The sequence below is a fragment of the Panacagrimonas sp. genome (assembly GCF_965216805.1).
Classification (GTDB): Bacteria; Pseudomonadota; Gammaproteobacteria; order Nevskiales; family Nevskiaceae; genus Panacagrimonas.
The window spans coordinates 57,672-114,665 of the sequence record NZ_CBDCGN010000003.1 but is presented as its reverse complement, the minus strand read 5'-3'; the positions used below and the strand labels follow the sequence as shown (position 1 = coordinate 114,665).

48 protein-coding genes, 2 tRNA genes, 3 rRNA genes and 1 other annotated feature (2 of these 54 running past the window's edge) are annotated in these 56,994 nt (G+C 63.4%); of the genes, 29 read left to right on the top strand and 24 right to left on the bottom strand.

What is annotated here, in order from left to right:
• From ACOOHP_RS13840 to ACOOHP_RS13810, 7 genes are all read left to right on the top strand, one after another.
• Positions 1-129, top strand: the end of a protein-coding gene (locus ACOOHP_RS13840) for a hypothetical protein (RefSeq protein ID WP_420467073.1). 903 nt of this gene lie to the left of the window's left edge; the window shows 129 of its 1,032 coding nt (coding positions 904-1,032); its start codon lies off the left edge, out of view; its stop codon occupies positions 127-129.
• A 51-nt stretch (positions 130-180) separates the two neighbouring features.
• Positions 181-474: a HigA family addiction module antitoxin gene (locus ACOOHP_RS13835; RefSeq protein ID WP_420467072.1), complete on the top strand. Its 294-nt coding sequence runs from the start codon at positions 181-183 to the stop codon at positions 472-474.
• A gap of 6 nt (positions 475-480) precedes the next feature.
• Complete coding sequence (locus ACOOHP_RS13830; protein WP_420467071.1) at positions 481-840, top strand: BrnT family toxin; 360 nt, start codon at positions 481-483, stop codon at positions 838-840.
• Positions 764-1,075, top strand: a complete 312-nt coding sequence (locus ACOOHP_RS13825; protein WP_420467070.1) for a BrnA antitoxin family protein — start codon at positions 764-766, stop codon at positions 1,073-1,075. Before ACOOHP_RS13830 ends, ACOOHP_RS13825 begins: the two co-directional genes overlap by 77 nt.
• 176 nt (positions 1,076-1,251) lie before the next feature.
• The gene (locus tag ACOOHP_RS13820) at positions 1,252-1,569 is read left to right on the top strand and encodes a transcriptional regulator (RefSeq protein ID WP_420467069.1); all 318 of its coding nucleotides are present in this window, start codon (positions 1,252-1,254) and stop codon (positions 1,567-1,569) included.
• Positions 1,556-1,867, top strand: a complete 312-nt coding sequence (locus tag ACOOHP_RS13815; protein ID WP_420467068.1) for a helix-turn-helix domain-containing protein — start codon at positions 1,556-1,558, stop codon at positions 1,865-1,867. Before ACOOHP_RS13820 ends, ACOOHP_RS13815 begins: the two co-directional genes overlap by 14 nt.
• 181 nt (positions 1,868-2,048) lie before the next feature.
• Entirely contained in the window at positions 2,049-2,948 is a 900-nt protein-coding gene (locus ACOOHP_RS13810) for an alpha/beta fold hydrolase (protein ID WP_420467067.1), read from the top strand.
• A 130-nt stretch (positions 2,949-3,078) separates the two neighbouring features.
• Here ACOOHP_RS13810 and ACOOHP_RS13805 read toward each other — a convergent pair whose 3' ends face one another.
• The 8 genes from ACOOHP_RS13805 to ACOOHP_RS13770 all read right to left on the bottom strand — a co-directional run bounded on the left by ACOOHP_RS13805 (position 3,079) and on the right by ACOOHP_RS13770 (position 9,390).
• On the bottom strand, positions 3,079-3,303 hold the full coding sequence (locus ACOOHP_RS13805) for a hypothetical protein (protein ID WP_420467066.1): 225 nt from the start codon (positions 3,301-3,303) through the stop codon (positions 3,079-3,081).
• An 82-nt stretch (positions 3,304-3,385) separates the two neighbouring features.
• Positions 3,386-3,784: a hypothetical protein gene (locus ACOOHP_RS13800; protein ID WP_420467065.1), complete on the bottom strand. Its 399-nt coding sequence runs from the start codon at positions 3,782-3,784 to the stop codon at positions 3,386-3,388.
• A 19-nt stretch (positions 3,785-3,803) separates the two neighbouring features.
• Complete coding sequence (locus tag ACOOHP_RS13795; protein ID WP_420467064.1) at positions 3,804-4,202, bottom strand: nuclear transport factor 2 family protein; 399 nt, start codon at positions 4,200-4,202, stop codon at positions 3,804-3,806.
• A gap of 66 nt (positions 4,203-4,268) precedes the next feature.
• Positions 4,269-4,577: a ferredoxin gene (locus ACOOHP_RS13790; RefSeq protein ID WP_420467063.1), complete on the bottom strand. Its 309-nt coding sequence runs from the start codon at positions 4,575-4,577 to the stop codon at positions 4,269-4,271.
• Positions 4,578-4,748: 171 nt separating this feature from the next.
• Complete coding sequence (locus ACOOHP_RS13785; RefSeq protein WP_420467062.1) at positions 4,749-6,002, bottom strand: cytochrome P450; 1,254 nt, start codon at positions 6,000-6,002, stop codon at positions 4,749-4,751.
• A gap of 278 nt (positions 6,003-6,280) precedes the next feature.
• Positions 6,281-6,886, bottom strand: coding sequence for a MarR family winged helix-turn-helix transcriptional regulator (locus ACOOHP_RS13780; protein WP_420467061.1), 606 nt, complete (start codon positions 6,884-6,886; stop codon positions 6,281-6,283).
• 640 nt (positions 6,887-7,526) lie between these two features.
• Complete coding sequence (locus ACOOHP_RS13775) at positions 7,527-7,913, bottom strand: hypothetical protein (RefSeq protein WP_420467060.1); 387 nt, start codon at positions 7,911-7,913, stop codon at positions 7,527-7,529.
• A 292-nt stretch (positions 7,914-8,205) separates the two neighbouring features.
• On the bottom strand, positions 8,206-9,390 hold the full coding sequence (locus ACOOHP_RS13770; protein ID WP_420467059.1) for a hypothetical protein: 1,185 nt from the start codon (positions 9,388-9,390) through the stop codon (positions 8,206-8,208).
• 192 nt (positions 9,391-9,582) lie between these two features.
• Here ACOOHP_RS13770 and ACOOHP_RS13765 point away from each other — a divergent pair, with 192 nt between their 5' ends.
• Positions 9,583-12,525, top strand: a complete 2,943-nt coding sequence (locus ACOOHP_RS13765; RefSeq protein WP_420467058.1) for an ATP-binding protein — start codon at positions 9,583-9,585, stop codon at positions 12,523-12,525.
• A 416-nt stretch (positions 12,526-12,941) separates the two neighbouring features.
• Here ACOOHP_RS13765 and ACOOHP_RS13760 read toward each other — a convergent pair whose 3' ends face one another.
• The 9 genes from ACOOHP_RS13760 to ACOOHP_RS13720 all read right to left on the bottom strand — a co-directional run bounded on the left by ACOOHP_RS13760 (position 12,942) and on the right by ACOOHP_RS13720 (position 22,481).
• Positions 12,942-15,191 carry a TonB-dependent receptor family protein gene (locus tag ACOOHP_RS13760; protein ID WP_420467057.1) on the bottom strand — a complete coding sequence of 750 codons (2,250 nt, stop codon included), beginning with the start codon at positions 15,189-15,191 and terminating at the stop codon, positions 12,942-12,944.
• A gap of 237 nt (positions 15,192-15,428) precedes the next feature.
• Positions 15,429-16,412 (bottom strand): hypothetical protein, encoded by a 984-nt coding sequence (locus tag ACOOHP_RS13755; RefSeq protein ID WP_420467056.1) that lies wholly within the window; start codon positions 16,410-16,412, stop codon positions 15,429-15,431.
• Positions 16,409-17,344, bottom strand: coding sequence for a vWA domain-containing protein (locus tag ACOOHP_RS13750; protein WP_420467055.1), 936 nt, complete (start codon positions 17,342-17,344; stop codon positions 16,409-16,411). Before ACOOHP_RS13750 ends, ACOOHP_RS13755 begins: the two co-directional genes overlap by 4 nt.
• Positions 17,341-17,991, bottom strand: a complete 651-nt coding sequence (locus tag ACOOHP_RS13745; protein ID WP_420467054.1) for a hypothetical protein — start codon at positions 17,989-17,991, stop codon at positions 17,341-17,343. Before ACOOHP_RS13745 ends, ACOOHP_RS13750 begins: the two co-directional genes overlap by 4 nt.
• Entirely contained in the window at positions 17,976-18,950 is a 975-nt protein-coding gene (locus tag ACOOHP_RS13740; RefSeq protein ID WP_420467053.1) for a vWA domain-containing protein, read from the bottom strand. Before ACOOHP_RS13740 ends, ACOOHP_RS13745 begins: the two co-directional genes overlap by 16 nt.
• On the bottom strand, positions 18,947-19,876 hold the full coding sequence (locus ACOOHP_RS13735) for a hypothetical protein (protein ID WP_420467052.1): 930 nt from the start codon (positions 19,874-19,876) through the stop codon (positions 18,947-18,949). The genes ACOOHP_RS13740 and ACOOHP_RS13735 overlap by 4 nt, the downstream gene beginning before the upstream one ends.
• Entirely contained in the window at positions 19,873-20,730 is an 858-nt protein-coding gene (locus ACOOHP_RS13730) for a DUF58 domain-containing protein (RefSeq protein WP_420467051.1), read from the bottom strand. Before ACOOHP_RS13730 ends, ACOOHP_RS13735 begins: the two co-directional genes overlap by 4 nt.
• A complete protein-coding gene (locus tag ACOOHP_RS13725) occupies positions 20,727-21,749 on the bottom strand; it encodes an AAA family ATPase (RefSeq protein ID WP_420467050.1) in 1,023 nt (340 codons plus the stop codon). The genes ACOOHP_RS13730 and ACOOHP_RS13725 overlap by 4 nt, the downstream gene beginning before the upstream one ends.
• An 84-nt stretch (positions 21,750-21,833) precedes the next feature.
• On the bottom strand, positions 21,834-22,481 hold the full coding sequence (locus ACOOHP_RS13720; protein ID WP_420467049.1) for a ribonuclease T2 family protein: 648 nt from the start codon (positions 22,479-22,481) through the stop codon (positions 21,834-21,836).
• Between the two features lie 447 nt (positions 22,482-22,928).
• On the opposite strand from ACOOHP_RS13720, the gene ACOOHP_RS13715 reads away from it, so the two are divergent.
• From ACOOHP_RS13715 to gfa, 5 genes are all read left to right on the top strand, one after another.
• Positions 22,929-24,800, top strand: a complete 1,872-nt coding sequence (locus ACOOHP_RS13715; RefSeq protein ID WP_420467048.1) for a PQQ-dependent dehydrogenase, methanol/ethanol family — start codon at positions 22,929-22,931, stop codon at positions 24,798-24,800.
• A gap of 96 nt (positions 24,801-24,896) precedes the next feature.
• The gene (locus tag ACOOHP_RS13710; protein ID WP_420467047.1) at positions 24,897-26,546 is read left to right on the top strand and encodes a quinoprotein dehydrogenase-associated putative ABC transporter substrate-binding protein; all 1,650 of its coding nucleotides are present in this window, start codon (positions 24,897-24,899) and stop codon (positions 26,544-26,546) included.
• Positions 26,547-26,637: 91 nt separating this feature from the next.
• Positions 26,638-27,123: a c-type cytochrome gene (locus ACOOHP_RS13705; protein WP_420467046.1), complete on the top strand. Its 486-nt coding sequence runs from the start codon at positions 26,638-26,640 to the stop codon at positions 27,121-27,123.
• A gap of 640 nt (positions 27,124-27,763) precedes the next feature.
• Complete coding sequence (locus tag ACOOHP_RS13700) at positions 27,764-29,794, top strand: sigma-54-dependent Fis family transcriptional regulator (protein WP_420467045.1); 2,031 nt, start codon at positions 27,764-27,766, stop codon at positions 29,792-29,794.
• A 60-nt stretch (positions 29,795-29,854) separates the two neighbouring features.
• Entirely contained in the window at positions 29,855-30,427 is a 573-nt protein-coding gene (gene gfa, locus ACOOHP_RS13695) for an S-(hydroxymethyl)glutathione synthase (RefSeq protein WP_420467044.1), read from the top strand.
• 59 nt (positions 30,428-30,486) lie between these two features.
• Here gfa and ACOOHP_RS13690 read toward each other — a convergent pair whose 3' ends face one another.
• Positions 30,487-31,629 (bottom strand): cytochrome D1 domain-containing protein, encoded by a 1,143-nt coding sequence (locus ACOOHP_RS13690; RefSeq protein ID WP_420467043.1) that lies wholly within the window; start codon positions 31,627-31,629, stop codon positions 30,487-30,489.
• A gap of 247 nt (positions 31,630-31,876) precedes the next feature.
• A complete protein-coding gene (locus tag ACOOHP_RS13685; RefSeq protein ID WP_420467042.1) occupies positions 31,877-33,901 on the bottom strand; it encodes a sigma-54-dependent Fis family transcriptional regulator in 2,025 nt (674 codons plus the stop codon).
• A gap of 409 nt (positions 33,902-34,310) precedes the next feature.
• Here ACOOHP_RS13685 and ACOOHP_RS13680 point away from each other — a divergent pair, with 409 nt between their 5' ends.
• From ACOOHP_RS13680 to ACOOHP_RS13635, 10 genes are all read left to right on the top strand, one after another.
• Positions 34,311-35,831: an aldehyde dehydrogenase family protein gene (locus ACOOHP_RS13680; RefSeq protein ID WP_420467041.1), complete on the top strand. Its 1,521-nt coding sequence runs from the start codon at positions 34,311-34,313 to the stop codon at positions 35,829-35,831.
• A 391-nt stretch (positions 35,832-36,222) separates the two neighbouring features.
• Positions 36,223-37,448, top strand: a protein-coding gene (locus ACOOHP_RS13675) for an IS3 family transposase (protein ID WP_420464642.1) whose coding sequence is annotated in 2 segments (ribosomal slippage) — positions 36,223-36,508 and positions 36,508-37,448 — 1,227 coding nt in all. Because the reading frame shifts where the segments join, the coding sequence is not laid out codon by codon here.
• Positions 36,501-36,617 (top strand) — a sequence feature (AL1L pseudoknot). (Overlaps the previous gene by 117 nt.)
• 290 nt (positions 37,449-37,738) lie before the next feature.
• A complete protein-coding gene (locus tag ACOOHP_RS13670; protein ID WP_420468714.1) occupies positions 37,739-39,478 on the top strand; it encodes a methanol/ethanol family PQQ-dependent dehydrogenase in 1,740 nt (579 codons plus the stop codon).
• Positions 39,479-39,579: 101 nt separating this feature from the next.
• Entirely contained in the window at positions 39,580-39,990 is a 411-nt protein-coding gene (pedF, locus tag ACOOHP_RS13665; protein ID WP_420467040.1) for a cytochrome c-550 PedF, read from the top strand.
• Complete coding sequence (locus ACOOHP_RS13660; RefSeq protein WP_420467039.1) at positions 39,983-40,885, top strand: substrate-binding periplasmic protein; 903 nt, start codon at positions 39,983-39,985, stop codon at positions 40,883-40,885. The genes pedF and ACOOHP_RS13660 overlap by 8 nt, the downstream gene beginning before the upstream one ends.
• A gap of 4 nt (positions 40,886-40,889) precedes the next feature.
• Positions 40,890-41,645: a quinoprotein dehydrogenase-associated SoxYZ-like carrier gene (locus ACOOHP_RS13655; RefSeq protein WP_420467038.1), complete on the top strand. Its 756-nt coding sequence runs from the start codon at positions 40,890-40,892 to the stop codon at positions 41,643-41,645.
• A gap of 2 nt (positions 41,646-41,647) precedes the next feature.
• A complete protein-coding gene (locus ACOOHP_RS13650; protein WP_420468713.1) occupies positions 41,648-42,592 on the top strand; it encodes a quinoprotein relay system zinc metallohydrolase 1 in 945 nt (314 codons plus the stop codon).
• Between the two features lie 46 nt (positions 42,593-42,638).
• A complete protein-coding gene (locus ACOOHP_RS13645) occupies positions 42,639-44,381 on the top strand; it encodes a pyrroloquinoline quinone-dependent dehydrogenase (protein ID WP_420467037.1) in 1,743 nt (580 codons plus the stop codon).
• Between the two features lie 288 nt (positions 44,382-44,669).
• On the top strand, positions 44,670-45,320 hold the full coding sequence (locus ACOOHP_RS13640; RefSeq protein ID WP_420467036.1) for a response regulator transcription factor: 651 nt from the start codon (positions 44,670-44,672) through the stop codon (positions 45,318-45,320).
• Entirely contained in the window at positions 45,317-46,780 is a 1,464-nt protein-coding gene (locus ACOOHP_RS13635; RefSeq protein WP_420467035.1) for a sensor histidine kinase, read from the top strand. Before ACOOHP_RS13640 ends, ACOOHP_RS13635 begins: the two co-directional genes overlap by 4 nt.
• Positions 46,781-46,861: 81 nt before the next feature.
• Here the strand turns inward: ACOOHP_RS13635 and pyk are convergent, their stop codons facing one another.
• On the bottom strand, positions 46,862-48,331 hold the full coding sequence (gene pyk / locus ACOOHP_RS13630) for a pyruvate kinase (RefSeq protein ID WP_420467034.1): 1,470 nt from the start codon (positions 48,329-48,331) through the stop codon (positions 46,862-46,864).
• A 481-nt stretch (positions 48,332-48,812) separates the two neighbouring features.
• Between pyk and ACOOHP_RS13625 the strand changes: the two genes are divergently transcribed.
• The 6 genes from ACOOHP_RS13625 (at position 48,813) to ACOOHP_RS13600 (ending at position 54,333) form a co-directional block, all read left to right on the top strand.
• A 16S ribosomal RNA gene (locus ACOOHP_RS13625) occupies positions 48,813-50,340 on the top strand.
• A 90-nt stretch (positions 50,341-50,430) separates the two neighbouring features.
• Positions 50,431-50,507 (top strand) — tRNA-Ile (locus ACOOHP_RS13620).
• A 13-nt stretch (positions 50,508-50,520) separates the two neighbouring features.
• Positions 50,521-50,596 (top strand) — tRNA-Ala (locus ACOOHP_RS13615).
• 237 nt (positions 50,597-50,833) lie between these two features.
• Positions 50,834-53,664 (top strand): 23S ribosomal RNA (locus tag ACOOHP_RS13610).
• Between the two features lie 131 nt (positions 53,665-53,795).
• A 5S ribosomal RNA gene (rrf, locus tag ACOOHP_RS13605) occupies positions 53,796-53,910 on the top strand.
• Together the 16S, 23S and 5S rRNA genes with 2 tRNA genes alongside form the textbook arrangement of a ribosomal RNA operon.
• Positions 53,911-54,066: 156 nt before the next feature.
• The gene (locus tag ACOOHP_RS13600) at positions 54,067-54,333 is read left to right on the top strand and encodes a ComEA family DNA-binding protein (protein ID WP_420467033.1); all 267 of its coding nucleotides are present in this window, start codon (positions 54,067-54,069) and stop codon (positions 54,331-54,333) included.
• A 132-nt stretch (positions 54,334-54,465) separates the two neighbouring features.
• Here ACOOHP_RS13600 and ACOOHP_RS13595 read toward each other — a convergent pair whose 3' ends face one another.
• From ACOOHP_RS13595 to ACOOHP_RS13580, 4 genes are all read right to left on the bottom strand, one after another.
• A complete protein-coding gene (locus tag ACOOHP_RS13595) occupies positions 54,466-54,972 on the bottom strand; it encodes a DUF2062 domain-containing protein (protein ID WP_420467032.1) in 507 nt (168 codons plus the stop codon).
• Positions 54,969-55,319, bottom strand: a complete 351-nt coding sequence (locus tag ACOOHP_RS13590; RefSeq protein WP_420467031.1) for a DUF1475 family protein — start codon at positions 55,317-55,319, stop codon at positions 54,969-54,971. The genes ACOOHP_RS13595 and ACOOHP_RS13590 overlap by 4 nt, the downstream gene beginning before the upstream one ends.
• 100 nt (positions 55,320-55,419) lie before the next feature.
• Positions 55,420-56,718: a class I SAM-dependent methyltransferase gene (locus ACOOHP_RS13585; protein WP_420467030.1), complete on the bottom strand. Its 1,299-nt coding sequence runs from the start codon at positions 56,716-56,718 to the stop codon at positions 55,420-55,422.
• Positions 56,715-56,994 carry the 3' end of a DUF1365 domain-containing protein gene (locus tag ACOOHP_RS13580; protein WP_420467029.1) on the bottom strand. Its footprint extends 467 nt past the window's final position, so the window shows 280 of its 747 coding nt (coding positions 468-747); the start codon falls outside the window, past its right edge — the gene reads right to left on this strand; its stop codon occupies positions 56,715-56,717. Before ACOOHP_RS13580 ends, ACOOHP_RS13585 begins: the two co-directional genes overlap by 4 nt.

Here is a 56,994-nt window from a genome sequence, read left to right as displayed (position 1 = left end):
ACGACCCTGGTGAAGTTCGGTGGCTGCATTCTCTGGCAGCTCGGCGTTCGCGCCAGCCTGAGCGGGATCGACTACTCGGCCACCTTCGATGTGCCGGTGTTCACGCGCGACACGGATCCCCGTGGCTGAGGCGATTCACGGCGCCGGCGCCCATGTGCTGGACTACGGGGACTATCACTGATGGCAATGCACAATCCTCCTCATCCTGGCGAGTTCATTACGCAGGTCTACCTTGCTCCCAATGGGCTCAGCGGACGGGAGCTGGCGCTCAAGCTTGGCGTCGCCGCGTCGACGCTCAGTCGAGTCTTGAAGGGCTCGAGTGGAATCACGCCGGAAATGGCGTTGCGTCTCTCCAAGGCGCTTGGACGCTCACCTGAGAGCTGGTTGGCGATGCAGTACAACTACGATCTCTGGCACGCGCGGCAACGCGTGAATCTGGCGAATGTGGGCAAGGTTCGGCTCAGCGCCTTCTAGCTTTTCATGCCAGCGGACCTGGGCGTCGCGGCGTTCGGCCGCGACCATGGCATTGCTGAGAGCCATACGATCTGTATATACACTCTGGTCATGGAGTTCACTTGGTCGGAACGCAAGCGCTCGCTCAACCTCAAGCAGCACGGACTCGATTTCGTCGATGCACCTGCTGTCTTCGGTGGCCTGACGTTCACCTTCGAAGATGACCGGTTCTCCTACAACGAACAGCGATTTGTCACCCTTGGGTGGCTTGCCGGTGTTCCCGTCTCAAACGTTCACACCGAGACCGCTCATGAAATCCGCATCATCTCCTTCCGCCAAGCGACCCGCCGCGAAGCGAAAATCTTCCACGACGCAGTCAAAGACTGACTGGGCACGGCTCAGGTCCAAGGCGGATGCGCGGGTTGCTCCCGAGCATCCGGAGGCTGATCTGCGCCATGTCATGCGCGGTGTCGTCCGCCGTGGCCTCAAGCCGCAACCGCCCAAAGCGGCCATCTCTCTACGCGTGGAGCGAGACGTGCTGGAGTGGTTCAAGGCGCAGGGTCCTGGCTATCAGACGCGCATCAACGCGGTGTTGCGTGCGTTCCGCGATGCATCGGTCTGACAGATCATTCAATCCGGACAACCCGAACTCGTTTCGAGGAGTGGCTTGGATCAGACATTGAGATTGTAGGAAAAACCCTGAGCCTGTAGGTGACGCGCTGTTTCTCTCCAAACGAAGGACGAATGCGCGGGACTGTGTCCGTTTGCAGATGATACGTCAGCGCCGTATAGTAAGGCATGTTCACCGTCATCGAGACGCCCACGTTCTCTCGACTCTGCGTCGACTACTGGACAGAGGATGAGCGTGGTGCCTTCGCTGCCTGGATCGCTGCCCACCCCGAGGCGGGCGAGGTTATCCCCGGTGCAGGGGGCTGCAGGAAGGTGCGTTGGTCGAGGGCGGGTAAGGGCAAGCGTGGCGGCGTCCGGGTCATCCACTACAACCAACTGGCAGATGGTCGGATCTATCTGCTGCTCATTTATGCCAAGGGGGTGCGGGACAACATCGCACCGCAAGTATTGCTCAAGATCAAGGAGGCTCTCGATGCCCATGACTGAAAAGGAATTGAAGGATCGGGACGCCAAGCGGGATCTCGGTGTCGAGCTGTTGGCGTCAGTGCTTGAGATGAAGGCCGGCAAGAAGGGGCACACGCACAAGATTGCCCTTTCCGACGTCTCACAGGTTCGGGCAAGGTCCGGCTTGTCGCAAACCCAGTTCGCGCAGGTTCTTGGCGTCTCGGCACGTACGCTTCAGGAGTGGGAGCAAGGTCGCCGCAAGCCGTCGGGCGCCGCTCAGTCGCTGCTGGCGATTGCAGCCAGGCGTCCGGAAGTGATTCGCGAGATCTTCCTGTCATAGCACCCGCGCGCTTTGAACCGGCCGGATGATCGATCAGTAGAACGATCCGTCGATCATCGATGCACGGGACTGCAACGACGACGCCGAAGCCTGGCGCGTCACTAACCCCCGCGCTCGGCGTAGCGTCGCGCTTGTGGGCTACTCTCGGGCACCGTCCCATCACAAACCGGAGGAGAACCGCGTGATCGACGCCAACGAAACCTTCAACGGCACCTGGCCGTTCAAGCCCCACTTCACCGACGCGCCCGGCTTCCGGATGCATTACGTCGACGAGGGCCAGGGCGAGCCCATCCTGTGCATTCACGGCGAACCGATGTGGGGGTATCTGTATCGCAAGTTCATCGGGCCCTTGTCGCGCACCAACCGCGTGGTGGTGCCGGACCACATGGGTTTCGGCAAGAGCCAGACGCCGCAGGACCGCACGTACACGCTGAAGACGCATGTCGAGAACCTGACCGCGCTCATCGATGAACTGAAGCTCCAGGACATCACCCTGGTGATCCAGGACTGGGGCGGGCCGATGGGCGGGGCACTGCTGGCGACGATGCCGGACCGCATCAAGCGGGTGTTCGTGATGAACACGGTGGTCTATCCGTTCTGCGACATCACGCCGCATTTCGAGGCGTTCATGCAGTCGGACTGGTTCCGCTTCATCAACAGCGAGGCGCGCGAGCCGGTGTTGCGGAACCTCGGTCATACGGCGCTGAGTGTGCTCAAGTTGATGGGCTTCCAGGACGGCGCCAACGTCACCGATGATTTCGTGCGGGCGTACTCGGCGCCGTTCCAGACGCCGGAGGAATGCATCGGCGCCGTCGAGTTTCCGCTGGACATCGCCACCGGGCGGTTTCCGTATCTGGATCCGCCGAGTGATGAGGTGGTGAAGAAGGTCCGCGCCAAGCCGGCCATGCTCGCCAACGGCATGAAAGACCGCGCGGTGCCGCCGGACATTTCCATCGCGATGTTCCGGCAGGCGTTCGGGGACCAGCCGGTGGTGGAGCTGCCAAACGCCGGGCATTTCTGCCAGGAGGATGCGCCGGAGACGCTGGTGGCGCTGATTCAGGCGTTCGTGCAGCGCGGTTGATCGAGCGGGATTCGCGAACCTGGGGCGTCATTCGGTGCCCTGACCGCGCGGTTGAATCCGGAAGCCGCGGGCCGCGTGACCCGATTCCGGTTGGGGGATGAAGCTGCGGGCCGCCGAAAGCGGGGCGACCTCAACGAAACCGCTTTCTCCCAACGGTCATGCTGGCAGTCGCCACACGCACGGGCGCATCTGGCCGCTCGTGCTGCGGGTGCTGCGCGACACTCAAGGACGCCAGGAAAGTCGGGTGTTCGTCTTCCGGCGATTCAAGTGCCGACTGCCATAGCGAGGCAATCAGGTCCATGTCGGAGCGCACACTGTGGTGGCGTGTGCTTGCGGTGATCGATGAATTACGCATGGGAAGGACCCCTCCAAATGGCCCACAGACATGCAGGTGCGCCTGCCGCGCCAACGCCTGTGCTACTTGTTGCGCGGTCCAGTCAACGCTCAAGCCGGGCCCGGCGCCGTTCACGCCACGCACACCCTGTCAGTACGCTCACCGCCAGCAGGTCGGCTGCTGCGATCAGCATGAGGATGGCGGGCGCGCCGGAGATCACCGCGGTTGTGATCAGCACGACGGCGCCGGCTTTGACGCCGATGGCGAAACGGCGCATCTGGGCGGCGCCGAGGTGCAGGCGGATCAGTGCGAAGCACACGCCGAACAGACCCAGCAGGTTAACCAGCAGGCCGGCCAGTGCATCGGAGCTTCCGACGCCGGGCCAGTCGAGTGCCGCGTTGAACTGCAACAGCAGGGTGACGATCCAGAGGCCGACCCCTGGAAGCGCCAGCGGCGTGAACAAGACCAGGTCGCCGATTGCGATTTGCCGGTCGGGGTTCATCGGTTTCGTGCCGGCAGTGTTATTGCTGGAACGCAGCGACTGCCACCGCGGTGTTCATGAAGTCGCGAAAGCGCACCCACTTGCCGTCGCGCACGGTGATGACGTGAGCAAAGGAGGATTTGATTGGACGCCCGGTGGAGCGCGCGGTCAGGTGCAGCTCGCCGGTGACGGTCACCATCTCGCCGGAACTGAAGATCTGTTCGGCGTCGAACTGGTGGATGTCGACCGACGACAACACGGTCTCGAAGAAGCGCCGCGCCTCATCCTTGCCCTGGTAACTGCCGGCGTAGGGAATCACCGAGGGGCCGTAGAAGTCGATGCGGATATCGTCCGCCAGCAGTTCCACGATGCCGGGCACGTCCTTGGCGCCGAAGCGGGTGAAGATCTCGGTGGTGGTTTCGATCGGGTTCTTGCTCATGGGGTTCTCCTGCCTTCGCGTGTGAGCCCGGCGCTCGGCCGGGCGTGGTTGTAGCGATGTCGCGCGTTACTGTTCGGGTGCAACGGTCACCCGCATGCCGTCCATGTCCGCTGTAGCCACGAGCTGACAGGCCAGGCGACTGTTGGATCGGCTGTTGAGCAGATCGCTCAGCAGAGCGGTTTCATCCGGGCCGGCTTCGGGCAGTCGTTGCAGCCAGTCCGTGTCCACGTAGATCTGGCAGGTGGCGCAGGAACAGCAACCGCCGCAGGTGGCCTCCACCAGGCTGGTCGCGCTCAGCGAATTGACCATGGGCTCACCCGCCAGCAGTTCGAGTTCGTGTTCGTTACCGCGGCGATCGATGACGCTGATCTTCATTGCTGCCCACTCCTGAGATTCTGTTGTTGCGTTCGCGGGCTGTCATTGCGCCGCCGCCGCCCGGCGTCGCGCAGGATCGGCATGCACGCGCTCCGGCGTTCGCTGCGCACCGCACTGCGAGCAGAGGGCCGTCACGCGCGCGCCGGGCTGTTTTGAACGTCCGGGACCGGGTCAGGTCGCCAATACCACCGGGCACTGGTCGAGGCCGTAATTGAGCAGGCCGCCGGTCTGCCGCTTCATGGGGGCGCTGCCTAGTTCCACGCGCGAGCAGCGATCCAGAATGCCGTTGATCATCTTGTCGGCCTCCAGGCGTGCGATGCCGGCGCCCATGCAGTGGTGGATGCCGTGACCGAAGGTGAGATGGCGTCCGGCAGTGGGACGGCCGAGCACGAAGCGATCCGGGTTTTCGAACATCGCCGGATCGCGATTGGCGGAGGCGTAGAACAGGGCGACCCAATCGCCCTTGCGAATCTGCGCGCCGCCGATCTCCACATCGGTGGAAGCCACCCGGAACAGCCGCTGCGGTGGGCCGTCGCGACGCAGGCTTTCTTCGATGAAGGGCCGCACCAGGCTGCGGTCCTGCTTCAGGCGCTGGAAGAACTCCGGCTCTTCGGCCAGCGTGCACACCAGATTTCCCAGCAGGTAACCAGTGGTTTCAGCGCCCGCGACTACTAGCGTCAGACAGAAGCGGATCACCTCGTCGCGGCTCAGGAACTGGCCCTCGTCCTGGGCCTTGATGAAGGCCGTCATCAAGTCGTCTGGCGCATCCAGGCCGCGTTCGATATCGCGATAACGCTCGTTGACCGCTTCGGTGTAGTACGTCGCGATTTCGATATTGCACTGGTTGCGCTCTTCCATGGTGAAGTCCGACGTCACCATGAACGCGCTCGCCCAGCGGCGCAGCTTGTCGAAGTCGGCCAGCGGCGTGCCGATCAGATGGGTCATCACCTTGGCCGGCAGCACCTCGGCGTAGCGATCCATGAATTCCACTTCGCCGTCTTCCAGCTCGGCCACCATCGCGGTCGCGGTGCTCGCCACCCATGGCGCCACGTCCTGCTCCACACGCTTGGGCGTAAACGCCTGCTTGGCGATATTGCGCAACATTGTGTGGCGGGGCCGGTCGTCGTTCACCAGCATCAGGGTCGGCGCGTCGGACTCTTCCTGCATCGGATCGCGGGAGGAGAACGCGTCATGATTCTTGGCCGCCGCGGCGACATCGGCATACTTCAGCAGCACCCAGGACGGCTGCGGCGGGTCCTGTCCCGGCACGGTGCCCGGCGGCCAGTCCTTGAGGCCGAACTGCGGCGGCTGGTCGCGCAGCAACGCGTAGTACGGATAGGGGTTGGCGATGACATGGGGAAGGTTGAGTGACGCTGCCTTGAAGTCGCCGCCGACCTGCGTGGGATTGGGGGTGCCGTCGTTCATGGTTCCTCCGTCGCAGGGCGACTTATATGCACTGTTTGGACATAGTGTCATTTTGGACATAATCCGGTCAAGGCTGTTTTTGCGGGCCTTTGCACCGTTTGTCTGATTGCCGGATTCACGATGGGATGAGCCGTCAGGCCAGCGGCGTAGCGCCCCTGGCAGTGCGACGACCGTTATCGCTTCCGCGTGACACGATCAGCGATGCATCGCGTTGGCGCGGCGCAGACGGATTCGGGGTGGATCGTTTCCGGCGCTCGCGTGCGCGGGGCGGATCCGCGCTACTTCCTGACCGCGGCCTTCTTGGACGCCCCGGCAATGCGCGCGCGGCGCCACTGCGGTTTGACGATATTGATGATGTCGCTGACTCGAGTCAGGAAGTGCACACCCTGGGCGGCTTCGGTGGCGGACAACAGATCGACCATCGCCTGGATGAACTTCTGCCCCTGGGCGACCATGCGTTCGATCTCGTCGATGCCGCGGCGGGTCAGAAACACCTCGCGTTCGCGGCCGGACAGCGCATGCTCGCGGATCTCGATCAGACCCATCGGCTCACGCGCCATGCCGCGCAGGGTCTTGGAAATGGCCGAGCTTCCCATCTCGAACCACTGCGTCATCGAGCGTTCGATGTCCTTGCGCGGCAGGCTGCGTCCGCCGGGTCCCTCGCTACGGATCAGCCACAGAATCGCAACTTGGTGACGCGACAGGCGACCGCCGCGCAGCGCGTCCTCGATTCCGATGCCGATCTTGTAGTGAACCGGATAGAACAGGTCCAGAAATTCCTGCGCGGCGACAGACACGCCCTTGGCAGACCCCGAGGCCGGCGGCGCTGCAGCCTTTGGTGCACTCCCACTACCCACGGCCTTCCTCGCGGCTGCTGCTGACATGTCGAATTCTCAGATGTTCGTGTTCGTCGAGAGGCGCATCGGCAATTGCACCGGAGCCTGCTCAGTGGCCCCTGCCAAACGCTCAGAGCCGGACAAAGCGCGCGACACCGGCAAATGACAAAGCGCCGCAATCATACGCTCCGGAGTCGTGCACGCTCCACAGCCCGGCAGGTGATCGCACGCTGCTCGATGCCCATCTGCCGACTGCCTGCAATCTCCTAAGCGGGGAACCCGCAGTCCCGTTTGGGCTCGCACGCGAACCCGAAGGTCACGAAAAACCTAGAACTGCACGCCGGCAAGGAAAACCTGTTGATCGCGACATCGAAACCATCGGCGTCAGCGACGAAGGCGACGAGGTAATAGGGGGCGACTTCGTAGAAGCCTACCGCTCCGGTAGCGCCGGCGCCCCCAAGACGTTCGAGGCTAGCCTCAGGTTGGTGTTTCGAATTTGGAGCACGGTGGTGGGAGGGGCGGGGGCGAAATGCTGGAAATCACGGGGGTTGGAAGCAAGGCAATCTCCTTATTCACTGCCTTGGATCGTGAAGTTCCGGCTGGCGCCCCGGATGTCCCCAGGGCGGTTCGCGTCGCGCGTCAGTACGGCGTCACGGCTCACCTCTGAGGTCGCGCTTGGTATCGTCGCCTAACACGCGCTGCGGCAGCGATGCAGGCCCTGGATCGCCTGCTGCTCGGTAGTCTTGACCGGCACCGGCAGAATCTCGGGGTTCTTCGCCGCCTCCAGCATCGCCAGGCAGTCGGCGCGGTCGGTCTTGTTGCGACGCCGGTAGGCGCACACGTAGGGCACCGGCAGCAGCCGCACGGTGTGGCCACAGGCCTGCATCCGACGTGCCCAATGGTGTGCGCCGCCACAGGCCTCCAGCACGAACGACGCGGGCGTACGCTGCGCCAAGTACTGCGAGAACTGCTCGCGATTCAGACGCAGACGGCGAGACACTCGACCGGTCCCACCGGCCTCGGCCACCTCGAAAACCAGCTTTGCCGTATCCACGGCGATGAGCGTAGATTCCATACCGGACCCCTCCTGTGGTTGCTGCTGATGACCAACACATCCAGCGTGGCACTCAGATGCCGATCAAAACAGCGGGAGGAGTCCATTCCATCATTCCAGGCGGGGTCTTTGCCGCCGGCCAAGTGCGCTGGAACATTCTGTGCCCTCGCGCGCCAACAAATGCAATGGCGCACTTAAATCCCGGGCACGTGTCCGGAAGAATCGCACAGGGCGACGCGGTGGCTGAGCACCCTTGGTTGCAGGCGCAAACGGGTCGGGCGCCGAACGAGACCAATGTGACTCGAGTCATCCCTCACGAATAGGGCACATTGAAAGCGAGTTCGGCTCCCCATTTTCTTGCGAATTTCTTGGCGTTCAAGGCGACTGCACTCATCTGATCGGATTCGCACAGGACGATCTTCTTGATGTTCCCTGCGAAGGGAACCGCGCCATGAATGTGGGCTTCGAGCAGCATGTCCGTGCCCAGGGTGTTCGGCGCGCGTGTGCCGTTCCAGCAGGCCTTGATGATGTCGTCGCCCATCTTGTCGTTAAAGGCCATGGCGGCGGCCAGGTGGGTGTACGGGAATTGCTGCTTGATGCCCATGCTCACGTTGCTCGAATAGGTGAACGTGTCCATCGGATAGTAGACCGCGTTCGCCTTCAAGTGATCTGCCAGTACGAAGTAGCTGTTGCCGTACAACGGCGCCGAGCCATGCAGTCGCTTGCCGTAGTTCAGCGCCGCGAAAACCTGTTTGGTCTTCGGATTGAAGTGGGGGCTGGCCGGATGCTGTGCCCGCCTCCCTTCGTCCTGCTGCGCCTTGGTCATCGGGCCTGTCCACGGCGTGGCGTCGACGGCCATCTGCAGGCGTACCCGGGCCGGAGTCAGGCCGGCTCTGGGCGCCAGTCCTCGGGTCAAGGGTGAGGCACCGTCAGTTTTCCAATGCTTGGGGAAGGTCACGCCGTCGTCGGTGTCCGCTCGCTGTTTGGCAAAGTTTGTCCCCACCGTGCGAAGGGTATAGGGGTCTGCTCCCATTTTGTCGCGTTCGTAGGAGGGTAGCTTTTTCCCTGCGAGTTCGTACATCTGCGCATAGGACTCGTAATCGATCTTCTGCGAGAACCACTTCGTCTCGTTGAAATTGATGGTGAGATCGCATCTTTGCATCTCGCTGTTGATGAGCTTGAAGGCGTCCATCCAGCTCATACCACTTTTGTTGAGACCGGCGAGTCTCTGCTGGAGCGCAGCGATGATCTTCTTCTCGTACTCCGGACCTCGCCTTTCAAGCTCTCCCAGTCTGATTTTTACGAAATGCGCTTGCACAAGGCCCGCAGAGGGGCCTGTTACCGGCGCGGCCGACCACAGTTTGTCTTTTGGTACCGGTGGAATGTCTCTTGGCACTGGCGATCCCCCGTCGTGATTGAAGAAGCGTCGAACTCGCAACTCCTGGAGCGTTGCGGTCACGAAGTAACGGTGGCTGGCGACGAGGCAGGGATTGTCCATTCCTCGCCAGCTCCGTTTACGCCGCGCCGGCCGCGTCCCTTACGGCTCCTGTCCGCTCGCTGGTCACGGGCCCCAGGATCCTCGATCTGCGATTGCGCGATTTCCTGCCCCAGGATGACAATGGGCCATGCTATTGCGTGTGGTCCATGGGCAATTTCCGAGTAAACGCCGAGCAAACTCCGAGCTTTCGATATGCCCGAGGCCTTCCCGCTTCACTTTGGACCCTATCGGCTAGCAGGCCCGCAGGGGCCGCTGTTTCGGGACGACCAGCGGCTGAAAGTGAAGCCCAAGGCATTGCGAGTGCTGTGGGAATTGGTGCGGCAGGCCGGAGAGGTCGTCACCAAGGCCGCCCTGCTCGACGCACTGTGGCCAAAAGCCGTGGTCGGCGACGACGCCTTGGCGTTTCAGGTCCAGGCCCTGCGCCGCGTCCTTGAGGACGACCCCAGGCAGCCGCGCTACATCGCCACCCATCACCGGGTTGGCTACGCCTTCATTGCCCCGGTCGCCTTGGCGGCATGGCACGACGCTTCCCGGCTTCAAGACCCCCCTGCCCAATTTACCGATGCCGACCAGCAGACGGAGTCGATCTTCGTCGGTCGTGATGCCGAGCTGGCGCTGGTGCACCAGCGTTACGCCAGGGTTCTGCGCGGCGAGCGGCAACTGCTGTTCGTGAGCGGCGAGGCGGGCATAGGCAAATCGGCCCTGCTGCAGCGCTTTGTCGCTCAGGTGGGCGCCGCAGCGCACATCGGACAAGGCCAGTGCGTGGAGCAGCACGGTATCGGCGAAGGCTATATGCCGGTGCTGGAGGCACTCGCTGCGCTTTGCCGCCAGCCACGCGGAGGGCTGGTTGTCGACGTGCTCCGGCGTGCGGCGCCGAGCTGGCTGATGCAAATGCCCTCGGTCTTTGCGCAGGACGAGCTCGCGGCACTGCAGCAACGTGCGACCGGGGCAGCGCGTGAGCGCATGCTCCGCGAGATCGCCGATGCGCTGGAAGTGATCACCGCGCAGTTTCCGTTGATCATCGTGCTGGAGGACCTGCATTGGAGCGATCCTTCCACCATCGAGATGCTGTCGCTGATGGCGCGCCGCACCGCGCCGGCCCGACTGTTTCTGCTCGGCACCTATCGGCGGGTGGACGCGAACGCCGCGAATCGCCCGATCAAGACCTTGAAGCAGGAACTGGTCGCGCGTGGGAAGGCGATGGAGATCGTGCTCGGTAATCTCCCCCGCACCGAGGTGCAGACCTATCTGTCGCAGCGCTTTCCGGACCGTGGCGAGGAGAGTGGTTGGTCTGCTTTCGTCTATCGGCGCACCGAAGGGCTTCCGCTGTTCATGGTGCAGATGGCCGACTTTCTGACCCAGGAATGCGCGCCAGCGGACATGACCGCAGGCTTGCGGGAAGCGCTGGAGGCGGCAGTCCCCACAGGTTTGCGGGAGATGATCGAAGCGCAGTTCGAACGGCTGACCGAACTGGAGCGACGTGTCCTTGAGATCGCCAGCGTGGCGGGCGTGGATTTCACTGCCGCCAGCGTCGGCGCCGGGGCGGGGATGCCGGTGGAGGATGTGGAGGCCTGCTGCGAGGGCCTAGTGCGGCAAGGGCAGTTTGTCGAAGCTCGCGGGATAGATGTATGGCCTGACGGGACCGAGAGCGGGCGCTATGGCTTCTGCCATGCGCTATACCGGGACGTGCTGTACGCGCGTCTTGGCGCGCGACAGCGGACCCGCGCCCATCTCGCCGTCGGCTTGCGCGAACAGGCTGGCTACGCAGAACGCAGCGCGGAGATCGCAGTAGGGCTCGCGGTGCACTTCGAGCGGGGCAGGGACGGCGTTCGCGCCGTGCACTGCAGCCATCAGGCCGGCGAACAGGCGCTCCGGCGTTCGGCCAACGCCGAGGCGGGACTCCATTTCAAAAAGGCGCTGGCGCTCCTGGCAGCCTTGCCGGAGACCCCCGAGCGCATAGCGCGCGAGCTCCGCCTGCAGGTCGACCTGAGCCTGGCCCTGACCATGACCAAGGGCTATTCCGGTGCAGAGGTGGAAGGCGTCAATGCCCGGGCGCAGGCGCTCTGCAGGCAGATTGGAGAGACGCCGGAGATCTCCGCGGCCTTGTTCCGGGTCGGCCGGTTTTACCTGGTGCGCGGCGAGCTGCGCACGGCGCGCGGACTAAGCGAGCAGTTGCTGCGGATCGCCCTGCACGCAGGCTCCCCCGCGCTGCTCTCACGGGCGCACACGGCGTTGGCGTTTGAATCATTCTCGTTCGGTGAGTTTGCAGCTGCGCAAGCTCACGCAGAACTTAGCGTCGCCAGCGATGATCCCCAACGCTATCGGGCGGCGGCCGTCGTATCGGCGGACGATTCCAGCGCGGTCAGCCTGATGGTCAAGGCCAGAGCGCTGCAGATCCGCGGCTACCCCGACCAGGCGCTGCGCAGCTTGCACGAGGGCGTGGCCCTGGCGAACGGGCTGGGGCTTTCATTTGCGCGAGGCGGTGCGCTGCTGTCGACCGCGGACCTGCATCTGCTGCGGCGGGATAGCCAGGCGGTCCAGACGTCGGCAGAGGCCACGATCACGCTTTCCATCCAGGAAGGCTTTCCGTACTACGTGGCGCGAGCCACGATCTTGCGTGGCTGGGCGCTGGCTGACCAGGGGCAGCCGGAAGCCGGCATCGCCGACATCCGCCAGGGTCTTGCCACTTTCGAAGCGGGGGGCGCGCGGCTGTGGCTGCCGTGCTGTCTGGGTCTGCTGGCCGAGGCATACGGGCGAGCGGGAAAGGTCAATCCAGGGCTGCGCGCGCTGTCCGAAGCTCTGGAGATTGCCAACAGCACCGGGGAGCGCCAGTACGAGCCTGAGCTGCATCGTTTGAAAGGCGAGTTCGCGCTGCAGAAGTCGCGGGCGAATCGGGTGGCCGCCGAGGCGTGCTTCCACCGCGCCATCGCCGTTGCCCGACAACAGGAGGCCAAGACCTACGAATTGCGGGCTAGCCTGAGTCTCGCCCGTTTGTGGCTGCAACAAGGCAAGCAGCAGGAGGCCCACCGGATGCTGTCCGAGATCCTGGACGGGTTCACCGAAGGATTCGATGCGCCGGACCTGCGAACAGCACGGACGGTGCTTTCGGGATCGATGGAAGAGCGAGCAGCCTGAGCCGAACGGGCACCCCCACAGAGGTTGCCGATTCGGTTGGACTATCTCGCGACTGCCGCTAGAGCATTTATTGTTTAAGTGCTGACACGTTTACTGTCATCCTGAGCGCAGCGAAGGATCTAATTGCAGAACGTAGGCACTGTCGTGGAGAAGATCCTTCGCTGCGCTCAGGATGACAATCGTTTTAATTTTGTCTGTGCTTAAGTCAAAACTGCTCTAGCTGGAGATCCGCGACCGCGATGTGCCCTCGGGCATTGGTCGCGTCACACGAGCCAGCGCCAGTCGGCCGTCTCCGACGCGGGCAACTATCCAGAAAACAGCCGCGGTTCCGGCGTCGTCGGAAACCGCGGCGTGGGGTCTGGCAGAGGTATGACGCCCGCAGGAGAGGCCGGTGAGGGACGGATTCAGACGTCGAATCAGAAGCGCACGGTGACGCCGGCCATCACCGAGCGCTCGGCGCCGGGCCGCATGCCGTTTTCGTGGTCGGAGACGTAGAGCTTGTCGGACAGGTTGCGACCTTGCACCCACAGCATGGTCATCGGCTTGCTGCCGAAGCGGTAGCTGGCGCGGGCCGAATAGATGGTGTGACTGCTGACCTCGCCGAGCACGGCGGGCTCGCGGATCTCGATGGATTCTCCCGCGCCCATTTCGATGGGTTCCTTGTCCTCGTCGGCGACCACCAGTTCCTTGGTATTGAGCAGGTCGGTGTAGAAGCTGCCGAGATGGCTGACGGTGACGCTCAGGTGCCAGCCGGCGGAGTGGTCCAGACCCAATGACAGGCTGCCGACGTTGTCGGCGATCTCGGGCACTTCGTTGCCGTCGATCTCGCCGTCGGTGAACTCTGCCTCGGTGAAGTTCCAGGCCAGTTCGGCGAACGGCGCCAAGCCGTTGACCGGCCGGCGGCCGATGCGCAGACCCAGGTCGATGCCGTAGGACACCGAGTCCTCCGCGTTGACCACCACGTTGCGGTCGTCGATGGTGTAGGGCTCCTGGATCACGGTGTCGCGGATCATGTTGTAGAACACCGCGCCTTCCCAGCGCAGCCAGTCGTTGGGTACCGCGCGCATGCCGATCTGGCTGTTGACGCCGGTCTCGGGGTCGAGCGGGAATTCCGCGGCGGTGCGCGCGAAGGCCGGGGTATAGCCGCGCGCGACGTTGCCGAATACCGAGGAGCGGTCATCGACGTCGTACAGGAAGCTGATGCTGGGCAGCACCAGGGTGTTGTCGTCGTCCTGTTGTTCGTGGAAGAAGGTTTCACCCTCGAACACCAGGTTCTTGAGCTGCGTGTAGTGCTCCACGCGGATGCCCGGCGTGACCGTGAGCCGGCCGTAACGCATGGCGCTCTGCACGAAGCCGGACACCGCCGAGGACTGGAATTTCTCCAGCAGCGCTTCCTCCAGCTCGTTTTCACCGAAGAAGTTGCCGCGATTGGATTCGTCCAGGATCTCGCCGATGTCGCCGAAGGACTCGCGGTTGTCGAGGAAGTGGCGCTCGAAGCGCAGGCCCCACTGCAGGGTCTGTTGCGCGCCGAAGGCCTCGATGCCGTCGAGCTGCATGCGCGACTCGATGCCGTAGGTGTTGTAGTGGCGATCACGCGAGATCATCACACCGCTGACGCCGGGCACGAAGATGCGTGCCGGGTCTTCGAACTCGAACTCGGGTAGGGCATCGAAGTCCACCTCGTCGGGATCGACTGTGAAGCGGGGACGGTCCAGATCGGTGGCGAACAGCTGCGTGGACATCGACAGCGCGTCGCTGATCTGGAAGTCATGGGTCAACGCGTACTTCTGGTAGTCCACCGCAATCTGATTGAACTCCTGACCGAAACGCCCGCGCTTGCGGCGCGGGTCGGTGAAGTATTCCACCGGGGTGAGGTTGGACTCGTCGTAGTCGGAGCGTTCGCGGAAATAGGTAGCGGAAAAGCCGAGCCGGTGATGCTCTGCCAGCTTCCAGTCAGCGCCGACGAAAAAGTCGTCGTACTTGGTTTCTTCCAAGTCGAAGGTGCCGTCGGCGTCGAGACCCGAGTAGGCGAAGACGGTGCCGAGCGCGCCGTCGGTCCGGGTGTGCATGGCATGGCGCTTGAAGGTGCTGAGGTCACCGGCGCCGAGCTCGATCGTGGTTTCCGGCGTGGCCGTCGGTCGCTTGTTGATGAAGTTGACGATGCCGTGATTGTTCAGCGGCCCGTGCAGGATGTGACCGGCGCCCTTGAGCACATCGACCGATTCGAGACGCTCTATCGGTGGCGTGTAGTGGGCACTGGGGTCCAGGTAGGTCGAGGCGTTGATCGGCACGCCGTCTTCCAGCAGCAGGGTTTTGCGCGAACGTCGCGAAGGCGCGCCGCGGATGCCGATGCCGGAGCGTCGTCCGAGCGCGTCATCGTCGATATGGCGCACGCCAGGCACGAAGTCGAAGGCATCGTGCAGGGTGTAGGGTCGATAGGTTTCGATGTCTTCGGCACTGAGTCGATGGGCTGCACCGGGCGTGTCGTCGACTTCGTCGGGCAGGCTGGACTCGACGCGGATCGGCGGCACCACGACGGTGGTGGTCGCGCTGACGGCGACCTCTGTTGCCGCCTGCGCCGACTCGGATTCCTGTGCCTTCACCGCATCGAAGACGCCGCAGAGACCGGCCGCAACCATCAGGGCGCTGCGCTTTGTTGTTTGCATCGTATTCTCCCGGCAGAGCGGTCGATTGCCGTTCTGCATCCGTTGTGGTGTCGTTGTCCGGCGCGGTCGTGTCGCGGCGCCTGCCAGGGATGGTACGTGCCGCCATTGGGCTTGCAGCAGCCGTCGCGAAACTCGGGAAATTTTCCTGCGCGAGAATTCCTCCGCGTTCGGAAATGACCCATGGGAGTGTCCCGAAAGTGTGTCGCGGCTGCCACAGAAACGACGACGCACTCGCGATTACGGCGGCGTTTCGCCGTTGCGCTCCGCCGCTTCGGCTTCCGGTTCTGCGGCCGGGCAGGGCGAACGCGCCAACGCGCGTTCGAGCAGCGCACGATTGCGCGCGATGGGAACCACGAAGCTGCGGCGCTTCGGGTGATGCTTGGCGAACAGGCCGGGCCCGTCCTGTTGATTGGGCACTCCGGCCAGGCGCAGTTCGACGGGCTGCTCGCAGGCGGCATCCTCGGTGACGCGGAACAGCGCGCCGCCGGAGACGCCAGCGGTGAGACTGCAATTGGTGGCGTAGCCGCTGATGCGATCCGGCCCCATGATCGCGCAGCGGTCGCCGTACAGACGGTAGTCGCCGGCCGGGCTCATGCCGTCGACCGGGAAGCCGGCGGCGATGAAGTTGGCACGGCCGGGAACGTAGTCGACATCGCCGTCCAGACGCAGGCGCGGATAGTGCGCGGGCGCGGAGCGATTGAGTCGCACCAGCAGCAGCTCGTCGGCGTAATTCGGCGTAAAAGGATCGAAGATGCCGAGATCCAGCGGACGACCTTCAATGACGTGGGCGAACTCCGACTCTCCCTGCGTGCGCGCACTGCGCTGCCCGAATCGAAAACTCACCACGCGCTGCGGATCGAACTGGAAGACCCGCGGCCGTGCGTTGACCAGATCGATTTCCGGAAACACCACGTGGTAGGCGGTGAGCACATGGCAGGCATCGACCAGGGTGCCGGAGCCGGTCTTGCGCAACTCGCCGCGACTCATCGGCGTGGGGACGAAGATCGCACCGACATTGTCGAACGCGCGATAGCGCGCATCGTCAAGGGGAATCACGAAGCGCAGATCGTGTTCCTGTCGCGGCCGCTCACCGGGCCCTTCGAGCGGAGCACGCAATCCCAGGCCGCAGGGCTCGGCGCCCGACGCGGCTGACCCGTGCAGCAGGCACCAACACAGCGCCAGCTGTCGCAGCCTGATCCCTGCGCGCCCGCGGCTGTTCACGTTGCGCGATCCTGCAGACTCCAGCCGCACAGCAGCAGCAGAGCCGCAGCCAGCCCGAACACGAAGCGCAGATCCACCGGTGCGTCCGCCAGGATGGCGAGCTGCGGATCGCGCGCCGCGACGACCAGCGCGGCGGGGTCGGTCAGGCGCAGGTACTGCAGACCAGCAGCGCGCGCCAGATCGCGCAGCTCGGGTTGGCGCAGCGCAGACAGATGCTCGTCGGTGCCGGCAGGGGTTTCGCCCGCATACGCGAAACTCAGTCCGCCGCCTTGCACGACGAAGTTGGGATTGAAGCCCTGACGCTGCGCCTCGTGCGGTTCCCAGTAGCCCACGATGCGATCCTGCGCGTCGAGTTTGGGCACCGGACGCGGCTGTTCGCTGCCGACGCCGACCATCCAGCCGCGGGTGGTGCCGCTGTGTGCCTGCACCGTGCCCAGTCGCGAGGCCTGGCGTCGCGGCGTCTGGTCGCCGTCGCTGACGAAGATCAGGTCCAGGCTCTGCTTGCGCGCCTCCTGTAGCGCGCTGACCACGCCCAGATCGAGCTGCGAGTTACCGGCCCAGGCCATGCGCCACTGCAGGCCGGAGATCACCCGCTCCATCGCCGGATAGTGATCGCAGACCTCCAGCGGATCGAACAGCGGCAGGGTCTGGCCTTCGGCGAACAAGGCCACCGACACCTGCGAGCCGCAGGGCATCGCGGCCAGTACCTGCAGCAGCGCCTCGCGGCCCAGGTGCAGTCGCGAGCGCGTGCCGTCGGCACCCTCGACGTCGCGCACGTTCATGCTTTGGGTCACATCCAGCACCAACAGATAACGATAGGTCGGCGCGGGCATCCACACGCGCGGCGCGGCGAACACCGGCAGCAGACAGACCGCCGCCAGCACCAGCAGGGAGGCGCCGCGGCGCCGGGCGACCACGCCAGGCAATTTCACGGCAGGCCCCGCGCGGTGTTGCCTTCCTTCATGGTGGCCCAGCCCTCGCGCTCGTCCGCTTGCAACTGCACGTTCTCCTGCTGCCGGCTCCAGCCCTGCACCCGCCGGCCCGGACTCAGGCGTTCCAGCAGTTCCAGGTTGTAGCGCGCGGCGTGCAGCTCCGGCTCCAGCCGCAGCGCGCCGCGATAGGCCTCGCGTGCCAACTGCAGGTGCGCCAGGCCGCGCACGTGTGAGCCCCCGGCGGCGATATCGCCAGCCATCAAGCCGATGCGGAGCTGCACATTACCCAGCGCCAGCTTGGCGCGCGCCGCCAGATGCACGTCGTCGGCGATCTCGGCGCGGGTGTAGTGGGCGATGGCGGGCTCCAGTTGTTCGGCCCGTTCCAGATGCCAGCCGGCGGCGTAGTGCAGGTGCGGGTCCAACGGCGCGGCGGTCTCCAGCGCCGCTGCAGTGGTCGGGGTCAGCGCACGCACCTGCGCCTCCACCGTCAGGGTCCGCCGCCACGCCAGGCCGTCCACCACCAGTGCCACCATGCACAGCATCAGGCCCGGCCACGCCAGCACCGGCAGCCAATGTCGGCGCCCGGCCCATCTCTTGCCGGCGGTGGTCAGCCCCTTCATCGGACCGGGCATCATCGGGCCGGCCATGCGGACACCTCGCAGGCGCGGGCGCCGATCAGCACCAGCAAGGCCAGCAGCGCCGCCGCGAACAACGGTGTGGCCAGATCGCGGCGCGGCAGGCGCTGCTGGTAGCGCGTAGGCAGGTGGGTCATGCGGCCAACCTTGGCGATGGCGGTCTGCAGGGCCGCCGCGTCGGTGGCTTCGAACACCTGGTAGGGCATGTCGGCGTCGGTGAAGAAGCGGTGCATGGACAGGCTTTGCGACAGGCTGTCGTCGTCCAGTGCGATCACGCTGTCCTCGCGCGCGCCGCGGGTGTAGATCCATACCAGCGAGGCACGTTCGGCGCGGAACAGGTCCTTCAGCACCTCGCGATCTTCGCCCGCAATGTCGGCGCCGCCGTCGGATACCAGCAGCACCAGGCGCGCGCCGGTATAGGGGCGGTCGCGGTAGTAGTCCAGTGCCATCGCCAGCGCGCGCGCCACGGCGGTGAAGCCGAAGCTGCGCACCTCCGCACTGGCCATGGCAGCCTTGGCGATCTCGCGATCCTCGCTCAGCGGCGCCACTGCGATAGGCGAGGAGCCGAATGCCACCACGCCGAACATGTCGCCCGGACGCTGCTGCATGAAGCTCAGCAGCAGGCGCCGCGCTGCGCCGATCTTGCTTTCCTCGTCCTGCTCCTCGTACGACGACGCCAGCTTCTCCGACATGCTGCCGCTACGGTCGAACACCACCACGATCTGCGCGCCGTGGCCGACGCGCGTCACCGTGCCGCCGTCGAGGTAAGGCCCGGCCGAGGCCACCACCAGCAGCGCCACACAGGTTGCGGCGAGCACGCGCAGCGCGACCGCCATCCAGGTCGAGGTGCGATCGCGCGGCCAGCCGGACAGATCCGGGTAGACGAAAGTGCGCCCGCGGTGCAGCAGCAGCGGCAGCAGCGCCAGCACGCTCAGCGCCAGCAGCCAGGGGTAGGCGAAGGCCAGGTTCATGAACCGCGCGCCGTCGCCATCGGGCGCGGCCGCCCCAGGCTGCGCTCCTGCAGCATGGCGCTGCGACACAGCGCGACCAGGCGCGGCTGCGGCCAGGGTGGCGGCGCATCGCGCCAGTAGAGGTACTGGTGAGCGTGTTCGAAGAACGCAGCGATCTCGGTTTGCAGGGGACGCAGGTACGGCGCTGCCGCGAACAGTCGATCGAGGTTGTCGCGGTACAGCGTCTGCCCGGCGCAGGCCGCAAAAGCCTGATGAACCTCGGCCAGTTGCTGCCGATAGCTTTCCAGGTTCGACGCTGCGACTGACGCGCGACGCAGGCGTCGGTGCAGTCGCGTCAGCGGACCCGGCCAGCGCCACAGCCACGGCAGACGGTCGGCGTGCCAGGCCAGCGCCAGGGCCAGCAGCAGCGCCAGCACGGCCCACAGGCCGAGGCGCCGGGCAGCGGCCGAGTGCGGCAGTTGCGGCGGTGGGCTGGCACGGGGTGTCTGGCTGTCGGTGTCCAGGTTCGGTGGCAGCACCGGCGACAGGTAGAAAGGTTGTTCGGCAACGGTGGCGACGACTTCGCCTTGTGCGGCGGCGAAGCGCAGGGTCAATGCCGGCAGCGCCAGGCGCAGGCTGTGCTCCACCGCGGCAAAGATCTGGTAGCGCAGCACCAGCTCGCCGTGGTCGTGCCAGTGCAACTCGCGCAACTCCAGCCAGTGCTGCACCGGCCCCAGGCTGGGCAGCGACTCGCGTTTCAGGCGGGTGTCGGCGGCCAGCTCGAAACGCACACGCTGCTCGATCACGTCGCCCAGCACGTAACCGCTGTCGCGCAGCAGGACCTGCGCGGGAATGGCAGTGGGCGCAGCGCTAGTCGGCGCCGGCGCTGCCAGCACCACGGATGGCGCCATGCCCAGCACCAGCGCCATGGCGCGCGCGTACCTCACGCGGTCTCCATGAAATAACGCGTCAGGCGGCGCGGGTCGAAAGCGCCGTCGACATGGAAGGGACGGCGGCCGGCGCGATGCAAGGCGGCTTCCAGTGCCTCGCTCCAGGCCTGCCGTGCCGCCAGCAATTGGGTGCGCAGGCCCGGACGCAGCCACACGAAGCGCTGCTGTCCGCTCTCGCTGTCGCGCAGGCGGGCGAAGCCGCGTCGTGGAATGCGTTCGCACTCCGCCGGATCGCGCAGCACCACCGGCACCACGTCGTGGTGGGCCAGCCCGCGCAACAGCGCCGCCAGCAGGCCGGCCGGCCAGCGGAAATCCGAGATCAGAAAGACCAGTGCCCGTTTCGGCGGCAGTTCGGCCAAGGCCTGCAGCAGGCCGGTTGCGCTGCGCCCCTGCGGGCGGAACGTCTGCAGGCGCGCCTGCAGCCAGTCGGCAGCGCTACGGTTGACCCGGGCGGACAGCGCCAGCTCGCTGCGCAGCTGTTCGTCGGCGGCGTAGAAGCCGAAGCGGTCGCCGCCTTTCCATGCCGAGTTGGCCAGACTGGTCGTGATGCGGCACAGCTCGACATAGCGATCATGCACGCCGCGATAGCCCATGGAGGCCGACACGTCAGCCAGCACGAACAACCGCAGCGCGGTGGTTTGTTTGAAGTCGCGCACCCACAGGCGCTGGAACGGATCGCGCAGCGTGGTTCTGAGGTCCAGCCGGCGAGGATCGGGATAGTCGGACAGCGGCACCACGGCGCGGACCTCGTTGCCGCTGCCGGCCACCGTGCCGCGATAGGCGCCGGGCAGCACACCTCCGGGTTTCCAGCGCACCCGGTAATCCACCAGCTCGCCCAAGACCGCGCTCAAGGCGACGGCACCTTGCGCAGGATTTCCGCGCTGAAGGCGCTGGCGATGTGCGCGCGCTGCAGTTCGTAGATCGGCGTGAAGAACACGCGGTGGGCGATCACCTCGTGGAAAACCTGGCACAGGTCCTCCGGCGTCAGGCTGTCGCGCCCGTCCAGCCACGCGCATACCTTGGCGGCGCGGATCAGCATGCTCATGCCGCGCGGGCCGACACCGGCCAGCACCAGTTCGTCGACATCGATGTCCGGCAGGCGGATGCCGTATTCGCCGGGACGATGGGTGGCGCGACGCAGATGGCCGGCAAAGCGCTGCACCGTGTCGCCGGCCTGCACTTGCGTCTGGATGCGCTGTGCCACCTGCGGCAGCGCGCGATGGTCGAGCAGCGCCTCCGGCATGGCGGCGATCAGAGTCTCGGTGTCGTGAAAGCGCGCATCGAACATGAGCTGGCGGTGGATCTCGTCGTCGTCGTCAGGCTCGATCAGCAGTTCCATCAGGAAGCGGTCGCGGGCGGCACCGGGTAGCTCGAAGGTTTCCTCCTTCTCCACCCGATTGCGGTCGGCAAATACCTGCAGATAGTCGAAGCGATGCTCGGCATTGAACGCGGTGACGCTGCGCTCGGCCATGACGCGCAGCAGCAGCGAGTGCACCTGCGGCCGCGCGCGATTGATCTCGTTGAAGAAGAACACCGACAGCTCCGAACCCTGTACCAGCAAGGGACCCGGATCGACGCGCGGGCGACCGTCGCGATCGACGTGAGTGTGGTAGATCAGATCGTGCGGCATCAGGTCGATGGTGCCCTCGATGCGCTGGTAGGCGCCGCCGATGCCGCGCGCGGCCGCGCGCAGAAGCGTGGTCTTGCCGACGCCGACGTTGCCCTCCAGCAGCACGTGGCCGCGTGCCATCACCGCCACGGTCAACAGCCGCACCGCGCGCGCCAGGCCGAGCGCGATGCCGTTGAGTTGGTTTTCGAAGTGCAATGCACGGTCGCGCCATGCATTCATATCGCCATCGGAGCTTTGCATCGCGACTCCCTGATCCGGTTCGCCGCGGGAAGGCGGCGGTTTCTTGTTATGGCCCTGCGCTCCGCGGTTGGCGCCCAGAGCGCCCTATTGCGGGCGGATGATCAACTCGCGCTCGCACACATCGCCCACCTGTTCGCCGCAGGCCTGCGGAACAAGCGCATCGCTCAGGCACAGCCGCACCTCGGTGAGGTAGTGGCTGCGGCATTCGATGGCGATGGATTCAGGCGTCAGCGACGGGTTCATCGCCACGAACGCCTTCTCCAGTTGCGACTTGGAGATGCGCTGGTTGGCGCGGCTGCGCATGAACGACTCGGGCCACTGAAACTGTGCCGCCGCGGCCTCCAACTGTTCGAAGTAGGCCTGCGCCGACAGGCTGCTGCAGGTGCCGCGCGCCTGCCATTGGCGATCAACCTGACCCTCTCCGGGCAACACCGTCTGCACGCGTTCGACCAGCGCGGGAGGTGGGCCGTCGCGTGGCGGACAGTCGGCCGGATAGCCGGCATCACCGTAAGGCCACAGCCCGTGCACCAGCAGCCCGCGCGACGGCACGCAGGGGCCGTGATCGTCATGCTGACCAAGCAGGGCACAGGCCTCGGGCGACCAGGTCAGCGACAGCACCCAGCGATCCGTGGCAGCAGCGGACGCGGGCAGCCAGGCGCCAGCGCACAGCAGCGCAGCGATTGCCCATCGTAAGGACGGTCGGCCGGTCGGAATCATGTTGTGTCGGTCCATGGAGGTAACGCGATTTCCGGTAGTCGTTCGCAAAAGCTGTGCGCGAACGCGCCGGCGCGGCGGCATCTTTACAGGCCTTGCATTGACAGGGCCGAAGCTGCACTGCAGCTCGACAGATCGCAAGTGGAGCGGTGTGGGAGCGGCTGCCACGTGCATTGAGGGCGAGATGGCGTGCGCCCTGGGTCAGCGCCGACACACCCGCGTAGCGGCGCCGACTCAGCGTCTTCATGGCATCGGCCACGCCACCGTCAACGCGCCTCAAAGACCACTGATGCACAAAGGAAAATATCCCGGACGCAAGATGGCACGGCCGCTGCAGTCCAGTGGAGCGCCGCGGCTAAAAGCTTCGCGCGGCGGGAGGTCCTGCCTCGCCTTGCGAACCGATGTCCGGTTCGCCGGCGGGAAGAAGAATCGGGTGGCACGACGCTAAAAGGAGAGGAGAACATCATGCATTCGCGAGAAGTCAAACGCCGAGTCGGCCTGCTGTGCGCCGCATTGATGATGGGGGCATTCTGCGGCTCTGCTGCAGGCAACGCCGAGCAGGTCAAGCGTTCCAAGGATCCCAACCAGTGGGGCGCGCCCGGCGGCGATCTCGCCATGACGCGCCACAGCGAGCTGGCCGACATCAACACCGGCAACGTCAACAAGCTGCAGATGATCTGGTCGCAGTCCAGCGGCACCCTGCGCGGTCACGAGGGACAACCCCTGGTGATCACCGAGGGCGGCAAGACCATGATGTACATGATCAGCGGCTGGCCCAACATCGTGCAGGCGCTGGACCTGGAAGACCCCGACAACCCCAAGGCGATCTGGCGCTACGTCAAGACCACCGACCGTGACGAATCCGCCGTGCCGCGCGCCTGCTGCGACACCGTCAACCGCGGGCTGAGCTATGCATCGGGCAAGGTGGTGTTCGGCACCCTCGATGGCTTCGTCATCGCGCTCGATGCCAAGACCGGCAAGGAGGCCTGGGTCGTCAAGCATGCCTTCCCGGACAAGGGCGAGACCATCACGCCAGTTCCGCTGATCGCCGAGGACAAGGTGTTCATCGGCTTCGGCGGCGATGAGTTTGCGGCGCGTGGTCGCGTATCGGCCTACAACCTGGCCGACGGCAAGAAGGCCTGGGAGTGCCATGCCACCGGCACCGACGAGGATATGTGCATCACCGAGAACACCAACAAGGTGAACCCGCATTACGGTGGCGCCGGAAAAGATCTGGGCACTGCCTCGTATCCCGGTGACGAGTGGAAGCGCGGCGGCGGCGCGAGTTGGGGTTTCTACAGCTACGACCCCGAACTCAAGCTGATCTACCACGCCACCGGCAACCCCGGTCTGTGGAGCCCCTCGTATCGGTGCAAGCACGACACGCACGAAAAGTGCAACGACGGCTCGCAGGACAACAAGTGGTCCATGGCCATCATGGCGCGCAAAGTCGATACCGGCGAAACGGTGTGGGCCTACCAGATGACGCCGTTCGACCAGTGGGATTACGACGGCATCAATGAGAACATCCTGGTGGACTGGGAGATCGACGGCAAGATGCGCAAGGCGCTGGTGCATTTCGATCGCAACGGTTTTGCCTACGTGCTCGACCGTACCGACGGCACCCTGCTGCGCGCCAACAAGTACGTGACGGTGAACTGGGCCGAAAAGATCGACATGAAGACGGGCCGACCGGTAAAGGTCAAGGAGCATTCTCCGTTCGGTCTGGGCGACAACGTGCAGGCCTGTCCTTCGGCCATGGGCGGCAAGGATCAGCAGCCCTGTGCCATCGATCCCAACGAGCCCGGCATGGCCTACTGCCCCACCAACAACTGGTGCATGGAGCTGGAACCGCAGGAGCGCTCGCATACGCAGCAGGGCACGGTGTACGTGTTTGCCAACGTGTTCATGTACCCGGAAAAGCCGGGCACCACCGGCAAGCTCAAGAAGTTCAACGTGCTCACCGGCGAGACCGTATGGGAAGTGCCTGATCCGTATCCGAACTGGGGTGGTGCCATGACCACCGATGGCGGCCTGATGTTTTACGGTAGCCTCGGCGGCGACTTCCGTGCGGTCGACCGCAAGACCGGCAAGGTGCTTTGGAGCCGCAAGCTGGGTTCCGGAATCATTGGCAATCCGGTGACCTACAAGGTCAAGGGCAAGCAGTACGTCTCGGTCTGGGCAGGTATTGGTGGCTGGATCGGCCTGCCGGTCACCGCGGGTCTGGATCTGGACGACAAGTTCGGCGCCATCGGCGCGACGGCCATGACCAAGGCGGCCAACCTCGACAAGATTCCGCAGGGCGGCACGATGTACACCTTCCGCATCGGCGACTGACGCCGGGAGCGGTAAGCTCACCGAAGCGCCCGGCGCCGCAAGACGCCGGGCGCTTCGACGCGTCAGGAGACTCGATATCTCACGGAGAGACAGAGCATGAAAAGCGAACGCAAGACCGCGCTATTGGGGCTGATCGCCGGTGCCGCCATGATCCTGAGCCAGCCGACACAGGCACAGGGCGCCAAGCCGCTGCGTGTTTGCGCCGATCCCGGCAACATGCCGCTGTCGAACAATCGTGGCGAAGGGTTTCAGAACAGGATCGCGGAAGTGGTGGCCGCGGCGCTGGGGACCACGGCAACCTATGACTGGCGGGTCTCCACCGGCCGCGGTCTGATACGCGGCACCCTGAATTCGGACGCCTGCGATCTGTTCATGGACCTGCCGGCGGACATGGAGATGGTGCTGAGCACCCTGCCGATCTACCGCAGTACCTTCGTGCTGGTCCACCGTCAGGATCGGAATTACGAGATCAAGAGTCTGGAGGATCCCTTGCTCAAGGAACTGAGCATCGGTGTTTACCAGATGTCGGCAATCCGCGAAGCTCTGGGCCAGCGTGGCGTCAAGCAGAACACGGTGGTCAAACACATCAGCTACGACGGCGCCACCAACCCGCAGAACCAACCGTCCTACATCGTGCAGCGCGTGATCGATGGTGAACTCGACATGGCAGCGATCTGGGGCCCGTTCGCCGGCTATTACAGGACGCAGAAGCAGGCGCCGATCGAATTGGTGCCGGTCAACGTCATGGACCCGCGCAATCGGCTCGAATTCGAGATGGCAGTGGCGGTGCGGCGCGGCAACCATAATTTCAAGGCTGAGGTCGAAAAGGCGCTGCACGACAAACGCGACGAAATTCGCGCCATTCTCGACGACTACGGCGTGCCGCTGGTGAAGTGCGACGTCTGCCTGATCGACGGCACCTTGCCGTCGCAGGGTCAACGACAGAAATTGCAGATGGCAGCGCCCCTCGACGGCCGGCCGGACGACAAGCCGGTGGACCTGGCCAAGCTGCAGAAATGGCTGCAGGACGGTGCCGACCCGACCCGCGAACTGGCCAACGCGGTGATTGCGGACGACCTCGAACGCGTAGTGTTTCTGGTCGAACACAAGGGCGACGTCAACGCCCCGGACCATGTCGGCTACACGCCTCTGCATAACGCGGCACGCATCGGTTCGGTGGTGGTCGCCGCCCACCTGATCGAGCACGGCGCGCAGGTGAACCGCGCCGACCGCGACGGCTGGACGCCGTTGATGTTCGCCGCCTGGCGCAACGACGCCGACATGGTGAAGTTGCTGGTGTCGCATCGCGCCCGCATCGAGGCCACCAATGCCAACGGCATGACCCCACTGACCATCGCGGCGCAGCACGGCTGGTCGCAGTCGGCATTGGCCTTGATCGGGGCGGGTGCAGACGTCAGCCGTGCTGTCGGAGCCGGCGGCTTCACGCCGTTGATGCTGGCGGCGGCCAAGAATCTCGATGACGTGGTGTCGGCACTTCTGAAGAAAGGCGCGGACGTCGATGCACGCAACACCGCGGGCTATACCGCCTTGATGATCGCCGCAGCCGGAAACTTGGAGGAGATCGCCACCATCCTGCTCGATGCCGGTGCCGACCCCGCGGTGCAGAGCGAGGACGGACGCACGGCGCTGACCATCGCCCAGGAGCGCGAGCATCAAGCCCTGCTGCAACTGCTGCAGAAGCAGAAGCCGCAGGCGTCGCATCGCCAGGCGGTACAGTCGGGCTGATCGTCGGCGACCCCGCGGCGATCCGGTTCAGCCTGCAGTGCGACCCATCCGTCAAGATCGATTCGAACATCACGATACGAGGAGAACAAACGTGTTGAAAACAGTGCTTGCCGCGGCCGCGGCGTTGTCGATGGGTGCCACGCTGGTGGTGGCGTCGGAACCCTCGGCGAAGTCGCCTATCGAGGTGGCGCGGTCTGCCGAGAAAGGGAGTCTCAAGAATCCCTATACGGACGAGAATGCCGAGATTGTCGAGCAGGGCAAGAAGCTTTACTTCAGCAAGAGCTGCAACGGCTGTCACGGTGGCGGTGGCGGTGGCGGCATGTGCCCGCCGCTGAGCAACGATGTGTGGATCTACGGTGGCGACGACGACACCCTGTTCCGCCTCATCGCGCTCGGCACCGACGAGATCTCCAAGGACGGTTATGCGCGTGTGCGGACCGAGAACGTCAAAGGCCCGATGATGCAGTTCGGGAGCTTGATCAAGACCGAAGACGACATGTGGAAGATCATCACGTTCATCCGCTCGAATTATCGCGGTGGCGAATCCAACAAATACGGGACTCCGCCCAAGCCCTGATCCCGGCATGGATCATCCGGACCGGCATCGTCGTGGTGTCGGTCTTTTTTTGTGCCGGTGATTGCGGCGATGGGTCAGATTGGAAACAGGCCGTGTAGCGCGGCGGTCCTGCGATCGCTATCGCGCGTGGTCGGGGTCGTGGATGGTCCTCGCAGGCCGTTGATTGTTATGAATTCGCCGATTCGAAATCGGGCTGGCACGTGCGGTGCTCGGGTTGGAGTCGAGTCCCGCGGATGAGCCTCCGTCGACCCCGCCGCCGGACTCGCGACCTGAAACCGACGGTGGATGAGGGACCCAGTGCGATGAACCGAAGTCCCGCACGATGTGGCCGCAAGCCTGCTCCCGCGCCGTGTGTCGTCGTCGGAATCCGCGTGTGAGCGCAGGCGACCCCAGCGACAAGAATCTGCGCTGTGGACGCGTGGCCGGCGACGTCGCCGTGCAGTTGATGCAGTACGAGCAACCCGCTTCAGATAAGCCTGTTCACGGGCAGACGATGGCAGTACCCTCCAGCGGTAGTAACGAAACCCACGTGGCACAAGGCTCCGCAGACCAGCGCGAGAGTCGCGAAAGAACGCCGCGGGATATCGCGAACGAAAAGCGGACGTCCGCCGATGCGAGACGCGTCGTACTGGAGGGGCTCATGCAACAGCCTGGAGACGGTGCCAATCATGCCAAGCGCATTGAGTTGGCGGTGAGCGGAAAATTCGACGGCATGGAGATCGACTCCGCCGTACGGACTTCATGGAGCCGATGCCTGGGAAGCTATCTGCTCGATCCCCTGCAAGTGAAGAAACCGCAGGTGGTGGAGCGGCGCGAGCTGGAGAGCCGGCGCGAGGCGCTCGGCGCGGTGATGCAGATCGCCCGTATCGAGATGCTCAATCTCGCTCGGCAGATGCAGAACTCCGAGTGCGGCATCATGCTGACCGACGCCGACGGCGTCATCCTCTGTTACGTTGGCGATCCCGCGTTTACGACCGTGGCGCGCCGCAGTGGCTTTCGCGAGGGCGCGGTGTGGAGCGAGCGCGAGCTGGGGACCAATGGCATGGGCACCTGCCTGATGACGCAGCGTCCCATCAAGATCGACCGCGTCGACCACTTCCTGTTGCAGAACACTCAGCTCACCTGTTCGGCAGCTCCAATCTTCGACGGCCGCGGAAACGCGATCGCGGCGCTCGACATTTCCGGCTGCTCCAGCGCCGCGCAATCTCACACCCTGGTGTTGGTGGACCTGGCGGCGCAGAACATCGAGAACCGTGCCCTGCTGGCCGTCTGCCGGCAATACCACGTGATGCGGTTTCATCCGCACGCCGAGTTTGTCAGCACCATCGGCGAGGGCGTGATCGCCTTCGACGAGTCCGGCGCGATCGCCGGCGTCAACCGTAGCGCGCTGTCGCTGCTGGGCCATCGCGATCACGACGCGCTGATCGGACGCAACGTGGATACGGTGTTCGATATCGGCGTCTGCGGTCTGCAGCACTGGTCCAGCAACGGCGTGTTCCGGCCCGAGGTGATCGTTACGCGCAGCGGGCACTTGCAGGTTTTCGCAACGGTGCAGTCGCCGGTGCGTCACCCTGCGCGCACGGCAGCGTCGCGAACCACGGCAACCGACGCGCACGGCGCGCCAACGGATGCGCTGGATGCACTGCGCTCCGGCGATGCGGGCGTGGACGCCAATATCCAGATCGCCAGACGAGTGCTCGATCGCGACATCTCCGTGTTGCTGCTCGGCGAGACCGGCAGCGGCAAAGGCCATTTCGCCAAGGCCCTGCATGCGTCGAGCCGCCGCGCAGACAAGCCGTTCGTGTCGGTCAATTGCGCCGCAATACCGGAGCTGCTGATCGAAAGCGAGCTGTTCGGTTATCGCCCGGGCGCCTTCACCGGTGCCGCGCGGCAAGGCCATTGCGGGCGCATATTGCAGGCCAACGGCGGAACCCTGTTCCTGGACGAAATCGGCGATATGCGGCTGTCGCTGCAGGCGCGACTGCTGACCGTGATCGAGGACCGCGAGGTGCTGCCGCTCGGCGCTTCCAAGCCGGTCCCGGTCGACATTCGTATCGTCAGTGCGACGCATCGGGTGCCGGGCGACATGATCGCCGATGGCTTGTTTCGCGAAGACCTCTATTACCGTCTCAACGGCGTCACCCTGACCATGCCGGCGTTGCGCGACCGCAGCGACGTGGCGGCGGTGATCCGGCGCATCGTGCAGATGGAGGCCGGACCGGAACGCCGTGTGCAGGTCGATGATCGCCTGATCCAGCGGCTGCTGACGCTGGACTGGCCGGGCAACATCCGACAGCTTCGCAACACGCTGCGCACGATGCTGGCGTTGTCCGAGGGAGACGCGCTGGGTCTCGAAGACCTGGATCAGACCGCCATGCTGGGTCTCGGGCCTCATGCACGCAGCCACGACACTGCGACGGCTCCGCCGCCGGTGACCGTCACTGCCGCCGATGTTGGTCGCGAGCAAGAAGACATTCTCGCCAGCGCCGAGTGCGATGCGCTCAAGCGCACCTTGGAGGCGTGTCGGTGGAATGTCAGCGTGGCCGCGGTGCGGCTGCATGTCAGCCGCAAGACCATGTACCGAATGATGCATCGCCACGGTCTGGTACGCCGCAGTGCAGGGGACCCGACGATGCACGAGTCCGATTTGACCCGCGGAGTGCCAGGCTGATTCGCAGCCGGGGTTTCTCCGCGGCTAGCTGGCCGCCGCAACTTCAACCAGGGAGAAACCATGAGCGCAGTCTCGCTACATCCATCGATCGACGGGGGCATCCGCCCCGGCTCGTCCGGCTTCGCAGGCGGCACCCTGCAATGCCATTGCGCCGACCGCAAGGTGCGGGTCTCGGTGCAATCGCAGTCGGCGCACAATCATGCCTGCGGCTGCACCAAATGCTGGAAACCGGCAGGTGCCATGTTCTCGGTGGTCGCGGTGGTGCCGCGCGACAAGCTGACGGTGACCGACAACGGCGACAAGCTCGCGGTGGTCGACAGCAACGCTGCCATTCAGCGTCACGCCTGCAGCGGCTGCGGTGTGCATCTCTACGGCCGCATCGAAAATTCCAAGCATCCGTTCTTCGGATTGGACTTCATCCACACCGAGCTGTCACCGGATAGCGGCTGGCAGGAGCCTCAATTTGCCGCGTTCGTATCTTCGGTGATCGAAGCAGGCACGCCGCCGGAACAGATGGGTGCGGTGCGCGCAAGACTGCGCGAGCTGGGCCTGGAGCCCTACGACTGCCTGTCGCCGCCCTTGATGGATGCGATCGCCTCGCATGTGGCCAAGGCCGCCGGCACGCTTCAGTAAGTCAGCATCGGCGCCTGCGGGACCCGGCTTCCTCGGCCGCCGGGTCCCACGGGGACCGATCAGGGGGTGTCGAGCGTACCGACAGTGCGCGGCCAGGTGACGATGCCCCAAGGTAGCTCCTTGTCCTCGATGCGCTGCGTCACCTTGAGCGTGGCCACATCGATCACTACCACCTCGTGAGAGCGTCCGCAGGTCACCAGCAACTGGCTGTCGTCCGGCGTGAACGTGAAGTGCCAGCAACGCTCGCCGGTTGGCACTTCCCCGACCAGCTCGTGGCTGGTGGCATCGAACACCTGCATGGAATTGCCGTGCGCCAGCGCCACATACAGGCGCTTGCCGTCGCGGTCGTAGGTGATGCCATTGGGTACCTTGCCGGTCGGGAAGGTTTTTACCGGATCGAAGTTCTCGTCGAGGATCAGCACCTTGTCGCCGAACTCCAGGGTCACTGCGTACTGCTTGCCGTTAGGTGCCATCTTGATGCCGCGCGGGCGGATGCCCAGTTCGGCGGTGTCGATGGACTTGACCATCTCGCCGGTTCCAATGTCGTGAACCGACACCGTGTTGTCGGCTTCGTTGGTGATCAGGATCTTGCTGCCGTCGGCGGAGAATTCGATGCCTTCGGTTTCGATGCCGCCGGTGATGTTCCTGATGACCTCGCCCTTGTCCAGATCGACGATGGCGATCTGCGCCGGTTCGGTTTCGCGGGATTCGCGCTCTTTCTCCAGCGCCTCGAATTCGGGTGTGCCGGGTTTGGGTGGCGGTCCTGCCTGCGATTCGGGCTCGAACGAAACAAACGCCTGATTGCCGCGCGTACGCACGAATTCTGGGTTTTCGCCGATCGGTACCTTCTTGATCAGCTTGCCTTGCGCCCGATCGACGATCGACAGACTGCCGTCGCCGCGGTTGGCCGTCACCAGATACTTGCCGTCTTCCGAAACGCCAATGCCGCGCGGTTCCTCGGCGCCCGGATCGATGCTGCCCACGGTCTTCATGGTGGCCAGATCGATCACCGTCACCGGACCGTTCTGATTGCTGATATAGGCCAGGCCCACGTCGCTCTCGGGGATCGCGGCGCTGGTGTCGGATGCCTGGGTATCGGCCGCAGTGTCTGCAACGGCCTGACTTTCGGGTTCTGACTGCTGGCCCTGGCAGGCCATCAGCAGACCGGCCAACACGACCGCGATGCTGCTAGAGATTCTCATGCTTCCTCCTTATCGATTGCCTTGCCCCGTGTGGGCGCACGCCTGGCGTGGGGCTGGTAGTGGCGCCGCCACGTGTGTTGCCGTCGTGGCGTGTGGCGTGCGTGCAACTTGGCGGGCGGTTCAGCGTAACGATGCGCGATCGGGAAATTTTCCCGCCACCTCTCTGACGGTCAAACCCTAGAGCCGGCAATCGCAGTTTCCGCGCCAGAGTCGACTCGGGCAGCAGTCGTCGGCCGCGTGCCGCGCGTCAATGCCGGTCGCGTCGTGCGCTCGCCACCGCGATGCCGTGGTGCTTGATCTTTCGATACAGCGTGTTGCGGCTGATGCCCAGGCTGCCAGCAGTAAGGCTCATGTTCCAGCGATGACGCTCGATGGCTTGCAACAGCGCGTCGCGTTCGGCGGCGGCCAGCGGGTTGATACGCGTGTCGCTGCCGGCTGCGTGCCAGTCGGCCGGCGCAGACTGCGTCGCGTGCGGCGGCGGGGTGGCGGCGTCGCGTATCTCGCGAGGCAGGTCCATCAGGCAGATCACGCTGCCTTCGCTGATCGCCAGCGCGGTGCGGATGACGTTGCGAAGTTCGCGGATGTTGCCCGGCCAGGGATAGGCCATCAGGCGTTCGAACGCCACCGGCTCGATCGCTGCAGGCTGGCGGTCGTCGGCCTCGGTTGCCAGATAACGGCGGATCAGAGCTTCCTTGTCGCCGCGCTCGGCCAGAGACGGCAGCTCCAGGGTGATGCCGTTCAGGCGGTAGTAGAGATCCTCGCGAAACTCGCCGCGTTCGATCATGTCGCGCAGCTTGCGATGCGAGGCGCAGATCACGCGCAGGTCCACTTTGACCGGCGCCTCGGCACCGAGCGGAACGATCTCGTGCTCTTCGAGCACGCGTAGCAGGCGCGTCTGCAGAGCCAGCGGCATGTCGCCGATTTCGTCCAGAAACAGGGTACCGCCGGAAGACTGCAGCACCTTGCCTTTCATGCCCTCCCGGCGTGCGCCGGTGAAGGCGCCGGCCTTGTAGCCGAACAGTTCGCTTTCGATCAGGGTTTCGGGAATGGCGGCGCAGTTGACCGCCACGAACGGTTGCGCGGCGCGGGCGCTGGCCAGATGCAGCGCCCGTGCAAAGGCTTCCTTGCCCGAACCGGTGGCGCCCTGGATCAGCACCGACACTGCGGAGTTGGCGATGCGCCGGGCGCTGCGGATGTTGCGCAACATCTGAGGATCGCTGCCGGCGATGTCTTCCAGAGTCATGCCCTGTTGCGCCGGACCTGCCGGGATCTGGCTGTAAACACGTTCTTCCCGCATCGTCGGCATCGGGTCGAGCGCGACCGCGCGCTGCTGACGACCGTCATGAACGCTGACGAAGAAACGGCGGCCGCGATGCAGATCGCGCACCGGCCAGATCGCCTGTCGCGCGGTGGACGCGGCGGCCGTCAGTTCGTCGAAACGCGCGTCGAATATTTCTGCCAGTGGGCGGCCCACCAGATCGCGTCGTTCGTGGGCGCCAAGCAGACGGGTGGCGGTTTCGTCGGCGGCGATGACGATGCCGTCCTCCGACAGGGTCAGTGCGCCATCGTGCAGCAGGTTCACCAGTTCCGGCCGGCTGTGAAAGCGCAGCACGAGCTGCTTGTGGTGGCGGCGCAGGAACAGGCACTTCTCGATCATCTGCGCCGACAGATTGACCAGTGCCAGGGTGTGCATCTGGCTGCTGCGGGTATCGTGGGAGCCTACCGTGGAGGCATCCAGCACCGCGATCAGCGCGCCGGAGGGATCGCGTACCGGCGCGCCGGTACAGGACAGGCCGATGTGTCGGCTGCGGAAATGGTCGCCGCGATGCACGGTGACCGAACGACCCTCGGCGATGCAGGTGCCGATCCCGTTGGTGCCCTCGTGGCGTTCGCTCCAGTCGGCGCCGACGAGCAGGCCGGCGCTGCGGAACGACTTGCGCATCGACGGATCGAGCTTCTCGCGCAGGATGATGCCACTGGCGTCGGTCAGCAGCAGCGCGTATCCGGAGCCGGAGATCTGATCGTACAGCGACTCCATCTCTGCATCGGCGATGGCGACCAGTTCGTCGTGCTGGGCCTGCAATTCCTTCAGGCAGGTCGGATCGAGCACAGTGGGCGCATACATGCGCGATGGATCGAGCCGGTAGTCGTTGACGCAGCGCGTCCAGGAGGAGCCGATGGCGCCCTCGACCAATTCGCGGCCCGGTCGCGGGGTGCCGTGAACCTGTCTGAGAACGTCTTCGGCGTGCTGCAGCACGAGCGCGTCGGCCATTCGTATCCTCCAGGGTGCAGTGCGGGATCCCTGATCGACGGGATCTCTCGTCTGAATCGGCGTAGCGCAGCAAGCATGCCATGTGCGCCGGCACAGCGTGTCAGCGGAGATACACCGGCTCGACGGGTCGGATTCGAAGCATGTTTTCTGGGAAGATCCTCTCGTGTGTGTCATCCCCGGAACACAGTGGAGCCAAATGACCTGTTTGAGTGACAGTGCAATTCGCGTTCGGTCTGGGTTGGCGCGGCCTGACCCAGGCACTGTTCGTCATTCGGGCGGAAAGACGCTTGGCAGGTTCCTTGCTCTCGCGTTCGGGTCTTAGTGGGGCGCCGCCGGTGCGGAGTCTGCCCGGGACGCGACGCTTTCAATCAGCCAGCCTGCATCGCCAGGCGCATCGAGGAGATAAGTCATGGATGGAGATCGCAATTTGACGGCGTTGCTGCCGTCGGTACAGGCGTTTATCGGGACCCCGCGCAAGGTATTGATTGATGGCCAGTGGGTGGCGGCCAAGTCGGGCAAGACCTTTGAGGTATACAACCCCGCCACCGGATCGGTGATCGGGCACGCTGCCGCCTGTGAGAAGGCCGATGTTGACGCCGCGGTGGCTGCCGCGCGCAAGGCCTTCGATCATGGTCCGTGGACCAAGATGACCCCCTCCGAGCGCGGTCGCATCATCTGGAAGGTTGGCGACCTGATTCTCAAGTACACCGAAGAACTCGCCCAGCTCGAATCCATCGACAACGGCAAGCCCATCAGCATTGCCCGGGCTGCCGACGTCGTCCTGGCCGCTGACATCTTCCACTACATGGCCGGCTGGGCCACCAAGATCGAAGGCAACAGCCTGCAGCTGTCCGTCCCCTACACCCCTGGCGTCGAATACCAGGCCTTCACCCGCAAGGAACCGGTCGGCGTCGTCGCCCAGATCATCCCCTGGAACTTCCCCCTGCTGATGGCCGCCTGGAAGCTCGCCCCCGTGCTCGCCTCCGGCTGCGTCGTCGTCATGAAGCTCGCCGAAGAGACCCCCATGTCCGGCCTCAAGCTCGCCGAGATCATGCAGGAAGCCGGCGTGCCTGACGGCGTCGTCAACATCCTCACCGGCTTTGGCGAGACCTGCGGCGCCCCCCTGGCCGCCCACCCCAATGTCGACAAGGTCGCCTTCACCGGCTCCACCGAAGTCGGCAAGCTCATCGTCAAAGCCGCCAGTAACGACCTCAAGAAAGTCACCCTGGAGCTCGGCGGCAAGAGCCCCAACATCATCCTCAACGACGCCGACCTCGACATCGCCATCCCCGGCGCTGCCATGGGCATCTTCTTCAACCACGGCCAAGCCTGCTGTGCCGGCTCCCGACTGTTTGTCCAGGAAAAGGTCTACGACAAGGTCGTTCAGGGCATTGCCGACATCGGCAAGAAGATCAAACTCGGCCCCGGCCTCGACCCCAGCACCGAAATGGGCCCCATGGTCAGCCAGACCCAGTACGAGCGCGTCTCCGGCTTTCTCACCTCCGGACGCGAACAAGGCGCCCAGGCCCTGTGCGGCGGCAACCCCGTCACCGGCAACGGCTACTTCATCGAACCCACCGTCCTGGTCAACACCAACGACCAGATGAAGGTTGTCCAGGAAGAGATCTTCGGACCGGTCCTCACCGCCATGCCGTTCAAGGACGTCGACCAGGCTCTGATCGACCGCGCCAACGACAGCCTGTACGGCCTGGCCGGCGGCGTATTCAGCACCAACATTGGCCTGGCCCACAAGATTGCCAACCGACTCAAGGCCGGCACCGTGTGGGTCAACTGCTACAACATCTTCGACGCCTCGATGCCCTTTGGCGGCTACAAGCAATCCGGCTGGGGACGTGAGATGGGCCATGAAGTGCTGAAGAACTACCTCGAAACCAAGAGCGTCTGCGTCAGCTTGGGTGGCGCGATCTGAGGTCGTCCGACGGTAACTGGCTTGCCCGGGGGAATCACGACCAGACGAGGGTTTCTTCACCCGTATCACCTGGCATCCGGTAACGCTCAAGGCCGCTCCCATGGAGCGGCCTTTTTTTGTCGCTGCGTTGGTATCGACGACCTGCCGGGGTTCGATCGAATGCGTCACGGACATCGCCAACCGGTGCGGTCGCGCGGACCGTCACCGGAACGGGACAGCGCTGTGTCGCTGCAATGCGGCAGGGGTGAGGCAGCGACGGTACAAGAACCCGATACCGTTCATCCAAACTTTTGTTTTTTTTGAACAAACGTGAGTGGCACATCGCTTGCCACATGGCGATGTGAACCGCCCCGGGAATCTCGGAGGCTCCCTCACTTGAGAGAATGGAGCCATGACCAGAGCATCGAAGTATTCCCCGGAAGTGCAGGAGCGCGCGGTCCGGATGGTGGCGGAGCACGCGGCGCAGCACACCTCGCAGTGGGCGGCGATCGAATCGATTGCCGCCAAGATTGGTTGTACGGCCGAGACGCTGCGGCGCTGGGTGCGCCAGGGCGAGCGTGACGCCGGCGTGCGGCCCGGCCTGACCACGGCCGAGGGCGAGCGCATCAAGGCGCTGGAGCGCGAGAATCGCGAGCTGCGCCAAGCCAACGAAATCCTGCGCAAGGCGTCAGCGTATTTTGCGCAGGCGGAGCTCGACCGCCCGTTCAAACGATGAAGGCGTTCATCGACGAGCATCGCTCGGTCCACGGGGTCGAGCCGATCTGCAAGGTGCTGCCGATTGCCCCGTCGACGTACTACGCCCACGCGGCTCGCGAGGCAGACCCACAGCGCCGTTCTACGAGGGACCAGCGAGATCGAGCGCTGGTGCCGGAGATCGAACGGGTCTGGAACGAAAACTTCCAGGTCTACGGCGTGCGCAAGGTGTGGCGGCAACTGCGGCGCGAAGGCTTTGATCTGGCCCGCTGCACGGTGGCGCGCCTGATGAAGCGCCTGGGCTTGCGTGGCGTCATCCGCGGCAAGTCGGTGCGCACGACGGTGAGTGATGCCAACGCACCTTGCCCGCTGGATCATGTCCGTCGTCACTTCAAGGCGGATCGGCCGAACAAGCTGTGGGTCTCGGACTTCACCTACGTGTCGACCTGGCAGGGCTTCGTCTACGTCGCCTTCGTCATCGACGTCTTCGCCCGGCGCATCGTCGGCTGGCGGGCTTCGTCCTCGGCGCGGACCGACCTGGTGCTCGACGCGCTGGAGCAGGCGCTGCATGAGCGCAAACCGGTCGGCCCGGATCGGCTGGTGCATCACAGCGACAGAGGTGTCCAGTACGTGTCGATCCGCTACACCGAGCGTCTTGCCGACGCGGGTCTCGAACCTTCCGTGGGCAGTGTGGGCGATTCCTACGACAACGCGCTGGCCGAGACCATCAACGGCTTGTACAAGGCCGAGGTGATTCACCGGCGGCCTTCCTGGCAACGCCGCGAAGACGTCGAGTGGGCCACGCTGCAGTGGGTGGACTGGTACAACAATCGCCGACTGATGGAACCGCTTGGCGACATCCCACCCGCCGAAGCAGAAGCTGCCTACTATTCACAAATCCCGAGTCTCGCCCTCGCGGCGTGACTCACAACAACGAGCCTCCGGGAAAACCGGGGCGGTTCAGTACAGCTTTATGGGTCGCCGTTGGGCAGACGAGCTCGGCAGTCGCGACTGAATCGGAAATAAGCAGTAAGGTCTTGCCAGCGGTGGTCTTTGCCCCGCTTATGGGATTTAATCCTGAAGCTGGCATCGAAAGTGCTAACGGCACCCCGCCGCGCAGCAGAGCTTGCCAGCGGTAGCCCCTATAAGGATTCGGAGGAGTCACTATGAAAGCGTTCAGATTGCGGGGAGGGTCCGTTTCGCGGGCCCCGTTGATGTGGTGTTTCGGCGTGTTGCTGGCGCTCGGCAGCGGCGTGGCAACGGCGGCGGGCGTCACCGACGCCATGATCAAGAACGACACGGCGTCGAATGACGATCTGCTGACCGTGGGGCTAGGCCTGCATGGACAGCGCCACAGCCCCCTGACGCAGGTCAACCCCAACACCATTGGGGATCTGGTGCCGGCGTGGACTTTCTCGCTGGGCGGTGAAAAGCAGCGTGGGCAGCAGGCGCAGCCGTTGATTCACAACGGCAAGATGTTCATCACCGGCTCTTACTCGCGGATCTGGGCGCTGGATGTGAAGACCGGGCGGCGCATCTGGGGTTACGAGCACCGTCTGCCGGACGGCATCATGCCGTGCTGCGATGTCATCAACCGCGGCGCAGGCCTGTACGGCGACCTGGTCATCTTCGGCACCCTGGATGCGCGCCTGATTGCACTCAATCAGGACACCGGCAAGGTTGTATGGAACGAGAAGCTCGGCGATTACAAGGCCGGATATTCGTACACGGCAGCGCCGTTGATCGTCGATGGCTTGGTGATCACGGGTGTTTCCGGTGGCGAGTTCGGCATTGTCGGCAAGGTTGACGCGCGCGATGCCAAGACCGGCAAGCTGATCTGGAGCCGTCCGACCGTCGAAGGCCATATGGGCACGCTCAACGGCAAGGACAACGGCATCACCGGCAAGCTCAACGCGAGCTGGCCCGGCGACATGTGGAAGTATGGTGGCGCCGCTACCTGGCTGGGATGCACCTACGCAGACGATACCAAGCTGGTGTATTGCGGTACCGGCAACCCGGCGCCGTGGAATGCGCATCTGCGGCCAGGTGACAACCTGTATTCCACTTCGACCCTGGCCATCGACGTCAAAACCGGCAAGATCAAGTGGAGCTATCAGTCCACGCCAAACGATCACTGGGATTTCGACGGCGTCAACGAATTCATTCCGTTCGATCTCAAGGACGGCACCAAGGCTGGCGCCAAGGCTGATCGCAACGGATTTTTCTATGTCATCGATCGCACCAACGGCAAGCTGATCAACGCCTCGCCCTTCGTCACCAAGCAAACCTGGGCCAGCGGCGTCGATCTCAAGACCGGCCGCCCCATCGAGTCCAACAACCGGCCTGGCGACCCCGCCAAGGTGTCAGCCGACAAGGGCGAGTCGGTGTTCTCGGCGCCATCTTTCCTCGGCGGCAAGAACTGGATGCCGATGGCATATAGCCCGGATACCGGCCTGTTCTACGTGCCATCCAACGAGTGGGGCATGGACATCTGGAACGAGCCCATCACTTACAAGAAGGGTGCGGCGTATCTTGGTGCCGGGTTCAACATCAAGCCGCTTTACGACGACTACATCGGCGCGCTGCGTGCGATCGACCCCAACACCGGCAAGATCGTGTGGGAAGCCAAGAACGATGCGCCGCTATGGGGTGGCGTGATGACCACCGCGGGCAACCTGGTCTTCACCGGCACGCCGGAGGGTTATTTCAAAGCCTTCGACGCCAAGACGGGCAAGGAGTTGTGGAAGTTCCAGACCGGCTCCGGCGTGATCGGACAGCCCGCCACCTGGGAAATGGACGGCGAGCAGTACGTGGCGGTGCTCTCCGGTTGGGGCGGCGCGGTGCCGCTGTGGGGCGGTGACGTGGCCAAGAAGGTCAAGGACATTAGCCAGGGTGGCATGGTGTGGGTGTTCAAGCTGCACAAGTCGGGCGGCCAGGTCGCGGCCCAGCACTAACGCCGGTTTCGTGTGTCCATCGAGGGGGCGGAGCGATCCGCCCCCTCTCTCGTGAACAGCGGCCTACCATAGACGTCGCTCCTCTCAGAAGCCTTCGAAACATGAACAAGACTCTCTCAGCCCTTGCATTGCTGGCGCTCTCCGTTTCCGTCGCGCACGCCCACGGCGATGTGACGCCGCAAGGCGTCGACATCGGGGGTCTGCCCAAGCTTGAGGGCGAGCAGACCGTCAATCCCTATCGTGGCAACGCCGAGGCCGCCAAGATCGGTGACTCTGCCTACAACCAGAATTGCGCGCGCTGCCACGGCCTTGGCGGTGTTTCCGGGGGGATCGCTCCGGACCTTCGTTACCTGCCGCCGGGCGAGGAAGGCGACGAGTACTACGCGCAGAAAGTCCGCAATGGCGTGGTCCGTAACGGCATGACTTACATGCCGGGCTTCTCCGAGGTGTTCTCCGAAGAAGCGGTGTGGGCGATCCGGTCGTGGCTCGACACGGTGTACACCGATGAATAAGCGTCTGCGCGGCGGACTTGCGCCGGTGATCGCGGCGCTGGCCTTGATGGCCTTAGCCGGCGGTTCGATCGCCGTGGCCGACGACGAAGCGCTCGACACCTTGGAGACCGTCAAGGCGCGCGGTACGCTGGAAGTGGCGCTGTACGACGCTTTCCCGCCGTATTCGTACAAGGCTGACAAGGGTGGCCCCAGCGGCGTGGACGTCGACCTTGCGCGCGCGTTGGCTGAAAAACTGGGCCTCCAGACCAAGGTGCGCCTGTTCCCCGCCGACGAAAGCATGGGTGACGACCTGCGCAACAACCTGTGGAAGGGGCACTACCTGGGCGGTGGTGTCGCCGATGTGATGCTGCATGTGGCGGCGGACCCGAAGTTTGCTGCGCAGGAAGACAAGGTCGCGTTCTTCGGCGCCTATTTCAACGAGGCGGTGACCGTGGTGTATCACCCTGATCGCATGGAGGCGTTCGAATCGCCGATGGCGCTGAGCACGCAGAAAGTGGGCGTGGAGATCGACAGCATCAGCGACTACTACCTCAGCGGCGCATTCAACGGCCGGCTGCGAACCGCGGCGGTTCGGCACGGCTCGCTTGTCGAGGCGGTCACGGCATTCAAGAACGGCGAAGTGGACGCGGTGATGGCGCCGCGCGGCGAGCTGCAGGGCCTCATGAGCGCGGCGGATTTCGGCAAGGTCGAATTCAAGCAGCAGGAACTGGTGGGTTTGTTCCGCACCAGCTGGGACATCGGCATGGCAGTCAAACAGGCCGACGACACGGCCTTGCGCGACGCCCTCGACAAGGCGCTCGAAGACCTGAAAACCGAGGGCAGGCTAGCGGAGATCTTTGCGGCGCACGGCGTCGACTACGTAGCGCCGAGCACCGCGCTGGCGGGCGGAAGCTGACCGAGTGCGTGCCACGCTGCCGGCGTTGCTGTGGTGGGCCCTGACGACCGGTGCGGCGCATGGCGCAACCGCCGCCGATCCGTTGCGCTCGCCGAGCTGGGACGCCATGGTGGCGCGACATCTGGACGGTGGGACCGTGGTGTTCGACGACCGAGTGCAAGTGCGTTTGCCGGCCTCGGCCGAGGACCCGATGTCGGTTCCGGTCGAAGCGCGAGTCGAGGGACTGGAGGGGATTGAGGAAATCCGGCTGATAGCTGACCTCAATCCCTTGCCCCTGATTCTCAGCTTTCGCCCGATCCGGGCAGACCCTTTCATTGCGTTTCGATTCAAGGTGGAGCAATCCACGCCGGTGCGCGCCGCCGCGCGAACGCGTGACGGCGTCTGGCATGTCGGTGGGGGCTGGCTGACCGCCAGCGGCGGCGGTTGTACCGCGCCCAGCTTTGGTACCGGCAGCGGCCTGTGGCGAGATCAGCTCAATCAGGTCAGCGGCGGCCTATGGCCGCGCGGCGAGCATGCAAGCCGCCTCAAGCTGCGTGTGATGCATCCGATGGATACGGGGCTGGCTCCCGGGATTCCGGTGTTTCACGTGGAGTCGCTGAGTGTGGTTGATGAGGGCGGGGGAGAACTGGCATTGGTCAAGACCTATGAGCCGGTCTCCGAGAACCCGGTGCTGAGCCTGGACCTGCATTATCGTGGCCCGGTGAACATCGTGGGGCGCGATATTCAGGGCAATCGGATCGCGGCGCGGGTCGCGCCGTGAGGATGCTAGGACGGCGGGCTGCGGCGATCTGCGCCGCGATGTGGACGATGGCGGCGGTCGCGGCGGAAGACCCATTCGACTACCAACTGCAGGCCAAGGCGGTCGCAGATGGCGCGTTCGTGTTCGAAGGCCTGACTCAGCATTTTTCGCGCGAGAACGGCGGCAACATCGTCAACACCGGCTACATCGTCACCGATGACGGCGTGGTGGTGATCGATACCGGACCCTCGCGCCGCTACGGCGAGCAGATGCGTGCGGCCATTGAGCGCAGCAGCGGAAAGCCGGTGTCGCAGGTGTATCTGACGCACGCGCATCCCGATCATTTTCTGGGCAATCAGGCGTTCTCGGATGTGCCGATCGCTGCGTTGCCAGCCACGGTGCAAAGCATCCGTAGCGTCGGTGACGACCTCGCGGCCAATCTCTACCGGATGGTGGGCGGCTGGATGGAAGGCACCGAAGCGGTGAACCCGACGCAGGAAGCGCAGCCCGGCGAGGTGACTATTGGCGGTCGCAAGCTGCAGTTGATCGCCATGGCCGGTCATACCGAAGCGGACCTTGTGGTCTTCGATCAGCGCACCCGCACGTTGTTTGCCGGCGACCTCGTATTTTTCGAACGTGCGCCGACCACCCCCAATGCGAAGATTCAGCGTTGGATCGATGCGCTGGACCGGCTCGAGAAGCTTGACTACGCCGTCGTGGTGCCCGGGCACGGGCCGGTGATCCGCGACGGCGCCGCCATTGCTCAGACGCGCGACTACCTGCGCTGGCTGCGCCAGAGCCTGCGCGCAGCCGCCAGCCAAGGCCTGGATCTGAACGAAGCGATGCAGACCGCGGTGCCGCTGCAGTTCGCGCGGTTGGCCGTGTTCGGGGAGGAGTTCGCGCGTTCCGTGGTACACCTTTATCCCGACATCGAACTCGAAACATTGAACCCGGCACCATCGCCCTGACGATCACCACAGCGTCGGTTATCCACGGCTAGGGAGGCAGAAGTCCATGCGATTGTTTTGTTGCGGCCTACTCATCGCCGCGGTGTTGCCGTACGGGGTCGTGACTGCCGGCGAATGGCCGCAGCACGGTCACTCGTCCGGGAACCAGCGACTGTCGCCGATCCGCGATATCGACACTGCCAGCGTCAAGAAACTGGTGCCCAAGTGGATCTGGCAAAGCGGCGTGGTTGGCACGTTCCAGGCGACGCCCATCGTGGTGGACGGCGTGATGTACGTTTCTCTGCCCTTCTCGCACGTCGCTGCGCTCGACGCCGACAGCGGGCGCGAGCTGTGGCGATACGAGCACAAGCGCACGGTCGAGAAATTATGTTGCGGGCCCGCGAATCGTGGCGTGGCGGTCGATCAGGGCCGCGTTTTCGTCGGCACCGTGGATGCCCGCCTGATTGCGCTGGACGCCGCCACCGGCAAGGTGCTGTGGGACGTGGAAGTGGCGCCGCAACCCAAGCAAACCGAAGCGCGTACCGAGGCGATGGGTAGCGCCGCGGTGACCGGCAGCTCCGGAGTGGGAATTGCGGCGGCGCCGCTGGTGTTCGAAGGTCGCGTCATCGTCGGCATCACCGGGGTCGGCTATGGCTTGCACCTGGATTCGCCCCGTGCCGGTGCGCCGCTGGGCGCCGTCATCGGGGTGCCGGGCCAGTACGGTGGCGTCGGCTTTCTGGCCGCATTCGACGCAGTGTCCGGCGAGCGTCAATGGAAGTTCGACACTATCCGCAGTCCCGAAGACGGCGGCTGGGAAGGCGATTACGTGCGCGCGACGCCGGATGGTATCGGGCTTGATCGCGATATCGAAGGCGAGCGCGCACGCGCCGCACAGTGGCCGGATGCCTGGCGCTACGGCGGAGGCTCGGTGTGGAGCACTTCGGCGCTGGACCCCGCGAGCGGCCACTTGTATTTCGGCGTCGGCAATCCCAGCCCGCAGATGGACGACAGCGGCCGGCCGGGCGACAACCTTTACACCTCGTCCATCGTCGCGATCGATGCGCGCACCGGACGCTACGTGTGGCATTCGCAGCAGGTCCCTCACGACTTGTGGGGCTACGACGTGGCGTCGCCGCCGGTGCTGTTCGAAACCAAAGTCGGCGATCAGACCGTGCCGGCCCTGGGGCAGGCATCCAAGCTCGGTTGGTTCTATGTGCACGACCGGCGCGATGGCAGGTTGCTTTGGAAATCCGAGGCTTTCGTGCCGCAGGAAAATCTGTTCGCGCGTGCGACCTCCGAAGGCGTGCGGATCACGCCGGGCGCGGCCGGCGGCGCCAACTGGTCGCCCGTGGCGGTGGATACGCAACGCCAGCGTGCTTACATCGCCGCCATGCACATGCCGATGCGCTATCTGCTCAAGCAGATCGCGGCGCAAGGTGACCAGCCCGCCCAACGCTACTCGGTGCTGGAGCCGATCGACGAACCCCGCTGGGGTGTTCTGGCCGCAGTGGATCTGGCCGCGCAAGGACCGCTGGCCTGGACCCAGCAGACTCCGCAGCCGCTGGTGGGCGGCGTACTGGCACTGGCCAGCGGCGTGATCTTCACCGGTGAGGGAGACGGACACCTGTCCGCATTCGATGGCGCCAACGGCGACCGGCTTTGGCAGTTCCAGTGCGGTGCAGGCGTCAACGCGCCGCCAATTGCCTACGAATCCAAGGGTCGATCCAGAATCGCCGTCGCTGCCGGCGGCAGCCAGATCTGGGGTTATCCGCAGGGCGATGCCGTGATCGCGTTCGGCTTGCCGGATTAGCGGGTCGCAACAACAAGGCTTCCGACGCAAACACCCAAACGCCCGATTGCGCTTCGCGTGCCGACTCATCGCGACGGAGCAGGCTCGCACCCGGGGTTTGAGCATGTAACGGCGCAGGCGGCGCGGCGCGGCACGACGCGGCACGACAAGACAAGCCTGAAGCAAACGTCCCGATCCCGACACGCAGTGCTTTTCCGGGCCGCAGGATCGCGGGATCAGGGTCGCGCCGAGCTTGCGCAATAGTTGGTACGTGCGCACAGTTCGTGAAAATCAGGAGTGTGATCTTCCATGTCGCCACCTGCCGCCGGACACACCCGCGTGCTTCTCATCGACGATCACGCGCTGGTGCGTGCGGGTTACCGCTACTTGCTGCACTGCACGCGACACCTTCAGGTTGTCGCCGAAGCGTCCACCGCGGCGGCCGGCTATCGCCGGTTTCTGCGCGGCGGGATCGACGTGACGGTGTTGGATCTGTCGTTGCCGGGTGCAGGCGGACTGGAAGTGCTGCGCCGGATGCGTTGTCGCCTCGCCAGGCCGCGGGTGCTGGTGGTGAGCATGCATGATGAGCCGGCGATGGTGGACCGTGCCCTCGGTCTCGGTGCGCAGGGCTACCTCTGCAAACGATCCAACCCGGAAATGCTGGTGGAGGCGGTAACGGCGGTGGCGGCCGGGCGCGACTTCATCGATCCGACGCTGATGGCAGACCGCTCGCGCAGTTCCCGTCGCGCCGCAGGCCTCGAGCAGTTGTCCGAGCGCGAGTTCGAGATCTTTCGTCAGCTGGCCGAAGGTCATCCGGTGGAATCGATTGCACGTTCGCTATGCCTCAGTGCCAAGACCATCGCCAATTACGGCACCGCCATTCGAAGCAAGCTCAAGGTTGAGAATCGCGCAGAGATGGCCCGGATCGCGCTGGCTGCCGGTATCGTGTCGCCACCATGAGCAATCTTTCGGTGAAAAGCTCGCCGCTGTCGCCCGACCGAGCGCAGCGCAGGACCCCCATGGAATTGCGTTGGCGCTTGTCGCTCGCAATTGGCATCTTGCTCACCGCCGCGCTGACCTTGGCGTCAATCTTCGCGGTCGGTAACACGCGAGAGGCGGTTCAACGCGAAATCGGCGCCAGCCTGCTCACCGCCGAGAGCAGTCTTGATCTGACGTTGAGCCTTCTGCGCGGCCAGGATGCAAGTCGCATGCATGCCGTGCTGACCCGCTGGAGCGACGCGTATGCGGGCGGGCGGCACTTATGTGTATCCGTCGACTCCGCCGTGCAGCCGCAGCGACCCTGTGCCATTTCCGCTGAGGTCGAAGGCGTGCCGGCTTGGTTCGCCAAGGGCGCCGACGCAGGTCAGCCGCCGGTGATTCGCAGCGTCGCAACCGAGGCGGGTCCGCTGACCGTCTATCTGGTGACCGACCCTCGTGACGAACTGCGCGAGGCCTGGACGGATGTGCGTGGCCTGCTGGTGCTGATGGGCTTGCTGGCCTTCGCGGTCAACCTATGTATCTTCGTAGCGGTCTCGCGCGGTCTGCGTCCGTTGCGGGAACTGGTGAGCGCTATGGACCGGATCGGTCGCGGCGAGGCCGCGCCAGGGCTGTCGCACAGCGGTGCTTACGAAATGCAGGTGCTGTCGCAGGGCCTCCAGGGTCTGGCTGCCCGACTGGCGCAGGCGCGCGAAGTGGTGCGGCGCCTGCACCTGCGCAATCTCGATGTACAGGAAGAAGAGCGCAAAATGGTGGCTCGCGAGCTCCACGACGAGATTGGACATCACGTGGCGGCGATCGAGATGGAGACGATCCGGATCGGAAGGATGTCGGCGGGCGAGGAGAGCGAGCGGCAGCTTCGGTTGAAGCAGCTGCGCCAGTCCATCGCGGAGATTCACCGGCTCAGCCGGAATCTGATCCATCGGCTACGCCCACCGGCCATCGAGAGCCTGGGGCTGTCCGCCGCGTTGGAAGCTTTGTTCGATCGATGGCGCCGGGACCATCCGGAGGCCGACCTGCGTTTCGACATTGAATCCGACGTCGACCGTATCGCTGCGTCGCGAGCGGTGCATTTATATCGCATTGCTCAGGAAAGCCTGTCCAATGTGGCGCGGCATGCCGGCGCGCGCAAGGTCTGGGTCGGTGTGGACGTCCACGGAGACTGCGTCCGGCTACAGGTCATCGACGACGGCTGCGGCTTCGATCCCGACAAGGCATACCCGGGCTTCGGTTTGGTCGGAATGCGCGAGCGAGTCGAAGCACTGTCGGGTCAGATCGATGTTAGATCGCGCGCTGGAGCGGGGACCATCGTGGAGGTGTCCATACGCGTCGCGCGGTCTCAGCGGGCGGAGCTGCGCGGAACGGCGTCCGCAGCCCGTGCCGATCCGTCAGCATCGGCCGTGCCGGGACAGACGCACGCCTGAACGCGGATTCGTTTCCGGCTTCCGAACCGGCCTCATGCAGATTGCTACGTCGGGGACAGAAACTACCGCTTGATGCGATTGTCAGGAGAGCGGCGGCGTGCCAACGTTCGGAAACTCGGCCGGAACCTCGCCGACCGAAACGATCTTCATCGCGTTGGTGCCGCCGGGGCCGGTGAAATCGCCCTTGGTGATCAACACGCGATCGCCCACCGCCACCGCTCCGCGTTCCTCAAGGCACGAGACCGCCTCGCGGACGGGCGCCAGCGTGTCCAGGCGGCTGGGCACGAAGGCGATCGGATAGACCCCTCTGCAGAGGCTCATGCGGCGTCGGGTCCCTTCGTGCTGGGTCAGCGCATAGATCGGAATCCGGGTGTCCGTGCGCGACATCAGCAATGCCGTGGCGCCCGATTCGGTGAGCGCGATGATCGCCTTGGCGTGCATCTGGTTCGCAGTCCACGCCGTTGCCATGGCGATGGCTTCGTCGGTGCGCTGGAAATGAACATCCGGGCGACGCTGAATCGGCTCGGGTCGCAGGTATAGGCTCGCTTCCGCACCAATACATACGCGCGCCACCGCCTCGATCACCTTGACGGGAAATCTTCCGGTGGCGGTTTCGGCGGAGAGCATCACGGCATCGGTTCCGTCCATCACGGCGTTCGCCACGTCAAGCACTTCGGCGCGCGTTGGAATCGGACTGGAGATCATCGACTCCATCATCTGCGTCGCGGTGATCACCATGCGGTTGCGCTCGCGCGCGGCCCAGATGATGCGCTTCTGCCATCCCGGCAGTTCCGCGTCGCCGATTTCCACACCCAGATCGCCGCGGGCCACCATGACGCCATCGCTCGCCTCGATGATGGCTTCCAGGTTCTGCAACGCTTCGGCGCGCTCGATCTTCGCGATGAGCTGCGCGCGACCACCGGCCTGCATGACCAGCCTTCGGGCTTCCAGCATGTCTTCGGCCTCTCGCGGGAACGAAACCGCAATGAAGTCCGCGCCCAACGCCACGGCATGCAGGATGTCGGCGCGGTCTTTGTCGGTCAGTGCCGCTGCCGACAGCCCACCGCCCTGACGATTGATGCCCTTGCGATCACCCAGGATGCCTCCCACGACGACCTCAGTATCGACCCGGCTCCCCGCCACTGCCTGCACGCGCAAGACGATGGCACCGTCGTTGAGCAGCAGCGTGTCGCCCACGCGAACGTCCTGCGGCAAGGCTTGGTACGCACAGCCCACGACTCGCGCGGTGCCCGCATCCGGCGCCATCTCGGTGTCCAGTGCGAACGACGCCCCTTCGATCAACTCGGCGTGGCCTGCGACGAAGCTTTCGACCCGGATCTTCGGGCCTTGCAGATCGCACAGGACCCCAATATCCCGGCCCAGGGCATCGGCGTGGCGCCTTACCGCTTCGGCTCTGATCCGATGGTCGTCCGCGCGCCCATGCGAAAAATTCAGCCGGACGACATCTACTCCAGCGCCCAGGGTGCGGCGCAGCTTGGCTTCGTCGTCGGTGGAGGGCCCCAGGGTTGCAACGATCTTGGTGCTGCGCATGCTGTCCTCTCTGTTGGTGCGCGCCAGCTTATCGTTTTCGGCATCCATCTCAGGCGGCAGCGGCCATCGTCGGCCCTAAAATGACGAAAATTTGACCGAAATCCGGCGATTCCATGACCAGTCTCCGCGCGATGGGTCAGTCTCACATCCCCCTAAAACAATTAAAAAGCCATTCGCATCATGAGGTTGCCATATATCCAGAAAATGCTTGTTGACGCCCCTCGGCGCCTATGTAGAATTCGCCTCCCCGCTGACGGCGACGACGAAGAAGCAAGGTCGCCTAAGCCAGCTCCTTAATAAATCAGCAAGTGATTTGTGTGGGTGCTCCTGTGAACGTGGCGAAGCCATGTGACACATGAGTATCAACGTGAGCCCAAACCTAGTTTACTAGGGGTTGTACATGAGCTCAGTTTGATAACTCTTAAATCGCTCGAAGGCGCGCAAGCGGCGAGAGCGAGATCCATTTGAAGCAATCGTTTTTCAATTGGAGAGTTTGATCCTGGCTCAGATTGAACGCTGGCGGCATGCCTAACACATGCAAGTCGAACGGGCTGTAGCAATACAGCTAGTGGCGGACGGGTGAGGAATACATAGGAATTTGCCTTTAGGTGGGGGATAGTCCGGGGAAACTCGGTTTAATACCGCATGATGTCGCAAGACCAAAGCCGGGGATCGCAAGACCTGGCGCCTTTAGAGAAGCCTATGTCTGATTAGCTAGTTGGTAGGGTAATGGCCTACCAAGGCGACGATCAGTAACTGGTCTGAGAGGACGATCAGTCACACCGGAACTGAGACACGGTCCGGACTCCTACGGGAGGCAGCAGTGGGGAATATTGGACAATGGGCGAAAGCCTGATCCAGCAATGCCGCGTGTGTGAAGAAGGCCTTCGGGTTGTAAAGCACTTTGATCTGGGAAGAAAAAGCTTCGGTTAATACCCGAAGCCTTGACGGTACCAGAGGAACAAGCACCGGCTAACTCTGTGCCAGCAGCCGCGGTAATACAGAGGGTGCTAGCGTTAATCGGATTTACTGGGCGTAAAGCGTGTGTAGGCGGTTCGTTAAGTCGGATGTGAAAGCCCTGGGCTCAACCTAGGAATCGCATTCGATACTGGCGGGCTAGAGTACGGTAGAGGGCGGCGGAATTCCGGGTGTAGCGGTGAAATGCGTAGATATCCGGAGGAACACCGATGGCGAAGGCAACCGCCTGGGCCTGTACTGACGCTGAGACACGAAAGCGTGGGGAGCAAACAGGATTAGATACCCTGGTAGTCCACGCCGTAAACGATGAGAACTTGACGTCGGTTTGCTCTGCGAATCGGTGTCGTAGCTAACGCGATAAGTTCTCCGCCTGGGGAGTACGGCCGCAAGGTTGAAACTCAAAGGAATTGACGGGGGCCCGCACAAGCGGTGGAGTATGTGGTTTAATTCGATGCAACGCGAAGAACCTTACCTGGTCTTGACATCCAGAGAACCCTGCAGAGATGCGGGGGTGCCTTCGGGAACTCTGAGACAGGTGCTGCATGGCTGTCGTCAGCTCGTGTCGTGAGATGTTGGGTTAAGTCCCGCAACGAGCGCAACCCTTGCCCTTAGTTGCCATCATTCAGTTGGGCACTCTAAGGGGACCGCCGGTGACAAACCGGAGGAAGGTGGGGATGACGTCAAGTCATCATGGCCCTTATGACCAGGGCTACACACGTACTACAATGGACAGTACAGAGGGTCGCCAACCCGCGAGGGGGAGCTAATCCCAGAAAGCTGTTCGTAGTCCGGATTGGAGTCTGCAACTCGACTCCATGAAGTCGGAATCGCTAGTAATCGCCGATCAGCATTTGCGGCGGTGAATACGTTCCCGGGCCTTGTACACACCGCCCGTCACACCATGGAAGTCTGCTGCACCAGAAGTAGGTAGTCTAACCGCAAGGAGGGCGCTTACCACGGTGTGGCCGATGACTGGGGTGAAGTCGTAACAAGGTAGCCGTAGGGGAACCTGCGGCTGGATCACCTCCTTTAAAGTAAGCTCCAAAGCGCCGCAGGAGCATCCAACACAAGTCACTTGCCAATCCGAGATATCAGCTTTGCTGATGTCTTGCCCGAGCTAGGGGTCTGTAGCTCAGTTGGTCAGAGCACACGCTTGATAAGCGTGGGGTCGATGGTTCAAATCCATCCAGACCCACCATCTAGAGTCGTACGGGGCCATAGCTCAGTTGGGAGAGCGCGTGCTTTGCAAGCATGAGGTCGTCGGTTCGATCCCGTCTGGCTCCACCAACTCAGAGCTTGGGAAAAAATCCTCAGCAGGATTTTCCCCCAAGCTTGGTGAACTTCGGTTCTTCGGGTTAGTTCTTTAACAATCTGGTTTGTAGTTGAACACTGTATGCACATGTGAATGTGGACGTTATGTCCACAAGAGCATCTCAATGCCTATGGTGCTTGACGGCGAATTTGTCAGTTATGAAGTTGTGAGAACATGGCCGAAGGCATTCGAAAGAATGCTTGAGGTTATATGGTCAAGTGATCAAGCGCATCTGGTGGATGCCTTGGCGGCAACAGGCGATGAAGGACGTAGTAGCTTGCGATAAGCCACGGGGAGTCAGCAAACAGACTTTGATCCGTGGATTTCCGAATGGGGCAACCCACGCTTTACGCGTATCCCGCAAGGGAAGCTAACCCGGAGAACTGAAACATCTAAGTACCCGGAGGAAAAGAAATCAACCGATATTCCGCAAGTAGTGGCGAGCGAACGCGGAGCAGCCTAAACATCGAAACTTAGCAGAACGGTCTGGAAAGTCCGGCAATAAAGGGTGATAGCCCCGTATGCGAAAAGTCAGATGTTGATATTAAGTAGGGCGGGGCACGTGAAACCCTGTCTGAACATGGGGGGACCATCCTCCAAGGCTAAATACTCGTTGCCGACCGATAGTGAACCAGTACCGTGAGGGAAAGGCGAAAAGAACCCCGGCGAGGGGAGTGAAATAGAACCTGAAATCGGATGCGTACAAGCAGTCAGAGCCCGCAAGGGTGATGGCGTACCTTTTGTATAATGGGTCAGCGACTTACTAGTCTGTAGCGAGCCTAACCGTATAGGGGAGGCGCAGGGAAACCGAGTCTGAATAGGGCGATTAGTTGCAGGCTGTAGACCCGAAACCCGTCGATCTATCCATGTCCAGGGTGAAGAGTGGGTAACACCACTTGGAGGCCCGAACTCACGCCTGTTGAAAAAGTCGGAGATGAGGTGTGGATAGGAGTGAAAGGCTAATCAAGGCGGGTGATAGCTGGTTCTCCTCGAAAGCTATTGAGGTAGCGCCTCGTGTCTAACTACCGGGGGTAGAGCACTGTTTCGACTAGGGGGGACACAAGTCCTTACCAAATCGATGCAAACTCCGAATACCGGTAAGTTCAATCACGGGAGACACACGGTGGGAGCTAAATTTCATCGTGAAGAGGGAAACAACCCAGACCGCCAGCTAAGGTCCCTAAATTACGGCTAAGTGGTAAACGATGTGGGAAGTCATAGACAGCCAGGATGTTGGCTTAGAAGCAGCCATCATTTAAAGAAAGCGTAATAGCTCACTGGTCGAGTCGGCCCGCGCGGAAGATGTAACGGGGCTAAGCCGTATACCGAAGCTGCGGATGCACAGCAATGTGCGTGGTAGAGGAGCGTTCTGTAAGCCTGCGAAGGTGACTCGTAAGGGTTGCTGGAGGTATCAGAAGTGCGAATGCTGACATGAGTAACGACAATGACGGTGAAAAACCGTCACGCCGTAAGCCCAAGGGTTCCAGCGCAACGATATTCGGCGCTGGGTGAGTCGGCTCCTAAGGCGAGGCCGAAAGGCGTAGTCGATGGAAAGCTGGTTAATATTCCAGCACTTGTTTCTGCTGCGATGGGGTGACGGAGAAGGTTAGGCAAGCCGCCTGTTGGATGGTGGTTTAAGCGTTTAGGCATGCCCTCTAGGCAAATCCGGAGGGCTTAGCTGAGGCGTGACGACGAGGCTCTTCGAGCTGAAGTTGCTGATACCCCGCTTCCAAGAAAAACCTCTAAGCTTCAGGCAGAAATGAGCCGTACCCCAAACCGACACAGGTGGGCGAGGAGAGTATCCTCAGGCGTTTGAGACAACTCGGGAGAAGGAACTCGGCAAAATAGTACCGTAACTTCGGGATAAGGTACGCCTGCGCAAGCAGGCCGCAGTGAAGAGGGGGTTGCGACTGTTTATCAAAAACACAGCACTCTGCAAACACGAAAGTGGACGTATAGGGTGTGACTCCTGCCCGGTGCTGGAAGGTTAATTGATGGGGTCAGCCGCAAGGCGAAGCTCTTGATCGAAGCCCCAGTAAACGGCGGCCGTAACTATAACGGTCCTAAGGTAGCGAAATTCCTTGTCGGGTAAGTTCCGACCTGCACGAATGGAGTAACGATAGCCCCACTGTCTCCTTCCGAGGCTCAGTGAAATTGAAATCGCTGTGACGATGCAGTGTTCCCGCGGCAAGACGGAAAGACCCCGTGAACCTTTACTATATCTTTACATTGGATTTTGAGTTTGTTTGTGTAGGATAGGTGGGAGGCATTGAAACCCGGACGCTAGTTCGGGCGGAGCCAACCTTGAAATACCACCCTGATAAACTCGAAGTTCTAACCTCGTCCAGTCATCCTGGGCAGGGACAATGTATGGTGGGTAGTTTGACTGGGGCGGTCTCCTCCCAAAGAGTAACGGAGGAGTGCGAAGGTCAGCTCAGCGCGGTCGGAAATCGCGCTTTTGAGTGCATAGGCACAAGCTGGCTTGACTGCGAGACAAACAAGTCGAGCAGGTACGAAAGTAGGTCTAAGTGATCCGGTGGTTCTGTATGGAAGGGCCATCGCTCAACGGATAAAAGGTACTCCGGGGATAACAGGCTGATACTGCCCAAGAGTCCATATCGACGGCAGTGTTTGGCACCTCGATGTCGGCTCATCACATCCTGGGGCTGTAGCAGGTCCCAAGGGTCCGGCTGTTCGCCGGTTAAAGTGGTACGCGAGCTGGGTTCAGAACGTCGTGAGACAGTTCGGTCCCTATCTGCCGTGGGCGTTCGAGATTTGAGAGGAGTTAACCTTAGTACGAGAGGACCGGGTTGAACGTATCTCTGGTGTTCCAGTTGTCACGCCAGTGGCATCGCTGGGTAGCTATATACGGACGGGATAAACGCTGAAAGCATCTAAGCGTGAAGCCCACCTCAAGATGAGATCTCGCGGGTCCTCGAGACCCCTAAAGAGCCCTTGTAGACGACAAGGTTGATAGGCACGGTGTGAAAGCGCAGTAATGTGTGAAGCTAACGTGTACTAATTGCTCGTGCGGCTTGATCATATAACGCTCAAGCATTCTTGCTTACTTCAAGAAGACAGATGAAAGCGTCAACACTGAGGCATTGAGAGCTTCAGGCGTTCAACTACAAACCAAATTTCGAGGGGCTGAACATCAGCCCGTCAGCCAGTTTGCCTGGCGGCATTAGCGAGTTGGAACCACCCGTTCCCATCCCGAACACGGAAGTGAAACGACTCTGCGCCGATGATAGTGTGGCAGCTGCCATGCGAGAGTAGGTCACTGCCAGGCTCTTAAGTACGAAAACCCGCCAATTTGAAAGTTGGCGGGTTTTTTTGTGACCTAAATCACATCGATTCGGGCCATTCGACTTGACGGTGTTTACTTCGATTTCTTCAGGCGTAAAAACCTAAGCTCCACCCGCAGTATCCAATGAGGAGGAGTGCCATGAAGTCCATCAAGTTGCTGTTTGCCATGATCGCCCTTGCTATCTCAGGGCTTGTCTGGGCGGGCCCGGTGAATGTCAACACTGCGGACGCCGCGACTCTGGACGCCGAGCTGGTCGGAGTCGGTCCGAAGATTGCCGAAGCCATTGTCCAAGAGCGGGAGGCCAACGGCCCCTACAAAGATGCCGCCGATTTCAAAGATCGAGTGAAAGGCGTAGGCGACAAGATCATCGAGGATAATGCGGATAACTTGCGGTTTTCCGAGTAGCGGGGCCAGACGCCGAGAATACGTTGATCTTGAACTATTCGTCCGCCCACGGCAGTCCGGCTGCCGTGGGCGGATGCTTGCGGCCGTTTGACGGCGCACTCGAATCGGCTTGGCTCCCCCTTAGGACCACGGTCACGGTCGTCTGTCCAGGCGTCCTGCTAGGCGGGTCAGCGCTGGCTTGAGTAGTAGGTATATCAGGGCCGCCAGCGCCGGTGCAAGTAATGTCCACACGGTCGCGCCGTACAGCGCCACCAGTCCGTAGTCGATAAGGAACTGGCCGGGCGCTGCCCAGAAGCGAGTGTTGAGCTCGCCGATCGACAGCAGTGGTACGGGTGTTTGACCGAACAGCTTTTCGCCGGCCCGGTAGAACGGGAACAACAGTGCGATCTGTAGCGGATAGATCAGGTAGTTCACCAGCTGAATGACCGGCTGGTTGAGCTTGAGTACGAAAGCGAACATTGCGCACAGCAGGGTGGTGGCGCCCAGGATCGGAAAGATGCCGATTACGCTGCCGGCGGCCAACGCCAGGGCGATCTGGGGAGGGGTCACGCCCTGGCGCAATTGCGCGACGATGGGCGCGACCACGCGCCGCTGCCACCCTTGCTTTACTGTCGTTGCCGCAGCTCCTGCATCGCTCATGCTCGGCGCAATAGCAGATCCTGCGCCGTCGGATTAGGCGGCAGCTTCCATAATTGGATCAACATGTAGACCGCCATCGCCATGTTGCCGGTGAGCAGCACCAGCAGCAGCCAGATGGTGCGCGATGCCCAACTCGTCTCCTTGTAGGCAATCCACAGCCAGAACCACAGAAAGCCGAAGTAAGCGTCGATCAGGGTGGCAACGAGCCAGGGGGTATAGCCTTCCGACGGCCGCTGCAGCAGGTCCTGGATGGCTGGCACGATGCTGATGTGACCCGTCGCCCAGACCGAAATGCCGATCAGCGACAGCAGAGCCGCCAGCGAGAACACCATGAGTCCGGGTTTCATGCAGAAAGATCCAGTCGTCTTGAGCGCCACATGGGAAGTAAATCCGGCTGCTGCGCAGCTTATTTCGCAATCGGCGCGCTCAGAATGACAGAGTACTGGCTCAAGGCTTGCGCAGCGTGATCTGCATCAAGTCGATGCTGCCGGTGCGAAAGCCGCACTCGCAATAGGCCAGATAGTAGCGCCACATGCGCAGGAAGCGTTCGTCGAACTGCTGCACGATCTTGTCGCGCACGCTGAGCACGTTGCGGTGCCACTGTGCGAGCGTGTCGGCGTAGTCGGTGGCGTAGAACCTCGCATCAGCCGGCAGCAGACCTGCGACACGCGACAGGTCCGCGAAGCGGTCCGGCGGACACAGCATGCCGCCGGGGAAGATGTATTTTTGGATGAAGTCGCGCTTGCCGCGATAGTGCTCGAAGATCGCAGCGTTGATCGTGATGCCCTGGATCGCGGCCTGTCCGCCGGGCTCGAGCGCGTGCGCAATCACCTCGAAGTAGGTGGGCCAGAATTCTTCGCCTACGGCCTCGTACATCTCGATCGACACCACACGGTCGTACTGGCCGCTGACATCGCGGTAATCGCAAAGCTCGAAACTGACCTTGTCGGCAACGCCGGCACGTGCCGCACGTGCACGCGCCTCCACCAGTTGTTCCTGCGACAAGGTGATCGAGTGGACGTGGCAGCCGGCGTGCGCCGCGGCGTAGATGGCAAAGCCGCCCCAGCCCGAGCCGATCTCCAGTACCCGGTGTTCGGGTCGCAGGTCCAGGCGCTCGAACATCAGCTTGAACTTGTTGATCTGCGCGTCCTGCAGCGTCTGGGTGGGCTCGATGAACATACCCGCCGAGTAGGCCATGGTCTCGTCCAGCCACATTTTGTAGAACTCGTTGCCGAGATCGTAGTGATGCTCGATGTTCTTCCTCGCGGTCTTCTTGGTGTTGGATTTGCGCCGGTGCTGCCAGTAGCCATAGAGCCGGCCTAGCCAGTTCTTTTCGAAAGGGCCCTTGTAGTAGGGCTCGTTGAGGTAGAGCACTTCGAGCAGTCGTGCGAGGTCTGGCGAATCCCAGCAATCGTCCAGGTAGGAGTCTCCGATCCCCACTTCACCAGATGCCAGCACGTGCCGCATCAGCCCGGCGGAATTCTTGATGCGCCAGACGCCGTGCGGCCCATTCTGAGACCCTTCGAAATGACGCACCGAGCCGTTGGGGAGGAATACGTCCAACGAGCCTTTTTGCATGCCCGACAGCATGTATAGCGCCAGCCGCATCGGCCAGCCGACGCCGCTCAGGTCGCCCGACGAAACCAGCGCACGGGGCAGATCCGGCGAAAAGCCGTCGCGGTTGATCGCTCGCCGCGGATCGTCGTAATCGCGGGGGGGCGCCGCTGCCTTCTCTTTGTCCTTCATGTGACCTCGGATTCCGGAGGTGGCGGTTTCCGATGGAAACGCGCGCCGCGCAGCCAGATTTTCAAAGCTTCCCAATGAATGCCAGCGGCCACCTTGAGTGTCATCCACGGCATGCGCGCTACTTGCCTCAGGATCGTCGCATCCGTCAGCGCCTGTCGCTCGCCTGCCAAAGTGGCGTCGAGGATCGGCACGCCGTCGCGCGATTCGCGGATCACCACTCGCAGTCGTTGCCCCGGCTCGCTCAGCAGAAAACGGTAGCGTCCCACCAGGTCGAAG

What these genes read in the sequence shown, in the direction of transcription:
- ACOOHP_RS13765 (WP_420467058.1), top strand. Translation starts at nt 9,583, where the DNA reads ATGCCCGAGGCCTTCCCGCTTCACTTTGGACCCTATCGGCTAGCAGGC.
- ACOOHP_RS13660 (WP_420467039.1), top strand. Translation starts at nt 39,983, where the DNA reads ATGAATAAGCGTCTGCGCGGCGGACTTGCGCCGGTGATCGCGGCGCTG.
- ACOOHP_RS13785 (WP_420467062.1), bottom strand. Translation starts at nt 6,002, where the DNA reads ATGAACGACGGCACCCCCAATCCCACGCAGGTCGGCGGCGACTTCAAG.
- ACOOHP_RS13650 (WP_420468713.1), top strand. Translation starts at nt 41,648, where the DNA reads ATGCTAGGACGGCGGGCTGCGGCGATCTGCGCCGCGATGTGGACGATG.
- ACOOHP_RS13820 (WP_420467069.1), top strand. Translation starts at nt 1,252, where the DNA reads ATGTTCACCGTCATCGAGACGCCCACGTTCTCTCGACTCTGCGTCGAC.
- ACOOHP_RS13740 (WP_420467053.1), bottom strand. Translation starts at nt 18,950, where the DNA reads ATGAACCTGGCCTTCGCCTACCCCTGGCTGCTGGCGCTGAGCGTGCTG.
- ACOOHP_RS13680 (WP_420467041.1), top strand. Translation starts at nt 34,311, where the DNA reads ATGGATGGAGATCGCAATTTGACGGCGTTGCTGCCGTCGGTACAGGCG.
- ACOOHP_RS13585 (WP_420467030.1), bottom strand. Translation starts at nt 56,718, where the DNA reads ATGAAGGACAAAGAGAAGGCAGCGGCGCCCCCCCGCGATTACGACGAT.
- ACOOHP_RS13670 (WP_420468714.1), top strand. Translation starts at nt 37,739, where the DNA reads ATGTGGTGTTTCGGCGTGTTGCTGGCGCTCGGCAGCGGCGTGGCAACG.
- ACOOHP_RS13720 (WP_420467049.1), bottom strand. Translation starts at nt 22,481, where the DNA reads ATGGACCGACACAACATGATTCCGACCGGCCGACCGTCCTTACGATGG.
- gfa (WP_420467044.1), top strand. Translation starts at nt 29,855, where the DNA reads ATGAGCGCAGTCTCGCTACATCCATCGATCGACGGGGGCATCCGCCCC.
- ACOOHP_RS13825 (WP_420467070.1), top strand. Translation starts at nt 764, where the DNA reads ATGAAATCCGCATCATCTCCTTCCGCCAAGCGACCCGCCGCGAAGCGA.
- ACOOHP_RS13590 (WP_420467031.1), bottom strand. Translation starts at nt 55,319, where the DNA reads ATGAAACCCGGACTCATGGTGTTCTCGCTGGCGGCTCTGCTGTCGCTG.
- ACOOHP_RS13640 (WP_420467036.1), top strand. Translation starts at nt 44,670, where the DNA reads ATGTCGCCACCTGCCGCCGGACACACCCGCGTGCTTCTCATCGACGAT.
- ACOOHP_RS13700 (WP_420467045.1), top strand. Translation starts at nt 27,764, where the DNA reads ATGCAACAGCCTGGAGACGGTGCCAATCATGCCAAGCGCATTGAGTTG.
- ACOOHP_RS13685 (WP_420467042.1), bottom strand. Translation starts at nt 33,901, where the DNA reads ATGGCCGACGCGCTCGTGCTGCAGCACGCCGAAGACGTTCTCAGACAG.
- ACOOHP_RS13635 (WP_420467035.1), top strand. Translation starts at nt 45,317, where the DNA reads ATGAGCAATCTTTCGGTGAAAAGCTCGCCGCTGTCGCCCGACCGAGCG.
- ACOOHP_RS13745 (WP_420467054.1), bottom strand. Translation starts at nt 17,991, where the DNA reads ATGGCCGGCCCGATGATGCCCGGTCCGATGAAGGGGCTGACCACCGCC.
- ACOOHP_RS13795 (WP_420467064.1), bottom strand. Translation starts at nt 4,202, where the DNA reads ATGAGCAAGAACCCGATCGAAACCACCACCGAGATCTTCACCCGCTTC.
- ACOOHP_RS13690 (WP_420467043.1), bottom strand. Translation starts at nt 31,629, where the DNA reads ATGAGAATCTCTAGCAGCATCGCGGTCGTGTTGGCCGGTCTGCTGATG.
- ACOOHP_RS13780 (WP_420467061.1), bottom strand. Translation starts at nt 6,886, where the DNA reads ATGTCAGCAGCAGCCGCGAGGAAGGCCGTGGGTAGTGGGAGTGCACCA.
- pyk (WP_420467034.1), bottom strand. Translation starts at nt 48,331, where the DNA reads ATGCGCAGCACCAAGATCGTTGCAACCCTGGGGCCCTCCACCGACGAC.
- ACOOHP_RS13595 (WP_420467032.1), bottom strand. Translation starts at nt 54,972, where the DNA reads ATGAGCGATGCAGGAGCTGCGGCAACGACAGTAAAGCAAGGGTGGCAG.
- ACOOHP_RS13775 (WP_420467060.1), bottom strand. Translation starts at nt 7,913, where the DNA reads ATGGAATCTACGCTCATCGCCGTGGATACGGCAAAGCTGGTTTTCGAG.
- ACOOHP_RS13645 (WP_420467037.1), top strand. Translation starts at nt 42,639, where the DNA reads ATGCGATTGTTTTGTTGCGGCCTACTCATCGCCGCGGTGTTGCCGTAC.
- ACOOHP_RS13835 (WP_420467072.1), top strand. Translation starts at nt 181, where the DNA reads ATGGCAATGCACAATCCTCCTCATCCTGGCGAGTTCATTACGCAGGTC.
- ACOOHP_RS13600 (WP_420467033.1), top strand. Translation starts at nt 54,067, where the DNA reads ATGAAGTCCATCAAGTTGCTGTTTGCCATGATCGCCCTTGCTATCTCA.
- ACOOHP_RS13800 (WP_420467065.1), bottom strand. Translation starts at nt 3,784, where the DNA reads ATGAACCCCGACCGGCAAATCGCAATCGGCGACCTGGTCTTGTTCACG.
- ACOOHP_RS13770 (WP_420467059.1), bottom strand. Translation starts at nt 9,390, where the DNA reads ATGGACAATCCCTGCCTCGTCGCCAGCCACCGTTACTTCGTGACCGCA.
- ACOOHP_RS13760 (WP_420467057.1), bottom strand. Translation starts at nt 15,191, where the DNA reads ATGCAAACAACAAAGCGCAGCGCCCTGATGGTTGCGGCCGGTCTCTGC.
- pedF (WP_420467040.1), top strand. Translation starts at nt 39,580, where the DNA reads ATGAACAAGACTCTCTCAGCCCTTGCATTGCTGGCGCTCTCCGTTTCC.
- ACOOHP_RS13830 (WP_420467071.1), top strand. Translation starts at nt 481, where the DNA reads ATGCCAGCGGACCTGGGCGTCGCGGCGTTCGGCCGCGACCATGGCATT.
- ACOOHP_RS13710 (WP_420467047.1), top strand. Translation starts at nt 24,897, where the DNA reads ATGAAAAGCGAACGCAAGACCGCGCTATTGGGGCTGATCGCCGGTGCC.
- ACOOHP_RS13815 (WP_420467068.1), top strand. Translation starts at nt 1,556, where the DNA reads ATGCCCATGACTGAAAAGGAATTGAAGGATCGGGACGCCAAGCGGGAT.
- ACOOHP_RS13790 (WP_420467063.1), bottom strand. Translation starts at nt 4,577, where the DNA reads ATGAAGATCAGCGTCATCGATCGCCGCGGTAACGAACACGAACTCGAA.
- ACOOHP_RS13805 (WP_420467066.1), bottom strand. Translation starts at nt 3,303, where the DNA reads ATGCGTAATTCATCGATCACCGCAAGCACACGCCACCACAGTGTGCGC.
- ACOOHP_RS13715 (WP_420467048.1), top strand. Translation starts at nt 22,929, where the DNA reads ATGCATTCGCGAGAAGTCAAACGCCGAGTCGGCCTGCTGTGCGCCGCA.
- ACOOHP_RS13725 (WP_420467050.1), bottom strand. Translation starts at nt 21,749, where the DNA reads ATGCAAAGCTCCGATGGCGATATGAATGCATGGCGCGACCGTGCATTG.